Source organism: Variovorax sp. dw_954 (assembly GCF_018449755.1).
Classification (GTDB): Bacteria; Pseudomonadota; Gammaproteobacteria; order Burkholderiales; family Burkholderiaceae_C; genus Variovorax.
Genome location: NZ_JAAVVD010000034.1, coordinates 1 through 55,492, shown reverse-complemented (window position 1 = coordinate 55,492; position 55,492 = coordinate 1). Strand labels below are relative to the sequence as shown.

Annotated in this window: 56 protein-coding genes, 2 tRNA genes and 1 other RNA gene (1 of these 59 cut by a window edge); 32 read left to right on the top strand and 27 right to left on the bottom strand. The window is 66.0% G+C overall.

The window, feature by feature from the left end; translation table 11 throughout:
* Positions 1 to 380, top strand: the 3' portion of a protein-coding gene (locus HB681_RS33910) for a hypothetical protein (protein WP_256354600.1). 292 nt of this gene lie to the left of the window's left edge; only the last 380 of its 672 coding nucleotides appear in the window; its start codon lies off the left edge, out of view; the stop codon is at positions 378 to 380.
* 97 nt (positions 381 to 477) lie between these two features.
* Here HB681_RS33910 and HB681_RS33905 read toward each other — a convergent pair whose 3' ends face one another.
* Positions 478 to 2,070, bottom strand: coding sequence for a phospholipase D family protein (locus HB681_RS33905; protein ID WP_213959283.1), 1,593 nt, complete (start codon positions 2,068 to 2,070; stop codon positions 478 to 480).
* A 19-nt stretch (positions 2,071 to 2,089) separates the two neighbouring features.
* On the opposite strand from HB681_RS33905, the gene HB681_RS33900 reads away from it, so the two are divergent.
* On the top strand, positions 2,090 to 2,635 hold the full coding sequence (locus tag HB681_RS33900) for a peroxiredoxin (RefSeq protein WP_213959282.1): 546 nt from the start codon (positions 2,090 to 2,092) through the stop codon (positions 2,633 to 2,635).
* 78 nt (positions 2,636 to 2,713) lie between these two features.
* Here the strand turns inward: HB681_RS33900 and HB681_RS33895 are convergent, their stop codons facing one another.
* A complete protein-coding gene (locus HB681_RS33895) occupies positions 2,714 to 3,052 on the bottom strand; it encodes a hypothetical protein (RefSeq protein ID WP_213959281.1) in 339 nt (112 codons plus the stop codon).
* Between the two features lie 132 nt (positions 3,053 to 3,184).
* Between HB681_RS33895 and HB681_RS33890 the strand changes: the two genes are divergently transcribed.
* The 9 genes from HB681_RS33890 (at position 3,185) to HB681_RS33850 (ending at position 10,375) form a co-directional block, all read left to right on the top strand.
* The gene (locus tag HB681_RS33890; protein WP_213959280.1) at positions 3,185 to 3,424 is read left to right on the top strand and encodes an AbrB/MazE/SpoVT family DNA-binding domain-containing protein; all 240 of its coding nucleotides are present in this window, start codon (positions 3,185 to 3,187) and stop codon (positions 3,422 to 3,424) included.
* Entirely contained in the window at positions 3,417 to 3,902 is a 486-nt protein-coding gene (locus HB681_RS33885; RefSeq protein ID WP_213959279.1) for a type II toxin-antitoxin system VapC family toxin, read from the top strand. The genes HB681_RS33890 and HB681_RS33885 overlap by 8 nt, the downstream gene beginning before the upstream one ends.
* A 26-nt stretch (positions 3,903 to 3,928) precedes the next feature.
* The gene (locus HB681_RS33880) at positions 3,929 to 5,362 is read left to right on the top strand and encodes an aldehyde dehydrogenase family protein (protein WP_213959278.1); all 1,434 of its coding nucleotides are present in this window, start codon (positions 3,929 to 3,931) and stop codon (positions 5,360 to 5,362) included.
* A gap of 53 nt (positions 5,363 to 5,415) precedes the next feature.
* The gene (locus tag HB681_RS33875; protein WP_213959277.1) at positions 5,416 to 6,177 is read left to right on the top strand and encodes an SDR family oxidoreductase; all 762 of its coding nucleotides are present in this window, start codon (positions 5,416 to 5,418) and stop codon (positions 6,175 to 6,177) included.
* Between the two features lie 243 nt (positions 6,178 to 6,420).
* Positions 6,421 to 6,663 (top strand): hypothetical protein, encoded by a 243-nt coding sequence (locus HB681_RS38515; RefSeq protein WP_256735202.1) that lies wholly within the window; start codon positions 6,421 to 6,423, stop codon positions 6,661 to 6,663.
* A gap of 132 nt (positions 6,664 to 6,795) precedes the next feature.
* Positions 6,796 to 7,923: a GTP 3',8-cyclase MoaA gene (gene moaA / locus HB681_RS33865; RefSeq protein ID WP_213959276.1), complete on the top strand. Its 1,128-nt coding sequence runs from the start codon at positions 6,796 to 6,798 to the stop codon at positions 7,921 to 7,923.
* Positions 7,924 to 7,925: 2 nt separating this feature from the next.
* Complete coding sequence (gene mobA, locus HB681_RS33860) at positions 7,926 to 8,576, top strand: molybdenum cofactor guanylyltransferase MobA (RefSeq protein WP_213959275.1); 651 nt, start codon at positions 7,926 to 7,928, stop codon at positions 8,574 to 8,576.
* Positions 8,573 to 9,883 (top strand): gephyrin-like molybdotransferase Glp, encoded by a 1,311-nt coding sequence (glp, locus tag HB681_RS33855; RefSeq protein WP_213959274.1) that lies wholly within the window; start codon positions 8,573 to 8,575, stop codon positions 9,881 to 9,883. Before mobA ends, glp begins: the two co-directional genes overlap by 4 nt.
* A gap of 9 nt (positions 9,884 to 9,892) precedes the next feature.
* On the top strand, positions 9,893 to 10,375 hold the full coding sequence (locus tag HB681_RS33850; protein WP_213959300.1) for a cyclic nucleotide-binding domain-containing protein: 483 nt from the start codon (positions 9,893 to 9,895) through the stop codon (positions 10,373 to 10,375).
* A gap of 33 nt (positions 10,376 to 10,408) precedes the next feature.
* On the opposite strand, the gene rnhA is transcribed toward HB681_RS33850, so the two are convergent.
* Positions 10,409 to 10,858 carry a ribonuclease HI gene (gene rnhA, locus HB681_RS33845; protein WP_213959273.1) on the bottom strand — a complete coding sequence of 150 codons (450 nt, stop codon included), beginning with the start codon at positions 10,856 to 10,858 and terminating at the stop codon, positions 10,409 to 10,411.
* Between the two features lie 27 nt (positions 10,859 to 10,885).
* Complete coding sequence (locus HB681_RS33840) at positions 10,886 to 11,725, bottom strand: methyltransferase domain-containing protein (RefSeq protein ID WP_213959272.1); 840 nt, start codon at positions 11,723 to 11,725, stop codon at positions 10,886 to 10,888.
* A 19-nt stretch (positions 11,726 to 11,744) separates the two neighbouring features.
* On the opposite strand from HB681_RS33840, the gene HB681_RS33835 reads away from it, so the two are divergent.
* Positions 11,745 to 12,104 (top strand): hypothetical protein, encoded by a 360-nt coding sequence (locus tag HB681_RS33835; RefSeq protein ID WP_213959271.1) that lies wholly within the window; start codon positions 11,745 to 11,747, stop codon positions 12,102 to 12,104.
* Positions 12,101 to 13,705, top strand: coding sequence for a transglycosylase SLT domain-containing protein (locus tag HB681_RS33830; RefSeq protein WP_213959270.1), 1,605 nt, complete (start codon positions 12,101 to 12,103; stop codon positions 13,703 to 13,705). The genes HB681_RS33835 and HB681_RS33830 overlap by 4 nt, the downstream gene beginning before the upstream one ends.
* 10 nt (positions 13,706 to 13,715) lie before the next feature.
* Here the strand turns inward: HB681_RS33830 and HB681_RS33825 are convergent, their stop codons facing one another.
* The 7 genes from HB681_RS33825 to dnaX form a co-directional block, all read right to left on the bottom strand.
* A complete protein-coding gene (locus HB681_RS33825; protein ID WP_256354597.1) occupies positions 13,716 to 14,915 on the bottom strand; it encodes a low temperature requirement protein A in 1,200 nt (399 codons plus the stop codon).
* Between the two features lie 19 nt (positions 14,916 to 14,934).
* Entirely contained in the window at positions 14,935 to 15,759 is an 825-nt protein-coding gene (locus HB681_RS33820; protein ID WP_213959269.1) for an ABC transporter permease, read from the bottom strand.
* Position 15,760: 1 nt separating this feature from the next.
* Positions 15,761 to 16,576: an ABC transporter ATP-binding protein gene (locus tag HB681_RS33815; RefSeq protein WP_213959268.1), complete on the bottom strand. Its 816-nt coding sequence runs from the start codon at positions 16,574 to 16,576 to the stop codon at positions 15,761 to 15,763.
* Between the two features lie 75 nt (positions 16,577 to 16,651).
* A complete protein-coding gene (locus tag HB681_RS33810) occupies positions 16,652 to 17,686 on the bottom strand; it encodes an ABC transporter substrate-binding protein (RefSeq protein WP_213959267.1) in 1,035 nt (344 codons plus the stop codon).
* 173 nt (positions 17,687 to 17,859) lie between these two features.
* On the bottom strand, positions 17,860 to 18,450 hold the full coding sequence (gene recR / locus HB681_RS33805) for a recombination mediator RecR (protein ID WP_213959266.1): 591 nt from the start codon (positions 18,448 to 18,450) through the stop codon (positions 17,860 to 17,862).
* A gap of 39 nt (positions 18,451 to 18,489) precedes the next feature.
* Positions 18,490 to 18,822, bottom strand: coding sequence for a YbaB/EbfC family nucleoid-associated protein (locus HB681_RS33800; RefSeq protein ID WP_213959265.1), 333 nt, complete (start codon positions 18,820 to 18,822; stop codon positions 18,490 to 18,492).
* Positions 18,823 to 18,885: 63 nt separating this feature from the next.
* Positions 18,886 to 20,691, bottom strand: a complete 1,806-nt coding sequence (gene dnaX / locus HB681_RS33795; RefSeq protein WP_213959264.1) for a DNA polymerase III subunit gamma/tau — start codon at positions 20,689 to 20,691, stop codon at positions 18,886 to 18,888.
* A 117-nt stretch (positions 20,692 to 20,808) separates the two neighbouring features.
* Here dnaX and HB681_RS33790 point away from each other — a divergent pair, with 117 nt between their 5' ends.
* Both HB681_RS33790 and ffs read left to right on the top strand, forming a co-directional pair.
* Entirely contained in the window at positions 20,809 to 21,927 is a 1,119-nt protein-coding gene (locus tag HB681_RS33790) for a M12 family metallopeptidase (protein ID WP_213959263.1), read from the top strand.
* Between the two features lie 24 nt (positions 21,928 to 21,951).
* An RNA gene (gene ffs / locus HB681_RS33785) (signal recognition particle sRNA small type) lies at positions 21,952 to 22,048 on the top strand.
* Between the two features lies 1 nt (position 22,049).
* Here ffs and HB681_RS33780 read toward each other — a convergent pair.
* Both HB681_RS33780 and HB681_RS33775 read right to left on the bottom strand, forming a co-directional pair.
* A complete protein-coding gene (locus tag HB681_RS33780; protein ID WP_213959262.1) occupies positions 22,050 to 22,367 on the bottom strand; it encodes a hypothetical protein in 318 nt (105 codons plus the stop codon).
* A gap of 83 nt (positions 22,368 to 22,450) precedes the next feature.
* Positions 22,451 to 23,692: a TIGR03862 family flavoprotein gene (locus HB681_RS33775; protein WP_213959261.1), complete on the bottom strand. Its 1,242-nt coding sequence runs from the start codon at positions 23,690 to 23,692 to the stop codon at positions 22,451 to 22,453.
* 183 nt (positions 23,693 to 23,875) lie between these two features.
* Between HB681_RS33775 and trxA the strand changes: the two genes are divergently transcribed.
* Entirely contained in the window at positions 23,876 to 24,208 is a 333-nt protein-coding gene (gene trxA, locus HB681_RS33770) for a thioredoxin TrxA (RefSeq protein WP_213959260.1), read from the top strand.
* A 179-nt stretch (positions 24,209 to 24,387) separates the two neighbouring features.
* On the top strand, positions 24,388 to 25,653 hold the full coding sequence (gene rho / locus HB681_RS33765; protein ID WP_213959259.1) for a transcription termination factor Rho: 1,266 nt from the start codon (positions 24,388 to 24,390) through the stop codon (positions 25,651 to 25,653).
* A 179-nt stretch (positions 25,654 to 25,832) separates the two neighbouring features.
* On the opposite strand, the gene HB681_RS33760 is transcribed toward rho, so the two are convergent.
* A complete protein-coding gene (locus HB681_RS33760; protein WP_213959258.1) occupies positions 25,833 to 26,891 on the bottom strand; it encodes an oxidoreductase in 1,059 nt (352 codons plus the stop codon).
* Positions 26,892 to 27,005: 114 nt separating this feature from the next.
* Between HB681_RS33760 and HB681_RS33755 the strand changes: the two genes are divergently transcribed.
* The 3 genes from HB681_RS33755 to HB681_RS33745 all read left to right on the top strand — a co-directional run bounded on the left by HB681_RS33755 (position 27,006) and on the right by HB681_RS33745 (position 30,461).
* Positions 27,006 to 27,272 (top strand): type B 50S ribosomal protein L31, encoded by a 267-nt coding sequence (locus tag HB681_RS33755; protein WP_213959257.1) that lies wholly within the window; start codon positions 27,006 to 27,008, stop codon positions 27,270 to 27,272.
* A 79-nt stretch (positions 27,273 to 27,351) separates the two neighbouring features.
* The gene (locus HB681_RS33750) at positions 27,352 to 29,088 is read left to right on the top strand and encodes a hypothetical protein (protein ID WP_213959256.1); all 1,737 of its coding nucleotides are present in this window, start codon (positions 27,352 to 27,354) and stop codon (positions 29,086 to 29,088) included.
* Positions 29,085 to 30,461, top strand: a complete 1,377-nt coding sequence (locus tag HB681_RS33745) for an MATE family efflux transporter (RefSeq protein ID WP_345944800.1) — start codon at positions 29,085 to 29,087, stop codon at positions 30,459 to 30,461. Before HB681_RS33750 ends, HB681_RS33745 begins: the two co-directional genes overlap by 4 nt.
* Here HB681_RS33745 and phoR read toward each other — a convergent pair.
* From phoR to pstS, 7 genes are read right to left on the bottom strand one after another with little or no spacing between them, the layout of a single operon-like run.
* Positions 30,424 to 31,758 (bottom strand): phosphate regulon sensor histidine kinase PhoR, encoded by a 1,335-nt coding sequence (gene phoR / locus HB681_RS33740; protein ID WP_213959255.1) that lies wholly within the window; start codon positions 31,756 to 31,758, stop codon positions 30,424 to 30,426. The genes HB681_RS33745 and phoR overlap by 38 nt on opposite strands.
* Positions 31,759 to 31,812: 54 nt before the next feature.
* Complete coding sequence (gene phoB, locus HB681_RS33735) at positions 31,813 to 32,505, bottom strand: phosphate regulon transcriptional regulator PhoB (RefSeq protein WP_213959254.1); 693 nt, start codon at positions 32,503 to 32,505, stop codon at positions 31,813 to 31,815.
* Positions 32,506 to 32,561: 56 nt separating this feature from the next.
* Positions 32,562 to 33,263, bottom strand: coding sequence for a phosphate signaling complex protein PhoU (gene phoU / locus HB681_RS33730; protein WP_213959253.1), 702 nt, complete (start codon positions 33,261 to 33,263; stop codon positions 32,562 to 32,564).
* A gap of 9 nt (positions 33,264 to 33,272) precedes the next feature.
* Entirely contained in the window at positions 33,273 to 34,052 is a 780-nt protein-coding gene (pstB, locus tag HB681_RS33725) for a phosphate ABC transporter ATP-binding protein PstB (RefSeq protein WP_213959252.1), read from the bottom strand.
* An 8-nt stretch (positions 34,053 to 34,060) separates the two neighbouring features.
* Positions 34,061 to 34,945, bottom strand: a complete 885-nt coding sequence (gene pstA, locus HB681_RS33720) for a phosphate ABC transporter permease PstA (RefSeq protein WP_213959251.1) — start codon at positions 34,943 to 34,945, stop codon at positions 34,061 to 34,063.
* Positions 34,942 to 36,018: a phosphate ABC transporter permease subunit PstC gene (gene pstC / locus HB681_RS33715; protein WP_213959250.1), complete on the bottom strand. Its 1,077-nt coding sequence runs from the start codon at positions 36,016 to 36,018 to the stop codon at positions 34,942 to 34,944. Before pstC ends, pstA begins: the two co-directional genes overlap by 4 nt.
* 15 nt (positions 36,019 to 36,033) lie before the next feature.
* Positions 36,034 to 37,080 carry a phosphate ABC transporter substrate-binding protein PstS gene (gene pstS, locus HB681_RS33710; protein ID WP_213959249.1) on the bottom strand — a complete coding sequence of 349 codons (1,047 nt, stop codon included), beginning with the start codon at positions 37,078 to 37,080 and terminating at the stop codon, positions 36,034 to 36,036.
* A 208-nt stretch (positions 37,081 to 37,288) separates the two neighbouring features.
* Here pstS and HB681_RS33705 point away from each other — a divergent pair, with 208 nt between their 5' ends.
* The gene (locus HB681_RS33705; RefSeq protein ID WP_213959248.1) at positions 37,289 to 38,809 is read left to right on the top strand and encodes a Ppx/GppA phosphatase family protein; all 1,521 of its coding nucleotides are present in this window, start codon (positions 37,289 to 37,291) and stop codon (positions 38,807 to 38,809) included.
* A gap of 1 nt (position 38,810) precedes the next feature.
* Here HB681_RS33705 and HB681_RS33700 read toward each other — a convergent pair whose 3' ends face one another.
* From HB681_RS33700 to HB681_RS33690, 3 genes are all read right to left on the bottom strand, one after another.
* Positions 38,811 to 39,272 carry a histidine phosphatase family protein gene (locus tag HB681_RS33700; RefSeq protein WP_213959247.1) on the bottom strand — a complete coding sequence of 154 codons (462 nt, stop codon included), beginning with the start codon at positions 39,270 to 39,272 and terminating at the stop codon, positions 38,811 to 38,813.
* 19 nt (positions 39,273 to 39,291) lie between these two features.
* Entirely contained in the window at positions 39,292 to 41,427 is a 2,136-nt protein-coding gene (ppk1, locus tag HB681_RS33695) for a polyphosphate kinase 1 (RefSeq protein ID WP_213959246.1), read from the bottom strand.
* 98 nt (positions 41,428 to 41,525) lie between these two features.
* Positions 41,526 to 42,359, bottom strand: coding sequence for a GNAT family N-acyltransferase (locus HB681_RS33690; RefSeq protein WP_213959245.1), 834 nt, complete (start codon positions 42,357 to 42,359; stop codon positions 41,526 to 41,528).
* Between the two features lie 100 nt (positions 42,360 to 42,459).
* Here HB681_RS33690 and HB681_RS33685 point away from each other — a divergent pair, with 100 nt between their 5' ends.
* The 3 genes from HB681_RS33685 to HB681_RS33675 all read left to right on the top strand — a co-directional run bounded on the left by HB681_RS33685 (position 42,460) and on the right by HB681_RS33675 (position 45,002).
* A complete protein-coding gene (locus tag HB681_RS33685; RefSeq protein WP_213959244.1) occupies positions 42,460 to 44,130 on the top strand; it encodes a cyclic nucleotide-binding domain-containing thioredoxin-disulfide reductase in 1,671 nt (556 codons plus the stop codon).
* 43 nt (positions 44,131 to 44,173) lie between these two features.
* On the top strand, positions 44,174 to 44,881 hold the full coding sequence (locus HB681_RS33680; protein ID WP_213959243.1) for a glutathione binding-like protein: 708 nt from the start codon (positions 44,174 to 44,176) through the stop codon (positions 44,879 to 44,881).
* A 44-nt stretch (positions 44,882 to 44,925) separates the two neighbouring features.
* Positions 44,926 to 45,002, top strand: a tRNA-Pro gene (locus HB681_RS33675).
* A gap of 136 nt (positions 45,003 to 45,138) precedes the next feature.
* Here the strand turns inward: HB681_RS33675 and HB681_RS33670 are convergent.
* Entirely contained in the window at positions 45,139 to 46,878 is a 1,740-nt protein-coding gene (locus HB681_RS33670; protein WP_213959242.1) for a winged helix-turn-helix domain-containing protein, read from the bottom strand.
* Positions 46,879 to 47,086: 208 nt separating this feature from the next.
* Between HB681_RS33670 and HB681_RS33665 the strand changes: the two genes are divergently transcribed.
* The 4 genes from HB681_RS33665 (at position 47,087) to HB681_RS33650 (ending at position 50,354) form a co-directional block, all read left to right on the top strand.
* Positions 47,087 to 47,536: a hypothetical protein gene (locus tag HB681_RS33665; RefSeq protein WP_213959241.1), complete on the top strand. Its 450-nt coding sequence runs from the start codon at positions 47,087 to 47,089 to the stop codon at positions 47,534 to 47,536.
* A 131-nt stretch (positions 47,537 to 47,667) separates the two neighbouring features.
* A complete protein-coding gene (locus HB681_RS33660; protein ID WP_213959240.1) occupies positions 47,668 to 48,246 on the top strand; it encodes a hypothetical protein in 579 nt (192 codons plus the stop codon).
* Positions 48,247 to 48,563: 317 nt separating this feature from the next.
* Positions 48,564 to 50,132 carry a prolyl oligopeptidase family serine peptidase gene (locus HB681_RS33655; RefSeq protein ID WP_213959239.1) on the top strand — a complete coding sequence of 523 codons (1,569 nt, stop codon included), beginning with the start codon at positions 48,564 to 48,566 and terminating at the stop codon, positions 50,130 to 50,132.
* A gap of 145 nt (positions 50,133 to 50,277) precedes the next feature.
* Positions 50,278 to 50,354 (top strand) — tRNA-Arg (locus HB681_RS33650).
* A gap of 30 nt (positions 50,355 to 50,384) precedes the next feature.
* On the opposite strand, the gene HB681_RS33645 is transcribed toward HB681_RS33650, so the two are convergent.
* Complete coding sequence (locus HB681_RS33645; protein WP_213959238.1) at positions 50,385 to 51,923, bottom strand: winged helix-turn-helix domain-containing protein; 1,539 nt, start codon at positions 51,921 to 51,923, stop codon at positions 50,385 to 50,387.
* A 120-nt stretch (positions 51,924 to 52,043) separates the two neighbouring features.
* Between HB681_RS33645 and HB681_RS33640 the strand changes: the two genes are divergently transcribed.
* From HB681_RS33640 to HB681_RS33630, 3 genes are all read left to right on the top strand, one after another.
* Positions 52,044 to 52,748: a nitroreductase gene (locus HB681_RS33640; RefSeq protein WP_213959237.1), complete on the top strand. Its 705-nt coding sequence runs from the start codon at positions 52,044 to 52,046 to the stop codon at positions 52,746 to 52,748.
* Between the two features lie 186 nt (positions 52,749 to 52,934).
* Positions 52,935 to 53,513: a DJ-1/PfpI family protein gene (locus HB681_RS33635; protein WP_213959236.1), complete on the top strand. Its 579-nt coding sequence runs from the start codon at positions 52,935 to 52,937 to the stop codon at positions 53,511 to 53,513.
* Between the two features lie 59 nt (positions 53,514 to 53,572).
* Positions 53,573 to 53,950: a ribbon-helix-helix domain-containing protein gene (locus HB681_RS33630; protein WP_213959235.1), complete on the top strand. Its 378-nt coding sequence runs from the start codon at positions 53,573 to 53,575 to the stop codon at positions 53,948 to 53,950.
* 97 nt (positions 53,951 to 54,047) lie between these two features.
* On the opposite strand, the gene msrA is transcribed toward HB681_RS33630, so the two are convergent.
* Positions 54,048 to 54,803, bottom strand: coding sequence for a peptide-methionine (S)-S-oxide reductase MsrA (gene msrA, locus HB681_RS33625; RefSeq protein ID WP_213959234.1), 756 nt, complete (start codon positions 54,801 to 54,803; stop codon positions 54,048 to 54,050).
* 329 nt (positions 54,804 to 55,132) lie between these two features.
* Here msrA and HB681_RS33620 point away from each other — a divergent pair.
* Positions 55,133 to 55,492: peptide-methionine (R)-S-oxide reductase (locus HB681_RS33620; RefSeq protein WP_213959233.1), on the top strand; the 360-nt coding region annotated here is incomplete at its 3' end.

The following is a 55,492-nucleotide window of genomic DNA, read 5'->3' as shown; positions in this document are numbered from 1 at the left end:
GTCGCGCGTTGATCGCCGGTGCCGTGTCGGCGGTCGGGGCGCAATTCATGACGGCGGCGGAGCTCGATGCGATCCGCGGCCGGATCGCGGCCCTTCCCCGCATCCCGGAACGAACGACGCTGTACAGGGGGGACCTGCTCGCCGCGCTGGCGATCTTCCTGATCGTGGTGGCGGCGACCTTCCCGGTGGTGCTGCCCTTCGCGCTGATCCAGGACGTGGTGACGGCCAGGACGGTGTCCCGCATCATTGCGCTGGCGATGCTGTTCTTCGGCGGCTTCGCGCTGGGTCGGTACGCCGGTTACGGCAGTTGGAAAGCCGGGCTGATGATGGCGGGCCTGGGCACTGTCCTGGTCGCGGCGATCACGGCGCTGGGCGGCTGAGCCACGAAAGCCACGCAGCGCAACCCGGCGCCACGCGCCCATTCCTCTCTGCCCCACCGGCAGGGTGCACCACCTCCTGGCTGCGCATCCACAGCCGCTATAGCAGGGCCTCCGGCACCAGCGGCCCGAGCAGGTCGATCTTGAGGCGTTGCAGCCAGGTCGATTCCGGTTCGTAGGTGATAACCACTTCCTTGTCTTCGTCCATCGACAGCCATTCGATGGTGCGCTTGTTGGTCACCCATCGCAGGCGATAGGCACTCTCCAGCTTGCTGATGTTGATGATGCGCAGCAGTTCGCGCGCCAACTGCGGGCTGTCGACCATGATGCCGAGCTCGGTGTTGTCGTTGGCAGAACGCGGATCGAGGTTGACGGAGCCGATGAACAGCTTGCGCTTGTCGACCACCGCGGTCTTCGCATGCAGGCGGCCGAGCGACTTGCCGAACATGTCGAGCCGCTGGTTTTTCGTGGTGCGCGCCGGGCTCAGCTCATAGAGGTCGCAGCCCGATTCCAGCAGCCGTTCGCGATAGCGTGCATAGCCGCTGTGCACCAGCGGTTCATCGTTGGCTGCGAGCGAGTTGGTCAACAGCGTCACGCTCACGTTGCGCTTGCGCAGCGCCTCGAAAGCCTCCATGCCCTTCTCCCCCGGCACCAGGTAGGGCGAGGTCAGTTGCACCTCGTTGTCGGCGATGAGCAGTTGCGACCAGAAGCGCATGGTGACGCTGGTGGCCAGTGCCTCGTCGTCCGACATGTAGCGCAGCTTGGTGGGCGGGTCGGCAACCGCGTTCGCGGGGCCCCACAGCAGGCCGATGCGGCCGGCATCGAGTTCCTCGCCAATCGGCCCGTAGCCGAGCACGTCCGTCGCCGGCAACACGATCCTGGGCCGTCGGGCGCGCATCCCGACACGCTGGTCGAAATCCTCGATCATCGCGCTGCGACCCCGTTGCGGCTTGACGATGTCGGCGATCGGGTAGACCACGTCGCTGTTCCAGTACGCGTCGTAGATGCCCTCGAGTTGCGGGACGACCTTGCCGACCATGAGCGCATCCATGTCGACGAAGTTGGTCGCATCGTTGAGCACGAAATATTCGTCGGCGATGTTGCGTCCACCGGCCAGGGCCATCACGCCATCGGCAATGAAGAGCTTGTTGTGCATGCGGTGGTTGAGCCGCGGGATGTCCGACGCCGAGGCCGCGAAGCGCCCGGCCAGGCTGCCGCGCGCGCAGCAGAACGGGTTGAACAGCCGCACCTCGATGTTCGGTGTGGCCGACAGCGCCAGCAGCAACTGGTCCGTATGCGCCGTGTAGAGGTCATCGACCAGCAGCCGCACGCGCACGCCGCGCAGGGCTGCTTCCTTGAGCGAACGCAGCAGCAAGCCGCCGGCGCCATCGTTCTCGAACACGTAGTACTGCAGGTCCAGCGAGCGCTGCGCGCGCCGGGCCAGTTGGATACGGGCGTCGAGCGAGTAGACGCCCAGCGGCATCAGCCGAAAGCCGGAATGCTCGCCCGGCGGCGTGGATGCAGCCACGATCTTTGCGAGCACCGTGTCGGAGCTGGGCGCGAGCGCGGCGGCCACCGGCGTCACGCTGCGCTGCGGCAGCGTGCCACAGGCCGTGAGGAACGCCGCCATGCCCACGGCCAGCAAGACCCCGATGCAGCGGTGCAAAAAGTAGCGAAATATGATTGCGTCCATCTGCCTGAAGGAATTGACCATGACCTTGCGATTCGACCGGTTGCTTGCCTGGGTGCCGATGATGCTCGCAATCGGGTTTGCCATGCCAGCCGCCGGAGCACTGGACGTGGGACAGAAGGTGCCCCCGTTCACCGCCCCAGCCGCGCTGGCCGGCAAGCCCTTCACGTATTCGCTGCAGGACGCGCTGGCCAAGGGGCCGGTCGTGGTGTATTTCTTCCCTGCCGCCTTTTCAGTGGGTTGCTCGATCGAGGCGCATGCCTTCGCCGACGCGATGGAGCAGTTCGCCGCGCTGAACACCTCGGTGATCGGCGTGTCGACCGACGACATGGAGACGCTGTCGAAGTTCTCCAACCAGTCCTGCCAGGGCAAGTTCCCGGTGGCTTCGGACGAGACGCGGAACATCACCCAGTCCTTCGACGCCGTCATGCAGACGCGGCCCGAATATGCGAATCGCATTTCGTATGTGATTGCGCCGAACGGCACCGTGGTCACGTACTACCAGAGCCTGAATCCGTTCAAGCATGTCGAGAAGATGCTGGACGCGGTGAAGCTGATCAAGAAGTAGCCGGGCTCTCCAGTCGATGTGGCTTAGCCAGCTCGACTTGACCCCTCGGGGGGCAGGCGCAGCCTGGACCTGGGAGCTTCAGTACTTGATCTTCACGCCGGCCTTGGCGCCGGTGTTGTTCTTGCCGTCCGAATGGGCCTCGACCGAGAACGAGGTCTTGCCGCCCGTCTCGGCGCCTGCCGAATAGCTCGTTTTTTCCCCCGAGGTGTCCATGCCGCCGAAGGTCTTGCTGCCATCGGGGCGCTCCACACCCACAGTCGCGCCCTTGGTGTTCACCGAGTCCTCGGTGGAGTTGACATTGGGGCTGACGTAGACGGTGCCCTTGTCGCCGCTTTCAACGGGGAGTTTGACTTCATCGGCAAAAACACTGCCACATGCTGTGGCGATGCAGATCAGGAAACTGAGGGAAGTTCGCATCGGTCCATTGTGGGCGCGAAGACGTTTCCGTGGCTGTCAGCAAACAACCTATGCGGCGAGCGAAAGACGGCTTGCCTGCGCACGACGCGATCCGTAAGATTCTTACCTCTGCCAGTAAGAAACAGGGAAGCCATGAAGATCACGAGTAAAGGACAGGTCACGATCCCGCAGGCGGTGCGAGAGCAGGCAGGCCTGCATCCCCACAGCGAAGTCGAGTTTGAAGTGCGCGCCAACGGCGACGTCGTCTTGCGGCTGTCGCCTGCCGCCATCTCGCCCGTGCGCAGTGCCTTCCAGCGCGTGCGCGGCTCCGCCACCGCGGCGCAATTCAAGGGCATGGGCACCGACGAGTTCATGCGCTTCCTGCGTGGCTAACACTGGCACTAGCACGCGTGCTTCGCGTGCAACCGAGGCGGACGCGCGCTATCTCGCCCGGCCGTCGGCCACGCTGGTCGACAGCAACGTGCTGCTCGACGTGCTGGCCGACGATCCCCAATGGGCCGAGTGGTCGCTCGACCAACTCGACCGCCTGGGTCAACAAGCCCCGCTCGTCATCAATCCGCTGATCCTGGCGGAACTCAGCCCCCGATTCGAACGCGCATCCGACCTGGAGGACGCCCTCGCCGGCCTGCCACTCAAGCGCGAACCCCTGCCTTGGGATGCAGCGTTCCTGGCCGGCCAAGCGTTTCGCGCCTACCGCAGTGCGCCGGCCGCGGGAACGGGGCGGGCGCGGTCGCCGCTGCCGGATTTCTACATCGGTGCGCACGCCCTGGTAAACGGGCTACGCTTGCTGACCCGCGATGCCAGGCGCTATCGCAGCTATTACCCGAGACTCGACATCATCTCGCCCTGAGTGGCGCGCCAATTCCTTCTTCCACCATGCAACTCAACTACATCGCCAACACCAGCGTCGTCTCGGCTTCGGGGCGCACGCTGCCGGTCCTCGATCCGTCTGATGGCCAGCCCTTCGACGAACTGCAGCGCAGCAACGCGGCCGACATCGACGACGCGGTCGGCGCCGCGCGCGACTGCTTCGACAACGTGTGGCAGAAAACCAGCGCGGCGGAGCGTGGCCGCTTGCTCTACAAGCTCTCGCAGAAGATCGCCGAACACACCGACGAACTGGCCCTGCTCGAACAGCGCGATTGCGGCAAGCCGGTGAAGCAGGCGCGGGCCGATGCACTGGCGCTGGTGCGCTACTTCGAGTTCTACGCCGGCGCCTGCGACAAGCTCCATGGCGAGACGATTCCATACCAGGACGGCTACAGCGTCTTCACCTGGCGCGAACCGCACGGCGTCACAGGCCATGTCATCCCGTGGAACTACCCGATGCAGATATTCGGCCGCAGCGTGGGCGGCGCCCTGGCCGCGGGCAATGTCTGCGTGGTCAAGCCGGCGGAAGACGCGTGCCTGTCCTTGATCCGCGTGGCCCAGCTGGCCGCGGAGATCGGATTTCCTGCCGGCGCGATCAACATCGTGACCGGCTACGGCCATGAAGTCGGCGACGCTCTGGCGCGGCACCCGGGCATCGACCACATCAGCTTCACCGGCAGCCCGAAGGTCGGCACCCTGATCCAGCAGGTCGCGGCGGAACGGCATTGCCCGGTGACGCTGGAGTTGGGCGGCAAGAGCCCGCAGATCATCTTCGCGGACGCCGACCTCTCGGCGGCGATTCCAGTGCTGATCAACGCCATCGTGCAGAACGCCGGGCAGACCTGCTCGGCCGGTTCGCGCGTGCTGATCGAGCGCAGCATCTACGAGCCGCTGCTCGAACGACTCGGGCACGCCTTCGAGGCGCTGCGCGTCGGTCCCGCCGCGATGGACCTCGATGTCGGCCCGCTGATCCGGCAGACGCAGCAGCAACGCGTGTGGGACTTCCTCAGCGATGCACAGCATGCCGGCATCCCGATGGTGGCGCAGGGCGTGATCGTCGACGAGGCGCCCGACAGCGGCTTCTACCAGGCGCCCACGCTGCTGCGGGACGTGCCGGTGATGCACCGGCTCGCGCAGGAAGAAGTGTTCGGCCCCGTGCTGGCCGCGATGCAATTCGCCGACGAGGACGAGGCTGTTTCGCAGGCCAATGCCACGCAGTTCGGCTTGGTCGCGGGCATCTGGACGGCCAACGGCGCACGGCAGTTCCGCATGGCCAAGCGCGTGCGCAGCGGCCAGGTGTTCATCAACAACTACGGCGCCGGCGGCGGCGTGGAACTGCCCTTCGGCGGGGTGAAGTCCTCCGGCTACGGCCGCGAGAAGGGCTTCGAGGCGCTGTACGGATTCACCACGCTCAAGACCATCGCGGTGCGGCACGGCTGAGGCGCGTGCACCGGCACTTTTCAATCCGTTCAAGGACAACTTCAGGAGACTTCATGCGCGTCAAGGGCAAATCCATCATCGTCACCGGCTCGGGCGGCGGCATCGGCGAAGGCATCGCCAAGCGGTTGGCGGCGGAGGGTGCGCAAGTCATCGTCAACGACATCAATGCTGCAGCGGGCCAGCAAGTGGTCGAGGCGATCCTGCGCGACGGCGGGCAGGCCTCCTTTCTTGCAGCCGACGTGACGAAGACCGCCGACATGAAGGCGCTGGTCGGCGCCGCCGTCGCACGCCACGGCAAGCTCGACGTCATGGTCAACAACGCGGGCTGGACCCACCGCAACCGCCCCGCCCTCGAAGTCAGCGAGGAAGAGTTCGACCGCTGCTTCTCGGTCAACATGAAGAGCATCTACCTCTCGACCATCCACGCCGTCCCGGCGTTCCGCGCCAACGGCGGCGGCGTGTTCATCAACATCGCGTCCACGGCCGGCGTGCGCCCTCGCCCCGGCCTCAGCTGGTACAACGGGTCGAAGGGCGCCGTCATCACCACCAGCAAGTCACTGGCCGCCGAACTCGGGCCGGACAACATCCGCGTCAACTGCATCAACCCGGTATTCAACCCCGACACCGGCCTGGCCGCCGAATTCGCGGGCGGACCCGTGACGGACGAGCGCAAGGCCAGGTTCCTCGCCACCATTCCGCTCGGGCGCTTCTCCACCGCGCTCGACGTGGCCAATGCGGCGCTGTACCTAGCAAGCGACGAGGCGGCGTTCATCAGCGGCGTTTGCATCGAAGTCGATGGTGCGCGCTGCGTCTGAAGGCGCTTTCGCCTTGATGAAGCCCCCGCGATGGCTGGCATCGGCGCTGATGTGCATGGCCGGCGCCAGCCATGCGCAGTTCACCACACCAGCCGCCGGCGAATACATCTACGAGGGCAGTGGCGGCTGGCTCACCGTTCGGCCGGGCGGCCGCTTCTCCATCGAGACCGCAACCCTGACCGGCCATAGCTGCGCTCTCGACGGAACCATTGAACAAGGGAAGGCCAGGCTCAAGGACCCGTCTTGCGTGGTGACCTTCACGCCGGGCTGGACTGGTCCGAGAAGGACCGGATCCGCAATGACCTCGCGCTCGCACAACTGCGCGCGGGCGACCACGCCGGCTGCCTGAAGACGCTGGAACCGCTGCGTGAGGCTGCGGGCCAATCGGACAACGACATCCGCTCGAACTACCTGCCCGAAGAAGCAAGGCTGCTCCTGCCCATCGTCCGCGCGACAAGGACCAACCTGAAGCTTTGCCAGGGCTGAGCAGGGTTGAGCCGGGAAGCGCACGCTGATTTGCCTCATCGCGGGCTCGGGCGCAACACGGGTTTGCGCGTCCATGGTCAAGTGACCCGGCTACCCTGCGGGCAGGGGCGATGGAGTAAATTGACCTCCCCCATGAACAGCAGCAAAGTCATCCCCGTCTCCGAAATCGGCCGCGCGCGCCGTGTGCCTGCCCTTGCGCAGGCGCGGGTTCCCGCCATCGGGCACCTTGAAGACCGGCTTGGCCGGCCGCTGACCGACCTGCGCATCAGCGTGACGGACCGTTGCAACTTCCGCTGCAGCTATTGCATGCCGAAGGAGGTCTTCGACAAGGACTACAAGTACCTGCCGCATTCGGCCTTGCTGAGCTTCGAGGAAATCACGCGGCTTGCGCGCCTGTTTACCGCGCACGGCGTGCGCAAGATCCGTCTCACCGGCGGCGAGCCCTTGCTTCGCAAGAACATCGAGGTGCTGATCGGGCAACTGGCGCAATTGCGCACTGTGGACGGCGTACCGCTGGACCTCACCCTGACCACCAACGGCTCTCTCCTCTCACGCAAGGCCGCGGCGCTCAAGGCCGCCGGCCTGCAGCGCGTGACGGTGAGCCTGGACGGCCTCGACGACACGGTCTTTCGCCGCATGAACGATGTGGATTTCCCGGTTTCCGACGTGCTGATGGGCATCGACGCGGCGCATGCCGCCGGACTCGGGCCGATCAAGGTCAACATGGTGGTCAAGCGCGGCACCAACGAGCAGGAAATCCTGCCGATGGCCCGCCACTTCCGCAACACCGGCGTGGTGCTGCGCTTCATCGAATACATGGACGTCGGCGCCACCAACGGGTGGCGCATGGACGAAGTGATGCCTTCGGCCGAGGTCATCGCGCTCATCGCGAAGGAGCATCCGTTGCGTCCGCTCGAACCCAGCGCGCCCGGCGAGACGGCCCAGCGCTGGGCCTATGCCGATGGCGCGGGCGAGATCGGCGTGATCAGCAGCGTCACGCAGGCCTTCTGCCACGACTGCAGCCGCGCGCGCCTGTCGACCGAGGGCCAGCTGTACACCTGCCTGTTCGCCAGCCACGGCGACGACCTGCGCCCGCTGCTGCGCGGCGATGCGGACGACGCGCAATTGCTCTCGGCGATCGGCCACATCTGGCAGGGTCGCGCCGACCGCTATTCCGAACTCCGTGCGCTGCGCGCTCCCGACCTGGCCGCCGACACCGGCGCGGCGCGCCGTGTCGAGATGAGCTACATCGGCGGCTGACGATGGGTCTGGCAACACGCATCCAGATGGAGGACATCACCGGCCTGGTCCTCGCCGGCGGCCGCGGCTCCCGCATGGGCGGCGTCGACAAGGGCCTGCAGCCCTTCAACGGCACGCCCCTGGCCTTGCATGCGGTGCTGCGACTCGGCGCCCAGGTTGGCGAAATGATGGTCAATGCCAACCGGAATCTCTCGACCTACGAATCCTTCGGCGTGCCAGTCTGGCCGGACGGGTTGGCCGACTATGCCGGGCCGCTGGCCGGCTTCCTGACCGGGCTGGAACGCTGCGAGACGCCCTGGCTTCTGACCGTCCCGTGCGACACCCCGCTGTTCCCGCTCGACCTGGCCAGGCGGCTTGCCGATGCGCTCGTCGAGACCGATACGGAGATCGCCATGGTCAGCGCGCCGGAAGCACAGGACAACGGCGGTCCCCCGGTCCTGCGCGCCCAGCCCGTGTTCTGCCTGCTGCCGACGACCCTGCTCGAAAGCCTCGCGCGCTTCACCCGGTCCGGCGGGCGCAAGATCGATGCGTGGACCGCGCAGCACCGCACCGTGCTCGTGCCCTTCGACCGCGAGGGCGATGCGCCCGACGCCTTCTTCAATGCCAACACGCTGGCCGAGCTCGCCGCGCTGGAAACACACCGCATCCGATGAGCCGCGTCGCCGAAATCTCCGCCGCGCTGGCCGGCTATGACCCGAAGGCACTGAGCGTGGATGGCGTTCAGGCCTTCCTTGCCAGCCTCGTCGAACCCGCCATCCTGCGCGAGCGGGAACGCGTGCCGCTGTTCGAGGCCCTCGGCCGGGTGCTGGCCCAAGACGTGATCTCTCCCTTCAACGTGCCGCCGCACGACAACTCGGCCATGGACGGCTTCGCGTTCGACGGCGCAGCGCTGGATGCGCCCGCGGCCGGAGAAGTCAGCCTGCGCGTAGCAGGCACAGTACTGGCGGGCGCCGCATGGCGCGGCGCGCTGAGCAAAGGCGAGGCACTCAAGATCATGACCGGCGCAGTGATGCCGGCCGGCTTCGACACCGTCGTGCCGCAGGAGTTCTGCAGCGTCGATGGCGACACCGTTCGCTTCCCCGCCGATGCGCTGCGCCGCGGCGACAACCGCCGCTTCGCTGGCGAAGACCTCATGCAGGGCCGACCCGCGCTCCTGCAGGGCGAGCGCCTGACACCCGCCGGACTCGGCCTGCTTGCCAGCCTCGGGCAGGCCGATGCGTGCGTCGTCCGCCGCCTGCGCGTGGCCTACTTCTCGACTGGCGACGAAATCCTCAGCCTCGGCGAAGCGCCTCGCGAGGGCGCCGTCTACGACAGCAACCGCTACACGGTCTTCGGTCTGCTCACGCGGCTGGGCTGCGAGGTGGTCGACCTCGGCATGGTGCGCGACGACCCGGCCGCGCTGGCCGCCGCGCTGTCCGATGCGGCCCTGCGCGCCGACGCGATCATCACCAGCGGCGGCGTCAGCGTCGGCGAGGCCGACCACACCCGCGCCGTGATGCGGCAGCTGGGCGACATGGCCTTCTGGCGTGTCGCGATGCGCCCGGGCCGACCGATGGCCGTCGGCCTCGTTCCAAAGGGGCATGGAGCGGGCGCGGGCGCCGCGGTGCTGTTCGGCCTGCCCGGCAACCCGGTCGCCGTGATGGTCACCTTCCTCGCCTTCGTGCGCCCGGCGCTCCTGCGCCTCATGGGCTGCAACGCCTCCAATGCCGCGCCGCCGCCGATGTTGCGCGCCCGCAGCGTTGCGTCGATCCGAAAGAAGCCTGGCCGCACCGAGTACCAGCGCGGCCGCGTCACCTGCACGCCGGGCGCACTGCCGGAGGTCCGTATCGCCGGCAACCAGGGATCGGGTGTCCTCAGCTCGATGGTCGAGGGCAACGGCCTGGTCGTGCTGCACCATGCGCAAGGCAGCGTCGCGCCTGGCGACGAGGTGGATGTGATGATGTTCGATGGCGTCGTATAGGCCTTGACAATGCTCGCCGCCCGCATCGAGTTGCTCCAGCAAATGCCGATATTCGGCGGCATCAGCGAGGAGACGCTGGAGTTCCTGCTGGGCCCCGCGCCCATCGTCGATGTGCCCACCGGCGAGTTCTTCTTCCAGGAAGGCGACCCGCCGCACGGCATGTTCGTGCTGGAGGAGGGCCGCGTCACCATCTTCAAGAGCTGGCAGGGCCGAAGCCTGCTGCTGCATCAGTTGAAGCAGGGCGACTGCTTCGGCGAGATGTCACTGCTCGACCTGTCGCCGCGCAGCGCCTCCGTGCGGGCCGATGCGGCCTGCGTCGCTGTGGTGTTGACACCCGCCAATCTCTACCGCCTGTACGAGCACAACACGGCCCAGTTTGCGCTGATCCAGATGAACATCGGCCGCGAGCTGAGCCGCCGGCTTCGCGTCGTCGACGACCTGCTGCTGCGCGCCCGCATGGGCGAGGTGCTGCCGCCGCCGAAGCATCTGTAGATTCGCCGACTGCGCGCACATCCCGCGGGTGGGTCAGATCCTCCCAAGCGCCTTGTCCACCCCCCTGTTGGCCAGCATGTCCGCCCGCTCATTGCCCGGGTCGCCCGAATGCCCCTTGACCCAGCGCCATTCGATGGTGTGGCCGCCTTCCTGCACGAGTTTGTCGAGCCGCTTCCACAGTTCGACGTTCTTCACCGGCTGCTTGGCCGCGGTCATCCAGCCCTTGGCCTTCCAGCCTTTCACCCATTCGGTGATGCCCTGCCGCACGTATTGGCTGTCCAGGTAAAGCACCACCTTGCACGGCCGCTTCAGCGCCGCCAGGCCTTCGATCACGGCCGTGAGCTCCATGCGGTTGTTGGTCGTGTTCAGCTCCCCGCCAAAGATCTCCTTCTCGGTCGCACCCGACTTGAGCCATGCGCCCCAGCCGCCCGGGCCGGGATTGCCCTTGCAGGCGCCGTCGGTGTAGATCTGTACCTCGTTCAACTCGTTCTTCCTTGCATCTTCAAAAAATCAGGGCCGCGGCGGCGGCGGTGCGCGGTGCACCTTGCCGGCCACCGGCATTGGCGCACTCGCCCGGGCGGCGGCGCGGCGCCAGTCCGCACTCAGCAGACGCAGCCCGCGCACCCGCTTGACCGCCACGAGGAAGTAGACGGCGCCGAATATCGGCCACCACCGCTCGCCCGCCGTATCAAACCACCGCAATCGCTCCAGCCACGCGTCACTGCGCACCGCCGGCCGGTAAGCCCCGAAGCGGCCCGATTCCACCTCGAAGCTGAGCAGCCGCAACCAGTCTCGCATGCGCCGGTAGGCGATGAACTCTCCCGCCTCGGGCAGGAACAGTTCGCCCAGGCCCAGGCGCCGCCACAAATGGGCGCGCCGCTGACGCATGCCCCACAGGCTGTGAGGGTTCAGGCCGCAGATCACCACGCGCCCCTCGGGCACCAGCACGCGCTCGACCTCCCGCAGCGTGGCATGCGGGTCTTCACTGAGTTCCAGCGCATGCGGCAGCAGCACCAGGTCCAGGCTGTTGGCCGCAAAGGGCAGCGCGGCGAAGTCCGTGAACAATGCCGCGGAAGGCGCTTCTCCTGCTTGAGTCGATGTGGCTTCGCCATCTCGACTCAGTCCCCCGCGGGGGGCGGGACGGGCGCTGCCCGGCCCTGGGGGCTCTTTCGGCAATTGCGGCAGCGCCAGCCAGCGGTGCCTCATGCGGTTGGCCCGGAGGGCGTCGATAGCGGGCAATCCGAGCTGAAGCGCGTGGTAGCCGAACATGTCGGCCACGGCCTGGTCGAATTGCAGTTGCTCCCAGGCCAGCAGATAGCGGCCGGGCGGGGTCTGGAACCAATCTTGCAAACCTATAATTTGACCGCTCATGACCCTCGTTCCGCTGCCCGCTTTGGCTGACAACTACACCTGGATGCGAAAGCGCGGGCCCGATGCCTTCGAGGTACACCCGGGCCTTGCCCAGCCGACGCTCGATACACTCGGGCGCGGCGAGCCGCAACTGGCAGCGATTCTAGACACGCACCTCCGCGCCGATCCGGCCGATCCGGCCGACCGCACCACGTTTCGACCGATGCGCCCGGATGCCAGGCGCAACATCCACTCCATTCTTCGCATCCGCGAATCCACCCTCCTTGAAGCAAAGCGCGCCCACGCCGGCCAAGCCGCCGTGGCCAGTGACGCCCAGGCAATCACCGCAATGCACCAATGGAAATCCGACTTCCGATGAAATTTTTGCTAGCCGCCTGCATTGCAGGCACCCTGCTGCTCGCGGGTTGCGCGACCGGCACCGGGCCGACCACCGGATCCGCTCCCGCCGCCACCCCGACCTACCCGACAGACCCGCTCTCGCCAATCGCCAACGGCAAGGCGACGTCCCTCGAAGTCGTCCCCCTGGCGCCACCCACCGACATGTGGGACCGCATCCGCCGCGGCTTCAAGATGCAGAACCTCGACAACGACGCGGTTCACGAGCGCGAGCAGTGGTATGCGAGCCGGCCGGACTACATCCAGCGCATGACCGAGCGGTCGAACAAGTACATCTTCTACATCGTGGAAGAGCTCGAGCGCCGCGACATGCCGACCGAGCTGGCACTGCTGCCCTACATCGAGAGCGCCTTCAACCCGCAGGCCGTCTCCAGCGCGCGCGCCGCCGGCATGTGGCAGTTCATGCCGGCCACCGGCACCGACTACGACCTCAAGCAGAACATCTTCCGCGATGACCGCCGCGATGTCCTCGCGTCGACACGCGCCGCGCTCGACTACCTGCAGAAGCTCTACAACATGTTCGGCGACTGGCAGTTGGCGCTGGCCGCCTACAACTGGGGCGAAGGCAGCGTCAGCCGCGCCATCGCCAAGAACCAGCGCCTGGGCCTGCCCACCACCTACAGCGACCTGACGATGCCCGGCGAGACCCGCCTCTACGTGCCCAAGCTGCAGGCCGTGAAGAACATCGTGGCCAATCCGCAGGCGTTCAACACTGAACTCCCGCTGATACCCAACCACCCCTACTTCCAGACCGTCACGCTGACGCGCGACCTCGACGTGGCATTGGCCGCCAAGCTGGCCGACGTGCGCATCGAAGACTTCCGCGCGCTCAACCCCGCGGCGCACAAGCCGATCATCCTGGCCGCCGGCACGCCGCAGATCCTGCTGCCCTGGGACAACGCGGCCGTCTTCACGCGCAACTTCGAGGCCTACACGCAAGGCCAGTACGCCAGCTGGACCGCCTGGACCGTCGACACGACGATGACCGTGACCGACGCGGCCCAACGCGCCGGCATGAGCGAGGCCGACCTGCGCGCGGTCAACAACATTCCGCCGCGCATGCTGATCAAGGCTGGTTCCACGCTCATCGTGCCGCGCTCGGCCAAGGTGCAGGAAGACGTGGCCGCGGTGGTGGCCGACACCGGTCACCTGAGCTTCCAGCCCGAGATCGTGACGCGCCGCACCACGGTGCGGGCCGGCCGCAACGACACGCCTGCCAGCATCGCCGGCCGCTATCGGCTCAGCGCCGCCAACGTGGCCGACTGGAACGACGTGCACACCGGCCACAAGTTCCCGCGCGGCGCCAGCGTGGTGATCTACGTGCAGGTCCGCGCCATGGCCGCCGCCAGGGTCGGCAGCGGCGTGGCGCCGGCGCGCGTCGTGAGCTCCCAGCGCAGCGGCGTCCCGGTCAGGGTGTCGGTTCCCAGCAAGCAGGTGGTGCAGGTTTCGTCGACGAAGGCCGCGCCGCGCAGCCCCGCGAAGCCGGCGCCTGCCCCGCGCGAGGCTGGCAAGCAGGCGGCGCGGGACAAGGTCGCCAGCGCGCCGCCAAAGAAGAAGCATTGACCTCCCGGCGTCAGCGCGCAGCAGCCCGTGCACGCGACTGCCGTCGCCACATCGATTCGAGCAGCGCCACGGCCACCATCACCGCCGTGGTCATCGCGCCCACCGTTGCCACCGACAGGTGCGATGCAAACGGCGCGATCAGCGCCAGCACGGCCAGCCCGCCGATGTGCGATTGCGGCGTGAAGCCATACACGACGCGCTTGAACAGCGCGTTGCCGAACAGGTAGATGGCCGGCCCGCCCAGCAAGGCGCCGAGGTACTTCCATTCGACGTGATGGTCGCCGTGGCCAATGACGAGTTCATCCGCCACGGCCGAGACGATGATGCCCGCCACGAGCACCACGTGCGTGTAGTGGAACTTCGCGCCGATGCCGCCGGGATCATCGGAGTGTTCGATCACGTGGGCCGCGTCCTTGCTGCTGGTGTCGAAGTACATCCACCACATCGCGATGCTGCCAAGGAAGGTCACCAGCATCGTCAGCACGGCACTGAAGGCCCACTCCCTGGCCTGCCCGAAAGCGACGCCGCTCGCCAGCACCGATTCGCCCAGGGCCACGATCACGAACAGCTGGCAGCGCTCCGCCAGGTGGCCGCCGTCGATGGTCCAGTCGGACGTGCTCGACCGGCCGAGTCCGGGGAACCGGAAGCCCACCATCGGCGCCACGTATTCGCAAAGCACGCCGGCGCCCCAGAGGCCCAGCCGCAGGTTGCCGTCGACCAGGGCGCCTGTCACCCACAGCACCGCGACGATCGAGGTCCAGGCCAGGATGCGCCTGAAGTTCGGCGCCAATGCATCCCCCGGGCCGAGCGCCAGCAACACCCAGAGCGTTCGCCCCACCTGGATCGCCGCATAGCAACCCGCGAACACCAGTGCCCGTTCGCCGAATGCCTGCGGCAACGCCGAAGCCATCACCAACGCCACCAGCATGATCGCGAACAGCACCAGCCGGATCGGCAACGCCGTCGGCTCGAACCAGTTGGTCACCCATGCCGTGTACTGCCAGCCCATCCAGACCGCGAACCAGAGCAGCAGCGTCTGCAAGGCGCCGAGCAGGGTGAGATGGTCGAGCAGGTAGTGCGAGAGCTGCGTGACGGCGAAGACATAGACGAGGTCGAAGAAAAGCTCTTCATTCGAGACCCGCGCCGCCGAGTGACGCGAGCGCAGCAGCGCCGACGGATGGCGCGCGGGCTTGTGGTTGTTGCCGTTCAAGAAATCCTCCCCTTTTCGACTACATCTTCTCGGTCTCGCCGCTGCGCGGCTGCCACTTCATCAAGCGCCGCTCGATCACGCCCACCGCCCCATCGAGCACCAACGCGAAGACAGTGAGCACGACGATACCCGCAAACACGGTGTTCACATCGAAGGTACCTTCCGCCTGCAGGATCAGGTAGCCGACGCCGCGTGCCGAGCCCAGGTACTCGCCCACCACGGCGCCGACGAAAGCCAGCCCGACGGAGGTATGCAGGCTGGAAAACACCCAGCTCGTCGCACTCGGCAGGTACACCGTGCGCAACAGTTGCTGCTGGTTGGCGCCGAGCATGCGCGCGTTGGCGAGGATCACCGGACTCACCTCGCGCACGCCCTGGTAGACGTTGAAGAACACGATGAAGAACACCAGCGTGACCGCCAGCGCCACCTTGCTCCAGATGCCGAGACCGAACCACAGCGAGAAGATCGGCGCGAGGATCACGCGCGGCATCGAGTTGGCCGCCTTGATGTAGGGGTCCAGGATCAGGCTGGCCGTCGGCGCCAGCGCGAGCCACAGGCCGCAGGCCAGCCCTACCGCGGTCCCGATGGCAAAGGCCAGCACGGTCTCGACCAGCGTCGTGCCAAGGTGCAGGTACACATCCGCATTGCCCTTGAGCCCGTCCGGGAAGAACGAATTGGCCGGCACGTCGAAGGGCAGGAACCAGCTCCAGATGCGTCCCGCGACCTGAATCGGCTCGCCCAGGAAAAAGGCGAACTGCGGGTTGCGCGAGGCGAGGTGCCACACCACGAGGATGAGGACCAGCAGCGCCAGTTGCCAGAAGCGCGCATTGCGTTCATTCAGCATGTCATGCGGCCTTCTTCAACTGCTGTGCATAGCCCTTGAGCACCTCGTCGCGCAGCACGTTCCAGATCTGTGTATGCAGTTCGACGAAGCGCGCGTCGGTGCGCACCTCGGCCACGTCGCGCGGACGCGGCAGGTCGATGCTGAACTCTCCGATCGGATGCGTCGCCGGCCCGGCCGAGAGCACCACCACGCGATCGCTCATCGCGATGGCTTCGTCCAGGTCATGGGTGATGAAGAGCACCGCCTTCTTCTTCGCGGCCCACAGGTCGAGCACCTCGTTCTCCATGAGCTGGCGGGTCTGCACGTCGAGTGCACTGAAGGGCTCGTCCATCAGGATGATGTCCGGGTCCAGCGCCAGCGTCTGCGCCAGCGCCGCACGCTTGCGCATGCCGCCAGAGAGTTGATGCGGATAACGGTCGCCAAAGCCCGACAGGCCCACGCGCGCGAGCCAGGCCTCGCCCTGCGCCCGCGCATCCGCATCCGGCACGCCGCGGTATTGCAGGCCGACCATGACGTTGTCGAGCGTGCTGCGCCATGGCATCAGGGCTTCGCTCTGGAACATGTAGCCGGCGCGCCGGTTGATGCCCGCCAGCGGCCGGCCAAAGACCCTGATCGTTCCCGATGAGGGCTCCAGCAACCCCGCCCCGACGTTGAGCAGCGTCGACTTGCCGCAGCCCGTCGGGCCGACCACCGAAACGAATTCACCGGCCCTGACGCGCAGCGTCGTATCGGCCACCGCCGCGTAGCGCTGCGAAGGATCGTCCTTCGAGCGAAAGGTGCAACTGATGTCGAGGAGTTCGAGTGCGTAGTCAGACATGAATCGAGTCGCGTGGTTGCAGTTGAGGCCCCAACAAAAAACCCGGCCGGAGCCGGGTCATGATGCGCCTGCAGTTCAGGCCTTGAACCTGTCCTTGGCCCGCTTGGCGAAATCATTGGTGTAGAGCTTGTCCACATCGATTTTCTCGGGCTTGACCGTGTTGTCAAAGCTGGCGATGGCGGCCAGCGCGGTCTTCGGCCCGTCGGCAGGCACCAGGCCGTCGATGGCAATCGATTCGCGCACCTTGTCGAAGGACGCCAGGTACAGCGCGCGGTCGCCCAGCAGGTAGGTCTCGGGCACGGTCTTGATGATGTCGCCCGGCCCGGCCGTCTGCAGCCACTTGAGGCCATGCACGATGGCGTTGGCGAGTGCCTGGCAGGTGTTGGGATTCTTCTGGATGAACTCGGCGGATGCATAGAGGCAGGCCGCCGGCATCGGTCCGCCGAACACTTCCTGCGTGCCCTTGAGCGTGCGCGTGTCGCTGATGATCTTCACGTCGCCCTTCTGCTCCAGCATCGTCATCACCGGGTCGGTGTTGCTGATCGCATCGATCTGGCCCGCACGCAGCGCCGTCAACGCACCGGCGGCCACGCCGACGCCGATGTAGCTCACCTCGGTCGCCTTGACGCCGCCGCGCGACAGCACGAGGTTGGCCACCATGTTGGTCGAGGAGCCCGGCGCGGAGACGCCGATCTTCTTGCCCTTGAGGTCCGCAATGGCCTTGTAGGCGGGCATGTTCTTGGTCGATACGCCCACTGCGATCTGCGGCGCCCGGCCTTGCAGCACGAAGCACTGGAAGTGCTGGCTCTTGGCCTGCAGGTTGATGGTGTGCTCGAAAGCGCCCGAGCAAACGTCCGCCGAGCCGCCAACCACGGCCTGCAGCGCACGCGAGCCACCGGCGAAGTCGGAGATCTCGACTTCCAGCCCCTCGGCCTTGAAGTAGCCCAGTTGCTCGCTGATGGTCAAGGGCAGGTAGTAGAACGCCGCCTTGCCCCCTACGGCGATCGAAACCTTGGTCTTCTCGAGCTTGGCCTGTGCATAGGCGAAAGGCACGGCAATTGCCGTGGCGCCGAGTGCTGCAGCGGAGGTGAAGGTACGGCGGTTGAGCATGGAAGCCGACGCGAAGAGCCGCCGGTTCTGTGTGAAGTTGAACAGAGCTTAGGGAGCGCCATCCCCCACTGCATTGGGGACATCCCGTGCGGGTTTCCACGTAAGAATGAAGTCCTCTGAAACGAGGAAGAAAATCCACGGGCCGTTCAGAAAATACGCCGCCGCGCCGTTCGTCAGCGCCGATCGACCAAGGCGTGCGCGATCGTCCCGAGATCGACGTATTCGAGTTCGCTGCCGGCCGGTACGCCGCGCGCCAATCGCGTGACCGTGAGGCCGCGCTGGCGCAAGGCCTCGCCGATCACGTGGGCAGTGGCCTCGCCCTCGGCGGTGAAATTGGTGGCAAGGATCACCTCGACCACATGCCCATCCAGCGCGCGGTCGAACAGCTTCTGCAGGCCGATGTCCTTTGGGCCGATGCCGTCAAGGGGGCTCAGCTTGCCCATCAACACGAAGTAGTAGCCGCGAAACGCGCCGGTGCGCTCGAGCGCGGCCTGGTCGGCCGGCGTCTCCACCACGCACAGCTTGCTGGCGTCCCGCCTCGGATCGCTGCAGACATTGCAGATATCCGCCTCCGTGAAGGTGTTGCAGCGGTCGCAGTGCCGCACCTGGTTGGCCGCCTGTTGCAGTGCGCGCGCAAGCAACTGCGTGCCTTCGCGGTCATGCTGCAACAGGTGGAACGCCATGCGCGAGGCAGACTTGACGCCCACGCCCGGGAGGCGGCGCAATGCCTCGATCAGCGCGTCGAGCGAACTGGAATCAGCCATGGGCCTGCACTTGCGCAAGCCTGGACGCGCGCAGCATCCTCAGAAAGGCAGCTTCATGCCGGGCGGCAGCCCCGGCATGCCTGCGGACAGCTTGCCCATCTTCTGCTCGCTGGTTTCCTCGGCCTTGCGCACCGCGGCATTGAAGGCGGCGGCCACGAGGTCTTCGAGCATGTCCTTGTCATCGGCCAGCAGGCTGGGGTCGATCGTGATGCGCTTGACGTCGTGCTTGCAGGTCATCACGACCTTCACGAGGCCCGCGCCGGACTCGCCTTCGACCTCGATGGTGGCCAGTTCCTCCTGCGCCTTCTTGAGGTTCTCCTGCATCGCCTGGGCCTGCTTCATCAGGCCGGCAAGTTGTCCTTTGTTGAACATGGGTTTGATCCTGGATAGTTGAAAAATTGGGGTGAATGCTAAACCGCCGCGCGGCGCGCGGCCTCACGCCGGACGAAGCGTCCCCGGCACGATGCGGGCATCGAAGTCGCGCATCATGCTCTGCACGAGCGGGTCGTTGCGGATGGCCTCTTCCGCCGCCCGCTGTCGTGCTTCGGCGGCCAGCCTGTTGCGGCGCGCCGGGCTGTCGACCACGTTGCCGACCTCCACGGCGAGCCTGACGCCATGCCCGAGCGTTGCCAGCGCCACCTGAAGCTTCTCCCGGCTGGCGGCCTGGTTGAGCGACTCGCGCTCCACACGCAGCAGCCATTGGTCCACGTCGCGCGCCACCAGCTGCGACTGCAACGCCAGTTCGCGCGTGAGCGCGCCGATGGTCTCGGCCACAACCAGTTGCATGACCGTGTCGTGCCAGAAGTCGCCGTCCTCGCTGGTCACCAGCGGCGTGCCCGCAGCCTTGTCGCTTGCCATGTCGCGCGCGCCGGGGGGCGGCTGGACACGGACCTGCATGGCAACAACGCCCGGCCCGGCGCGTGCGGCTTCCATGGTCGCTGCGCTCGGCCTCGGCTGCGCGAGCGCGGGCGGCTCGACGACCGGGAGGCGATGACCTGGCGGGGGCTGGATGACCGGGGCAGTCGCAGCCACAACCGGCGGCGCAACGGACTCGGCTGCCTGCGGGGCCACGGCGACAGTCCGCTCCGCCGGCAAGGCCGGCCGAACCGGCTCATTCAGAGTTTTTTTTTCCCCGGATGGCTTGAATGCCAGCAAGCGGAGCAACACCATCGTGAGCGCGGCGTACTCGTCCGGCGCCAGGCCCAGCTCGCCCCGGCCGTGCAGGCACAGGCTGTAGAGCAACTGGGTTTCATCGGGCGGCATGGACGCTGCCAGGCGCGCGGTCTCCGCAGCATCCGGGTCGGTGCCGCCGGCCAGGTCTGCGCGTGCGGGCACGGCCTGCAATACAGCCATGGCCTGCAAAACGGTGGTCATCTCCTCGAGCGTCGAAGCGGCGGAGAGACCATCGCGCCGCAACGTCTCCGAGGTCTCGACCACCGTCTTGCCATCCCCCGCCGCGAGTGCATCGATGAGCCGGAACACATGCCCGCGATCGACCGTCCCGAGCATCTGCCGCACACCCGCCTCGACCAGCGTGCCGTTGCCAAACGCGATGGCCTGGTCGGTCAGTGAAAGCGCATCGCGCATCGAGCCCCGGGCGGCGCGCGCCAGCAGGCGAAGCGCCTGCACTTCGGCCGGCACCTGTTCGGTCTGCAGCACCTGCGTCAGATGTTCGAGCACAGTCTCCGGCGCCATCGGCCGCAGGTTGAACTGCAGGCAGCGCGACAGCACCGTGACCGGCACCTTTTGCGGATCGGTGGTGGCCAGCACGAACTTGAGGTATTCGGGCGGCTCCTCCAGCGTCTTCAGCATCGCGTTGAACGCGGTGTTGGTGAGCATGTGCACTTCGTCGATCATGAAGACCTTGAAGCGCCCCTGCACCGGCTTGTAGACCGCCTGCTCCAGCAGCGACTGCACTTCGTCGACACCGCGGTTGGAGGCCGCGTCGAGCTCGGTGTAGTCCACGAAGCGGCCGGAGTCGATATCCCTGCAGGCCTGGCACACACCGCAGGGCGTGGCCGTGATGCCGCCCTGCCCGTCCGGTCCCTGGCAGTTGAGCGACTTGGCCAGGATGCGCGACACGGTGGTCTTGCCAACGCCGCGCGTGCCGGTGAACAGGTAGGCGTGATGCAGGCGCTGGGTGGTCAGCGCATTCGACAGGGCTTGCACGACATGCTCCTGCCCCACCATCTCCTCGAAGTTCCGAGGACGGTATTTGCGGGCGAGCACGAGATAGGACATCGGCGCATTTTAGGGGCCGGTCCCATCCCTCTATGGCGCGGGAGGTATGTCGTTATGCAGTTGTAAACCCCAATCCGAGTCACTAGCATGAAGACTCACCAAAGGAGGAGACACGTCATGGCCGATGCCCCCAGCACCAAGCGCAGCGCGAAAGCTGCCAAGTCCGCGGCAGCAGAAAAGTCGAGCCGGCTGCGCTACTGCGCACAACCCGTCCAGACCCCGCGCACCTTCGACAGCAGCGTTCCAGCCGGCCGCGCCTTTGCCATATTGAGCGCGAGCAAGAAATGGGTGAACGGCACCACGATCACCTACTACTGCTTCCGCAAGGGCGATGCGGTGCCGTCGGCCTGGTTCGGTGTCGCCAGCGACATCGCGGCGGTCGACAACGCCTTCGCGACCTGGGCCAAGCTGGGCATTGGCATCACCTTCAAGAAGGTCGACCATCCAGGCGACGCCATGGTCCGCATCGGCTTCGACCAGAACGATGGCTCGTGGTCGTACGTGGGCCGCGACGTGCTCAACACGCGCGACCCGGCCGAGCGGACCCTCAACTACGGCTGGCCACTGACGACGCCCTACGGCGGCGACACCGCGCTGCACGAGATCGGCCACACGCTGGGCCTCGAGCATGAACACCAGAACCCGAACGCCGGCATCACCTGGAACCGTCAGGCCGTGCTGGACTACTTCCGGGGGCCGCCCAACTCCTGGCCCGACGACCAGATCGACTGGAACATCCTGCGCAAGATTCCCGTGGCCGAAGTCAAGGGCACCACCTGGGACCCCGATTCGGTCATGGAATATCAATTCGAGGCCGGGCTGATCCAGGCGCCGGCGAAGTATTCGAGTGGCCTGATGCCCAAAGGCGGACTCTCGCCGGCCGACAAGAGCTGGGTGGCGCAGTCCTATCCGGGCGTGAAAGCGCCGGCAGTGCCGCAACTCAAGGTGGGCTTGTCGCAGTTGCTGAAACTCAAGGCCGGCGAGACGCGCGTGTTCGAGTTCGCGCCCACCCGCACCCGCACCTACGACGTCGGCACCTTCGGCACCTCGGACACGGTGCTGGTGCTGTTCGAGGTCACGCCCACGGGCAACGTGCAGATCGCCGGCAACGACGACAGCGGCACCGACCTGAATGCGCATGTGCAGATGCGCCTGCAGAAGGGCCGCAAGTACCAGGCCGGCGTGCGGCTCTACTACGCGGACGCAGCGCTGGAAACCTCATTGATGGTCTGGTGAAAACCGTCATCTACAATAACGTCTGACGGGCCTCCCCGCATGGTGAAGCGGCCAACCGGGTCAGGTGGGGAACCAAGCAGCCCTAACTGTGGAGTCAGTGCCGGGGGTAAGGCTCGTCAACCTCATTTCGATGGCTGCCAGAGGCAGTCATCGCCCAACGGGCCATTCGACGCAAGCCCGATCAACAGCGCCTCCAGCCATCGTTCCAGCATCTTGGCGGAGTGCTCCATCATCGCCACCGAGAACTCGCCCAGCACGAAGCCTTCGTAGCCGAGCGTGGTGAATGGAAAGTTGTGGCCCAGCGCGGTGGCCGCATCGTGGATGCACTCGGCAATGGAATAAAGCCCGTCGCGGGCGTAGATCGCATTGCCGCCTTCGGTGCTGACGCTGTAGTTGAAATAGCTCTCGCGGATCTTCTCGATCTCTACTTTTGGCCTCATCGGCACCCCCTGAATATCTCAGGAGATTGTCGTCGCCGGCCTCCGGGATTGCATATCAGCCAAAGGTAATCATTTGTGATGCATTACACCCATCGCAAGGCCGAATGCGCAGCGGCCGCACCGCTGGCCATGCTGAGCGTCAGCAGATAACCGCCCGTCGGCGCCTCCCAGTCCAGCATCTCGCCGGCGCAGAAAACGCCCGGCAGCGCCGTCACCATCAGGTTCGCGTCAAGCGCATCGAATCGCACGCCGCCTGCCGTGCTGATGGCCTCGTCGACGGGGCGTGCGGCGCGCACTCGCAGTGGCAGCGCCTTGATCGCCTCGGCCAGGCGCTGGGACTGGTGCATGTCCTCGCGGCTGAGTTGCTCGTGCAACAGGCCTGACTTGATGCCATCCAGGCCGAGCCGGCTCTTCAGATGGCTGGACAGCGACCGGGCGCCGCGTGGGTGGTTGACCGCCGCCGCTACCTGCGCGGCAGTGCGATCCGGCAGCAGGTCGATATGACAGGTCGCGCCCTCGCCACCAGACGCATTGATCTCGTCGCGCAAGAGCGCCGCGGCCGCATACACCAGACTGCCTTCGATACCGGTAGCGGTCGCGACGAACTCGCCCTTGCGCGCAAACGAACGGCCCTGCCTGTCGGTGAAAGACAAGGCCACAGACTTGAATGGATGGCCCGCAAAGCGGCTCGCGAAGTGCTCGCTCCAACCCACGTCGAAGCCGCAGTTGGCAGGCTGCAGGGGCGCTAGCGCAACCTGCCGCGCGTGGAGCCACGGCCACCAGGCGCCGTCGGAACCGAGCCGCGACCAACTCGCCCCGCCCAACGCAAGCACCACCGCATCGGGCCTGGCTTGCTGCTCGCCCTGCAATGCGCCGAAGCGCAATGCGGTCGCCGGTGCCTGGTCGTTTTCCCATCCCAGCCAACGATGGCGCATGTGGAACTGGACGCCTGCCGCGCGCAAGCGATGCAGCCACACGCGCAACAGCGGTGCGGCCTTCATGTCCTTGGGGAACACCCGGCCGGAGCTGCCGACGAAGGTCTCGATGCCGAGGCCGTGCGCCCAGTCCTGCATCTGCCGCGGCCCGAAGGCCTCGAGCATCGGCTGCACCTGCGCCTGGCGATCGCCGAAGCGGCTCGCAAAAACGTCGAATGGCTCCGAGTGCGTGAGATTGAGCCCGCCACGCCCGGCCAGCAGGAACTTGCGGCCCACCGAGGGCATGGCGTCGTACAGGTGGACTTGCACGCCGGCCGCGCTCAGCACTTCAGCGGCCATCAGGCCCGCGGGGCCGCCTCCGACAACGGCAAGGGTCTTCTTCTGGTTCATTCGATTCGATGGGTGCGACAACCTGCGTGCACGCCCGGCCATGCTGGCCGGATTTCCAATGGGTTGTCAGGGGGAAAACTATGGCCACGATAGCCCGCGCCCTCGGCACGGCATATCTTGGTTTCTGTCACAATGACCCGCACTTTAGCGGCACTACTGCTCACCGCACCCAAAGGACAAGACATGGCAAGCGACCTCATCAAACACATCTCCGATTCCTCTTTCGAAGCCGACGTCCTGCAGGCCGGCAAGCCAGTGCTGGTCGACTACTGGGCCGAATGGTGCGGCCCGTGCAAGATGATCGCGCCAATCCTCGACGAGGTCTCGAGCACCTATGAAGGCAAGCTCCAGGTCGCCAAGATGAACGTCGATGAGAACCGCGACATCCCCGCCAAGTTCGGCATCCGCGGCATTCCCACGCTGATGTTGTTCAAGGACGGGCAATTGGCTGCCACCAAGGTAGGCGCCATGAGCAAGGCACAGTTGACCGCCTTCATCGACCAACAGCTCGCCTGATCCAATACGGAGGACTACGCGCAAGGCGTAGCCCTCCGGATTTGCTGCATAATCGGCAGCAGATCACCGGCACGCCACAAGCGCCCCGGTTCGAGTTCCCCGGTTTGTGAGGCACCTCTCGCCTCACATTTCAAACCTCCCCCCGTATTTCAGTTGCTACCCCGCAGAGGGGTCATTCAATGCACTTAAACGAACTCAAGGCACTCCACGTGTCTGAAGTCCTCAAGCAGGCCGAAGCGCTTGAGATCGAAAACACCGGCCGCATGCGCAAGCAGGAATTGATGTTCGCCATCATCAAGAAGCGCGCGAAGGCCGGCGAACAGGTCTTCGCCGACGGCGTTCTCGAGATCCTGCCGGACGGTTTCGGTTTCCTGCGCAGCCCCGACACCAGCTTCACGGCCAGCACCGACGACATCTACATCAGCCCGAGCCAGGTGCGCCGCTTCAACCTGCACACCGGCGACATGGTGGAAGGCGAAGTCCGCACGCCCAAGGACGGCGAGCGCTACTTCGCGCTGACCAAGCTCGACAAGGTCAACGACGGCGCGCCCGAGCAGAACAAGCACAAGGTGATGTTCGAGAACCTGACGCCGCTGTTCCCCAAGGAACAGATGAAGCTGGAACGCGACGGCGTCAAGAGCGACGAGAACATCACCGGCCGCATCATCGACATCATCGCCCCCATCGGCAAGGGCCAGCGCGCCCTGCTCGTGGCGCCGCCCAAGAGCGGCAAGACGGTGATGATGCAGCACATCGCCCACGCGATCAGCGCCAACTACCCCGACGTTCACATGATGGTCCTGCTCGTCGACGAGCGGCCCGAAGAAGTGACCGAAATGCAGCGCACGGTGAAGGGCGAGGTCATCGCCTCGACCTTCGACGAGCCTGCCGCGCGTCATGTGCACGTCGCCGAGATGGTGATCGAACGCGCCAAGCGCCTGGTCGAACTGAAGAAGGACGTGGTGATCCTGCTGGACTCGATCACCCGCCTCGCGCGCGCCTACAACAACGTCGTGCCCTCGTCGGGCAAGGTGCTGACAGGTGGCGTGGACTCCAATGCATTGCAGCGTCCGAAGCGCTTCCTGGGCGCCGCGCGCAACGTGGAAGAAGGCGGCTCGCTGACCATCATCGGCACCGCGCTGGTCGATACCGGCAGCCGCATGGACGAAGTGATCTTTGAAGAATTCAAGGGCACCGGCAACAGTGAAATCCACCTGGACCGCCGCCTCTATGAGAAGCGCGTGTTCCCGTCGATCCAGCTCAACCGCAGCGGCACGCGCCGCGAGGAACTGCTGCTCGCACCCGAGATCCTGCAGAAGACCCGCATCCTGCGCCAGCTCATGTACAACATGGACGAGATCGAGTCGATGGAACTGATGCTCAAGAACATGAAGGCGACCAAGACCAACGTCGAGTTCTTCGACATGATGCGTCGCGGCGGCTAGAAGGAGCGAATCTTTCTACTGCGGCCGCCGATCTCGGGTCTGCGCTGCTCGCCGTACCCAAGTACGGCTGCGCTGCTCAACCCGACCTCGGCGCCCTCGCTACGAAATCTTCACCCCTTCTGCGTCCGTTGTCGGTCACCGCAAAAAGCGCGTTGCCCCTCAAAGGCAACGCGCTTTTTTCATGGCGCGAGCGCGCGGCCTTCCCTGGCGCTGCGGGCCCCGAGGTCCAGCAACTCCATCAGCGCGACGGCCTGCTCCGGTGGCACTGGATTCGGGCCCACGCCGAGGATCGCGTCACGCACGGCGGCGTAGTAATCCACATAGTTGCCGCGGCGATTGGGCCACTCGATGGTCTGCACCCAGTCGCCCACCGCGTGCACCTTGAGTTCTCCTACCAGCGGGTCGATTCCCCAGCCCTCGCCGCCCGGGCGTTCGCCGGCCTTCAGCGCGTCTTCCTGCACGTCGACGCCTTGCTTCACATAGCTGCCGCGGGTGCCATGCAGGATGTAGCGCGGGGCGGCATGCGCGGCCAGCGTACTCGCGTGCAACACCACGCGCAGCGGAGCGTGCGGGCCGGTTTCGTAGCGCAGCAGCGCGTGGAAATGGTCGTTGACACGGGCTCCGTCCCGCAGCGCGGCGGTGTCGAGCTGAAGGGTGTCCGGCTTGCCAAACAGTTGTATCGCCTGGTCAACCAGATGCGCGCCCAGGTCCACCCAGAGGCCTGCGCCGGGCACGTCTTGCTCGCGCCAGCGCTGCCGGACCTCCGGGCGAAACCGGTCGAAGTGCGATTCGAAATACACCGGGCGGCCGAGCTTGCCGCTGGCGATGACGTCGCGCAGTGTCAGGAAATCGGCGTCGAAACGCCGGTTCTGGTAGACCGCGAGCACCCTGCCCTGTTGCCGGGCCAGGTCCGCCAACACGCGCGCCTGCGCCGCGTCCAGCGTGAAGGGCTTGTCCACCACCACGTGTTTGCCGGCCTCCAGCGCGGCTTTCGCGACGGGGAAATGGGCCTCGTTGGGCGTCGCGACGACGATCAGGTCGATGTCGGGGAGTGCCAGCATGGCAGGCATGTCGGGAACGACGACGGCGCCGGGCCAGTCGGCCAGCGCCTTTGCTGCCTGCGAACTCATGATGGCGCCCAGCGCCAGGCCGGGCACGGCGGACAGCACTGGCGCATGAAAGGTCTGGCCTGCAAATCCGTAGCCGACGAGGCCGGCGCGCAGTGTTCTGGTGGTCATGAAGTGGCGGTGTTTGCCTGCAAATGCGCCAGTATGCGATAATCGAAGGCTCCGCGAAAAGTGCGGCCGGGATTTCGCTCGGCGTGGCTCTCGCATCGACCCAAAGGAAAGACCATGAAAGCAGGCATCCACCCCAATTACCGCGAAGTGCTGTTCGTCGACATGTCGAACGGCTTCAAGTTCGTGACCCGTTCGTGTGCGAACACCAAGGAAATGGGCAAGACCGACGACGGCCGCGAACTGCCGCTGTTCAAGCTGGACACCACCAGCGAATCGCACCCGTTCTACACCGGCACGCAGAAGTCGGTGGACAACATGGGCGGTCGCGTCGAGAAGTTCCGCAACCGCTTCGGCAAGACCACCGGCGCCGCTTCCAAGTAAGCTTGCCGCTCCAGGTCCAGGCAGCCCGGTTTACCGCGCTGCCTTTTTTTTCGTTTCAAGCACCTTTCACGCCCGTCCGTTGAGCCAGCCGACGCCCGCCATCGTTGCCCAGGCCGCAGTGCGCCGCTTGCCGCGGGTCGCGCTGATATTGCTGTGCGCCGCCTACCTGATGCCGGGGCTGGTCGGCCGCGGGCCGTGGAAGAGCGCGGACGTCGCGGCATTCGGCTACATGACGGAACTGGCGCGCAGCACCGAGGGTGTGGCGCGCTGGTTCGATCCGCTGCTGTTCGGCCTGCGGCCCGAAACACCCGCCCTGCTGCCCTATTGGATCGGCGCCTGGGCGATCAAGCTCGCGCCGGCGTGGATCAATCCCGACCTGGCAGTGCGCTTTGCATTCGCCCTGATGCTCTGGGGCACCTTCACCGCAACCTGGTACGCCGTCTACTACCTCGCCCGAACGCCGGCCGCCCAGCCCGTGGCCTTTGCCTTCGGCGGGGAGGCCCGGCCCACGGACTATGCCCGCGCCATTGCCGACGGCGCACTGCTCGCGCTGCTGGCCACGCTGGGACTGCTGCAACTCGGCCACGAGACCACGCCAGCGCTGGCACAGCTCTTCTTCACAGCCAGCCTGTTCTACGGCGTGGCCGCCCTGCCATACCGCCCAGCCGGTGCGCTGGCCGCGCTGGCCCTGGGTGGCATCGGCCTGTCGCTCAGTGGTGCGCCGGCACTGGCGCTCATGCTCTGCGTGGGCTGCATCGTTTTCCTGGCGAGGGATCGCAAGCAAGGCCTGGCGAGCGATGAAGGCGATCGGGAAGACGCAGGCCGCCCCTACCCGCTCTATGCGCTGCTGGCGGTGATCGTGGTCGGGGCGGTCGGCGTCGGGCTTGCCGTGTCCTACGGGCTGTTTCGCTGGCATGTCGTGCTGCCGGGCGCCGGTGAGGCCTCGCTGGTCAAGGACATTCGAAGCCTGGTGAAGCTGCTGCTGTGGTTTCCCTGGCCGGCGTGGCCGCTGGCCGCCTGGACGCTTTGGCGCTGGCGCCGGCAACTTACGGCACGCCATGTGATCCTTCCCCTGTGGTTCGTGCTGGTGCCGCTGGCCGCCACGATCACCACCGATTTCTCGGAGCGCTCGCTGCTGCTGTCCTTGCCGGCATTCGCCACGCTGGCGGCCTTTGCACTGCCGACCTTTCGCCGCAGCGTGGCGGCGCTGCTGGACTGGCTGACGCTGCTTACCTTCACCACGTCGGCGATCTTCATCTGGCTCTACTGGATCTCGCTGCAGACCGGGATACCGCCCAAGCCGGCCGCCAACGTCGCGCGGCTTGCACCTGGCTTCGTGCCCAGCTTTTCCGCCACGGCCTTCGCATTCGCGCTGGCGGCTACGGTGGCCTGGTTCTGGCTGGTGCGCTGGCGCACCGGGCGCCATCGGGCGGCGCTGTGGAAGACGCTGGTGCTGCCGGCCGGCGGCACCGCGCTGTGCTGGATGCTGGTCATGACGCTCTGGCTGCCGGTGCTCGACTACGCGCGCAGCTATGCGCCGCAGGTGCAGATGATCTCGCAACGGGTCGGCAACACGCCCTGCATCTCGGAGCTGGGCCTGCAGCGCGCGCAGCTGGCGGCGCTGCTGCACCATGGCCACTTCGAATTGCGCCCGCTCACCGGCGCCCAGGATTGCCGCTGGCTGCTGGTCAACCCGGACGTGATCGCCCGGTTGCACAACGTCATCGACCTGAACCTGTGGCGCTTCGACGGGACGCTGCGCCGCCCCGCCAGCGATACGGACGACCTGCTGCTCTACCAGCGCATCGCGCCGTGACCGCGGGCGCACGGAACAGCGAACGGCGCGTGATCGCGCGCCATGCCGGCACGGTTCTGGTCGGGCAACTGGCGGTGATGGCCTTTGGCGTGTGCGACACCATCGTCGCGGGCCGCTATGCGGAGGGTGCGCTGGCGGCGCTCGCGGTCGGCTCGGCCATCTTCATCAGCGTGTATGTGTCGCTCATGGGCGTGCTGCAGGCGCTGCTGCCGGTGTGGGCCGAGTTGCATGGCGGACAGCGCACGGCGGAGGTCGGCCGGTCGGTGCGGCAATCGCTCTATCTCTGCGGCCTGGCGATGGTGCTGGGCATGGCGATCATGCTGAATCCGGACGCGCTGATGCGATGGACGGGCGTGCCCGACGCCATGCAGCACGAGGTGGGCCGGTACCTGTTCGTGCTCGCATTCGGCTTGCCGCCGGCCTTGCTGTTCCGCTTGTTCGGCACGCTGAACCAGAGCCTGGGCAAACCACAACTGGTGACTTGGCTGCAAGCGGCTTCGTTGGCGCTGAAGGTGCCGCTGTCGGTGTGGCTCTGCTTCGGTGGCGCGGGCATGCCGGCGCTGGGGCTGGTCGGCTGCGGATGGGCCACGCTGATCGTGAACTGGAGCATGCTGCTGTGCGCGATGTGGCTGCTGAGGAATGCCAGCTTCTACCGCAGGTACAACTTCTGGCAGCGGCTGGAGACACCGGACTGGCAACAGTTGGGCCAGTTCCTCCGGCTTGGCGGACCGGCCGGGCTGGCGGTGCTGGTGGAAATCACGTCGTACACGCTGATGGCGCTGTTCATCGCCCGGCTGGGCACGGCGGCTGCCGCGGCGCACCAGATCGCATCGAACCTCGTGGGCGTGGCCTACATGGTGCCGATGTCGCTTTCCATCGCGACCAGTGCGCGCGTGAGCTTCTGGCTCGGCGCCGGCGAGCCGCTGCTGGCGCGGCGCGCGTGCCGCAAGGGCTTTGAATTGATGATCGGCATGGCACTGGCGCTGGGCGCACTCATGGTGCTGCTGCGCGGCTGGCTGGCCGGCGTCTATTCGGGCGACACGCGAGTCGCGGCGCTGGCCGCCGTGCTGCTGTGCGCGGCCTCGGCCTATCACATGGCGGACGCGGTGCAGACCATGTGCGTGTACGTGTTGCGCTGCTATCGCGTGACCGTCGCGCCGCTCGTCATCTACTGCGCGCTGCTGTGGGGCGTGGGGCTGGGCGGCAGCTACCTGCTGGCCTACCGGGGACTGGGTCCGTGGGAGGCCATGCAATCGCCGCTGGCGTACTGGTTGATGAGCGCGGCGGCGCTGTGGCTCACCGCCTTGCTGTTCGCCGCGCTGCTGTGGCGAACGATCAAGCCGCGACGGCGCGCGCAGCCCGCACCCGCGTAGGCGAGAACAGCAGCGCAAAACGCGAGCCTTGCCCGGGTTTGCTGTCGATGCGCAGTTCGGCGCCGTGGCGCTGCGCGATGTGCTTGACGATGGCCAGCCCCAGCCCGGTGCCGCCGGTCTCGCGCGAGCGGCTGCGGTCGACGCGGTAGAAGCGCTCGGTGAGCCTCGGGACGTGCTCGGGCTCGATGCCCGGCCCGCTGTCGCGCACGGCGTATTCACCACGGCCGTCCGGAAGCACCTGCCAGGTCACCGCAATCTCGCCACCGCCGGGCGTATAGCGGATCGCGTTGCTCAGCAGGTTGGACATGGCGCTTTGCAGCTCAGTCGATGCGCCGGAAATCTCGGAATCCGCCTCGATCGCGAAGCTCAGCTTGTGGCCCTGCGGCACCAGCCTGCCGGACAGGCCCCGCGCCTCGTCCTCGCATTGCGCCAGCAGCGCCCGCACGCGTGTCCACTGGCTCGACGGCGGCGCCGCGCTGCCTTCGAGCTTGGACAGGGTCAGCAGGTCGTTGACCAGCATTTCCATGCGCTGCGATTGCTGGCCCATCAGCCGCAGGTAGCGCGCGCGCTCCTCGGCGTCGAGTGGCAGGTTCTGCAGCGTTTCGACGAAGCCCGCCAACACGGTGAGCGGCGTGCGGATCTCGTGCGAGACGTTGGCGACGAAATCGCGCCGCATGGTCTCGGCCTGCTCCAGCGCGGTGATGTCGCGGGTCAGCAGCATGCGGCGATTGCCCGCATAAGGATGCACCTGCACCGAGAGCCGCAACGGATGGCCGCCCCGCATGACCGTACGCGCGGGCGCGTCGATCAGCACCTGCCGGCTGTAGTTCCACGATGCCAGGTAGGCCACGAAGGCCGGGTCGCGCACCAGGTTGGCCAGGTGCTGCAGCAGGTCGCGCTCGGCGTCGATGCCGAACTGCGCCGCTGCCGTCTGGTTGCACCATTCGATGCGGCCCTGCTCGTCGAGCAGCACCACGCCATTGGGCGACGCCTGGATGGCCGCGAGGAATTCCTGCAGGCGCTCCTCGGCTTGCTGCGTCTGCTTTTCACGCTCGCGCAGCAGCTTGCGGATGCGCTCCGACAACTCGCCCCAGACACCCGGCCCGCGCGAAGGCAGGTTGGCCACATCGTTGCGCAACAGGCCCAGCAGCCGGGCCGCGCGCCATGCGTCGAGCACGAGCCACAGCAAGGACCCGAGCCATGCGCCGACCCATGCGAGCGGCCATCCGAACAGCCCCCCAGCGATCGCAGCCCCCAGGGCGGACGCTATCAGGAACGTAGCAATTCGGAAGGGCATGTCGGGAGATTATCCGCGCCAGGCTGCGCGGGAAGGCTGTATCACCGCGGGCGGTCAGGCAGTGATCTGGGTCGTCAGGCGATAGCCCGCACCTCGCACGGTCTCGACCATGGCCGCAGCGGCGCCAAGCGATTCGCGCAGGCGCTTGACGTGCACGTCGACCGTACGTTCCTCGATGTAGACGTGGTCGCCCCAGACCTTGTCGAGCAGTTGCGAGCGGCTGTGCACGCGCTCCGCATGCTGCATGAGGTAGGCCAGCAGCTTGAACTCGGTGGGCCCGACCTTGAGCGACTGCGTCTGCCAGGTCACGCGGTGCGTGGAAGTGTCGAGCACGAGGTCGCCGATCTCGACGCGCTCGGTCACGGTTTCCGGCGCGCGGCGGCGCAGCACGGCGCGAATGCGCGCGAGCATCTCCTGCGTCGAGAAGGGCTTGGTGATGTAGTCGTCGGCGCCGGCGTCGAGGCCGGCCACCTTGTCAGGCTCGTCGCCGCGCGCGGTGAGCATGAGGATCGGGATGGCCTTGGTGCGCGGGTCCTTGCGCCATTGGCGCGCCAGCACCAGGCCGCTCTGGCCGGGCAGCATCCAGTCGAGCAGGATCAGGTCGGGCAGGCCCGCGTCGATCTCGCGCTGCGCCGCCACGCCGTCTTCCGCCCACAGCGGCTCGAAGCCGTTGTGACGCAGGTTGACGGCGATCAGTTCGGCGATCGAGGACTCGTCTTCGACGATGAGGACTTTGGGCTTCTTCATGTATTTGGGGTCATGAGATCGGGAACGGGTACCGGACGCAAAGTCCGGTGCCGTATTCACTGCAATGCCGACTCGATCTCTTCCATCGAAGTGTGCCGCACATCCTCGCCCTTGACGATGTAGATGATGAATTCGGCAATGTTCTTGGCATGGTCGCCGATGCGCTCGATGGCCTTGGCCAGGAACAGCAGGTCGAGGCTTGCGGAGATGGTGCGCGGGTCTTCCATCATGTAGGTGACCAGCTTGCGCACGAAGCCGTCGAACTCCTGGTCGATCAGGTCGTCTTCCTTGAGGATCGACAGGGCCGCCGCGGTGTCGAGCCGCGCGAAGGCATCGAGCGCCTTGCGCAGCAGGCCCGAGGCCAGGTCGGCCGCGATGCGGATCTCGGTCGACGGCAGCGTGCGGGCGGAACCGCTCTCGATGATCGACTTGACCATGCGCGCGATCTTGTTGGCCTCGTCGCCGACGCGCTCGAGGTTGGCCGTGGTCTTGGAGATGGCGATCAAGAGGCGCAGGTCGCGCGCGGTCGGCTGGCGGCGCGCGATGATGGACGACAGGTCGCGGTCGATCTCCATCTCCATCGCATTGACGCGGTGCTCGGTTTCCATCACACGGTCGGCTGCGTCGGCATCGAACTGCGACAACGCGTAGACGGCCTTGTGAATCTGCGACTCGACCATGCCGCCGAGTTCCATCACGCGCGACGAGACGCCGTTGAGTTCGCTGTCGAACTGGCTGGAGAGATGTTTTTCAGTCATGTGGTGTCCTTAACCAAACCTGCCGGTGATGTAGTCCTCGGTTTCCTTGCGCTTCGGCTTGAAGAACATCTGCTCCGTCGCGCCAAACTCGATCAGGTCGCCCAGGTACATGTACGCCGTGTAGTCGCTGCAGCGCGCCGCCTGCTGCATGTTATGGGTCACGATGACCACCGTGTATTCGCTCTTCAATTCGGCGATGAGTTCCTCGATCTTCGCGGTGGAGATCGGGTCGAGCGCGGAGCATGGCTCGTCGAGCAGCAGCACTTCGGGCTTGATCGCGATGCCGCGTGCGATGCACAGGCGCTGCTGCTGGCCGCCGGAGAGCCCGGAGCCGCTCTGCTGCAGCTTGTCGCGCACTTCGGTCCAGAGCGCGGCCTTCTTCAGGGCCCACTCGACGCGGTCGTCCATGTCGCTGGCGCTGAGGTTCTCGAACAGCTTCACGCCGAACGCGATGTTGTCGTAGATCGACATCGGGAATGGCGTCGGCTTCTGGAACACCATGCCGACCTTGGCGCGGATCAGCGCCACGTCCTGCTTGCTGGTGAGCAGGTTCTCGCCGTCGAGCGCGATCGTGCCTTCGGCGCGCTGCTCGGGGTATAGCTCGAACATGCGGTTGAAGGTGCGCAGCAAGGTCGACTTGCCGCAGCCCGACGGGCCGATGAAGGCCGTGACCTTGTTCTCCGGGATCTCGAGGTTGATGCCCTTGAGCGCGTGGAACTTGCCGTAGTAGAAGTTCAGGTCCTTGACCGAGATCTTGGAGCGCGCGGGTTGCGCGAGTGTGGCGGACATGTTGTCTTTCAAAGCTTGTTGCGCGTGAGGACTCGCGCGAGGATGTTGAGGCCGAGCACCGCGACCGTGATCAGGAACACGCCGGCCCAGGCCAGTTGCTGCCAGTTCTCGTACGGGCTCATCGCGAACTTGAAGATGGTCACTGGCAGGCTGGCCATCGGCTGCGAGATGTCGGCGGTCCAGAACTGGTTGTTCAGCGCCGTGAACAGCAGCGGCGCCGTTTCGCCGGCGATGCGGGCCACCGCCAGCAGGATGCCGGTGACGACGCCGGCGCGTGCCGCGCGCAGCGTGATGCTGATGATGACCTTCCACTTCGGCGTGCCGAGCGCATAGGCCGCCTCACGCAGTCCCGGCGGCACGAGTTGCAGCATGTTCTCGGTGGTGCGGATCACCACCGGGATCACGATCAGCGCCAGCGCCAGCGCGCCGGCCAGGCCCGAGAAGGTCTTGAAGTACGCCACCACCACCGCATAAACGAACAAGCCGATCACGATCGATGGCGCCGACAGCAGGATGTCGTTGACGAAGCGCGTCACGCTCGACAGCCAGCCCTTCGGGTTGTACTCCGCGAGGTAGATGCCGGCCATGATGCCGATCGGCGTGCCGACGAAGGTGGCCATGGCCACCATCACCAGCGAGCCGAAGATCGCGTTGGCGATACCGCCAGCCTCGTTCGGCGGCGGCGTCATCTCCGTGAAAGTGGCGATCGCCAGGCCCCCGATGCCCTGGCGCAGCGTTTCCCAGAGGATCCACACGAGCCAGAACACGCCGAATGCCATGGCCGCCAATGACAGCGTGAGCGCGATCTGGTTGACGAGCTTGCGGGTCGCGAACTTTGCCGCGCGCGTTTCGTTGAGCGCCTTGGCGGCCAACAGTTTCTCGGCAGTCGTCATGCCTTCTTCCCTTCACTCTTCTGCATGCGCTGCAGCAGCAGCTTCGACAGCGACAGCACCACGAAGGTGATGAAGAACAGCACGAGGCCGAGGTACATCAACGCCGCCTGGTGCATGCCGGCGCCGGCTTCGGCAAACTCGTTGGCCAGTGCCGAGGTAATGCTGTTCGCCGCCTCGAAGACCGACAGCGAGTTGAGCTGGTTGGTGTTGCCGATCACGAAGGTCACCGCCATGGTCTCGCCCAGTGCGCGGCCGAGGCCGAGCATGATGCCGCCGACGACACCCGCCTTGGTGTACGGCAGCACCACCTTGGAGACGACCTCCCAGGTGGTCGAGCCGAGCCCATAGGCCGACTCCTTCAGGAGCGGCGGCGTCACCTCGAACACGTCGCGCATCACCGAGGCGATGAACGGGATGATCATGATGGCCAGGATGATGCCGGCCGAGAGAATGCCGATGCCCACCGGCGGACCGGACACCAGCGCACCGAGGTACGGCACGCCGCCAAGCAACTGTTGCAAGGGTTGCTGCACGTAGGCGCTGAGGATCGGCCCGAACACCAGCAGGCCCCACATGCCGTAGACGATGGAAGGCACTGCGGCAAGCAACTCGATGGCCGTGCCCAGCGGGCGCTTCAGCCAGGCCGGCGACAGCTCGGTGAGGAACAGCGCAATGCCGAAGCTCACCGGCACGGCGATCACCAGCGCGATCGCCGAAGTGGCCAGCGTGCCGTAGATCATCACGAGGCCGCCGTACTCGTCCTGCACCGGGTCCCAGACCGTGCTGGTCAGGAAGCCGAGGCCGTACTTCGAAATGGCGGGCCAGGCGCCGACCAGCAGCGACAGCAGGATGCCGAACAGCAGCGCCAGCGTCAGCAGCGCGGCGCCCTTCGCGGCCCAGCCGAACAACTGGTCGGTCAGTGCACCGGTGCGCGGGCGCTTGGCGGGCGGCGGCGTGAGCGTCGCACGTTCGGCCGCAAGGTCAAGCGCGCGGGCGTTGGCAGGAAATGTGGATGACAAGGATGACTCCGACAGTGACGTGGTCGGCGCGCGCTCCAACGGTGTGCTGCTCACGCGCGCCGCTCCGACTTACTTGACCAGCGCAGGCGCGACGGGCTTGCCCGATGCGTCCTTGACCTCGCCCCAGGCCTTGGTGATGGCGGTCTTCACGCCGTCAGGCATCGGCACGTAGTCGAGGTCGTCGGCCGTCTTGTCGCCGCTCTTGAAGGCCCAGTCGAAGAAGCGCAGCACGCTGGTCCCGTTGGCCGGCTTTTCCTGCACCTTCTGCATCAGGATGAAAGTGGCGCCGGTGATCGGCCAGGCGTCCTTGCCTTGCTGGTTGGTCAGCACCTGGTAGAAGGTCTTGTTCCAGTCGGCATTGGCCGCAGCCGCCTTGAAGGCGCTGTCATCGGGCGTGACCATGGTGCCGGCCGCGTTCTGCATCTGCGCGTAGACCATCTTGTTCTGCTTCACATAGGCGTACTCGACATAGCCGATCGAGTTGGGCAACTGCTTGACGAACTGGGCCACGCCCTCGTTGCCCTTGCCGCCGGTGCCCACAGGCCAGTTGACCGCCGTGCCTTCGCCTACCTTGCTCTTCCAGTCGGCGTTGACCTTGCTCAGGTAGTTGGTGAAGAGGAAGCTGGTGCCCGAACCGTCGGCGCGGCGAACCGGGGCGATGGCGGCGTCGGGCAAGGCGAGCGAACCGTTCAGCGCCTTGATGGCGGGATCGCTCCACTTGGTGATCTTGCCGAGGTAGATGTCGGCCAGCACGGTGCCGTTGAGCTTGAGGTCACCCGGCTTGACGCCGGCGATGTTGACCACCGGGATCACGCCGCCGATGACGGTGGGGAACTGCATCAGGCCCTTGGCCTTGAGTTCGTCGTCGGTGAGCGGCATGTCCGATGCGCCGAAGTCGACCGTCTTGGCCTCGATCTGCTTGATGCCGGCGCCCGAGCCGACTGACTGGTAGTTGACTTGCGTGCCGGTGGCCTTGTTGAAGTCGCTGGCCCACTTCGAATAAAGCGGTGCGGGGAAGCTGGCGCCGGCGCCGGTGACGTTCTGGGCGAAGGCGGGAACAGAGGCAAAAGCCGCAACCACGAGGCCGGCAGTTGCGAATTGGATCGTCGTTTTCATGAAGCTTCCTTAGGAGTAGATGCAAACCCTTATTCAGGGCTTGCCGGGACTCTAGAAAGCTTGTGTGACAGCCATATGACATCGTTGGCGGCGTGTCACAGAGCTGTCATGTGATCCATGAGAATGCGGGATCGGGAGCCGAACGCAGATTCGGCAACCCGGATTTCACCCGGGCTTACCATCGAAGCCCATCAGCCACACACATCCAATGCAAAACGGCACCCGTCTGGCCGCAGTCGACCTCGGCTCCAACAGCTTCCGCCTTGAGATCGGCCAGTTGGATCACGGCCAAATCCACCGCACCGAATATTTGAAAGAGACCGTGCGCCAGGGCAACGGCCTCGACAGCGCACGCAACCTCACGCCCGATGCCATGCAGCGCGGCTGGGACGCCTTGGCGCGTTTTGGCGAGCGCCTGGCTGGTTTCAGGGGTTCGCAGGTCCGCGCCGTGGCCACGCAGACCTTGCGCGAGGCGCGCAACCGCGACGAGTTCCTGCTGCGCGCGCGCACCATCCTGGGCTTCGGCATCGACGTGATACCGGGGCGTGAAGAGGCGCGGCTGATCTACCAGGGTGTGGCGCACATGCTGCCGCAGACCGACGCGTCCGAGCAGGAACGCCGGCTGGTGGTCGACATCGGCGGCCGCTCGACCGAAATGATCCTGGGCCGGGCGCTGCAAGCCGACATCATGGAGTCCTACCGGGTCGGCAGCGTTGCCTGGTCGATGAAGTATTTCGAGAAGGGCCAGTTCACGCCGGCGGCATTCCGCGCCGCGCAGATCGCCGCCACTGCCGTGCTCGACGAAGCACTGTCGCTCTACGCCCGCGACCGATGGGACGAAGCCTATGGCGCTTCAGGCACCATCGGCGCCGTGGGCGATGTGCTGGCGGTGGCGGGCGTGGCGCCGCCGGGCATGGTGACGCGCACTGGCCTCGCCTGGCTGGTCGACCGGCTGCTGAAGGCCGGCAATGCCGACAGGCTGCGCATGGAAGGCATGCGCGAAGACCGCAAGGCCGTGATCGGCGGCGGCGTGAGCGTACTGCGCGCGGTGTTCGACCTGCTCGACATCGAGGAAATGCACGTCGCCCAAGGCGCGCTGCGGCACGGTGTTCTCTACGAGTTGCTGGAGCGGGACGAAGGTGTTGCCGACTTGCGTGCCCGTACCGTCACGCGGCTGGCTTCGCGCTTCCAGGTGGATGCCGCGCAAGCCCGCAGGGTCGGCGAAGCGGCCGCGGCACTTTATGTGCAGCTCGACCCCGCGGCGCGCGGCGGCCAGACCACGAGCCGCGCCGGACGGGCGCTGCGCAAGTTGGCCTGGGCCGCGCAACTGCACGAGATCGGCACGCAGATCTCGCACAGTGAATATCACAAGCACGGTGCCTACATCCTCGACAACACCGACGCGCCGGGCTTCGCGGTCAACGAGATGCACGCGCTGGGCCAACTCGTGCTGGGGCATCGGGGCAAGCTGCGCAAGCTGGGGCTGATCCTGGACGATGAAGTCTTCGCGCGCCAACTCCTCGCGCTGCGCCTCGCGGTGATCCTGTGCCACGCCCGGCGCGACCCGCAGGCCGACGCATTGAAGCTCGCCGCGCCGGCCAGCAGAACCTTCGGCATCACGGCGCGCGCCGGCTGGGCAGAAGAGTTTCCGCAATCGGCGCACCTGCTGCGCGAGGAAGTCGTCGCCTGGCAGAAGACCGATTGGGCCGTGACGCTGCGCGGCTGCTGAGCTACAGGAGTTCGGGCGACTGCACGCCGACCACGATCGTCTGCACGTCCCCGTCTCGCTCGCGGGCGCGGAGCCACCAGACGGAGCCCTTGCGCACGGGGCAACTCTCCGCGCTCAAGCCGATCAGTTGCGCAATCGACTGGCCCAGCGAGGGCTGGTGCCCGACGATCAGAACCACCGACTTGCCATTCGGCCAGCCGGCGGCAGCCAACACTTCATCGCCCGTCGTGCCCGGGCTGAGTTCCTCTCGCAATTTGTATTTGCGGCCCAGTGCCAGCACAGTCTGCTCGCAGCGCCGCGCCGGGCTCGACATGATGCGGGTGCCCTCGGGCAGTTGGCGGTCGAGCCATCCGGCCATGCGCTTGGCCTGCTTCTCGCCGCGCGAGGTGAGCGAGCGTTGCATGTCGTCGCACCCTTCGGTCCAGTCGTCTGCCTCGGCATGGCGCCAGAAAATCAAATCCATCTGTGTCCTCGAAAAAAAATCAGTCTCGCGCCGCGGCACGGCTCAGGCCGCGCGAGGCATAGCGGCCCATGAGCGCGTCCTGCGCGCCATGGCCCTCGGTGCCGCGCGGGTCGCGGTCGACGCGTCGATAGGCGCCGTTGGCCTCGAGTTCCCAGGCATCGCGCCCGTCGTAAAGGTAGGCCACCAGGCATTCGTCGATGATGCGCTGCCGCAGCACGGGGTCGGTCACGGGCCAGGCGATCTCGATGCGCCGCATCATGTTGCGGTTCATCCAGTCGGCGCTCGACAGGTAGAGGCTTTCGTCCTCGCCGATGCGGTAGTAGAAGACGCGCGAATGCTCCAGGAAGCGGCCGATGATCGAGCGCACGCGGATGTTGTCCGTCAGGCCCGGCACCTGCGCCGGCAGGGTGCAGGCGCTGCGCACGATCAGGTCGATCTTCACGCCCTTCTGCCCCGCTCGCACGAGCGCCCCGATCAGCGCCTCGTCGGTCAGCGCATTCATCTTTGCGACGAGGCGCGTCGGCTTGCCGGCGGCCGCGGCCGCGCCGAGCGCTTCGATCTGCGCCATCGTGTTCTTGTGCAGGTCGAAGGGCGCCAGCCACATGCGATGCAGCTTGGGCACCTTGTTCTGGCCGGCCATGTGCACGAACACGGCCTCCATGTCCGCGGTGAGCAGCGGGTCGGCCGTGAGGTGGCTGATGTCGGTGTAGAGCCTCGCGGTGCGCGGGTTGTAGTTGCCGGTCGCCAGGTGGCCGTAGCGGCGCAGCTTGTTTCCCTCGCGGCGCGTGATGAGCATCATCTTGGCATGCGTCTTGAGCCCGACCACGCCGTACACCACCTGCGCGCCGATCGACTCCAGCATCTCGGCCCAGTTGATGTTGGCCTCTTCGTCGAAGCGCGCCTTCAACTCCACGACCACGGTCACTTCCTTGCCGCGCCGCACGGCTTCGCGCAGCAGGTCCATCAGCGCCGAGTCGGTGCCGGTGCGGTAGATGGTCTGCTTGATGGCGAGCACGGCCGGGTCGTACACGGCCTCGCGCAGGAAGGCGATCACGCCGTCGAAGCTCTCGAAGGGCTGGTGGATCAGCACGTCGCCAGCCTGCAGTTGCTCGAAGATCGGTTGCACCGGCGACAGCGTCACGGGATACGAAGGCTGGTAAGCCGGAAACAGCAGCGCCGGCGCATCGATCAAGTCGATGAACTGCGTGAGGCGCGCGAGGTTCACCGGGCCATGCACACGGTACAGCGCCTGCGCCGGCAGGTTGAACTGCGCCATCAGGAAGCCGGCGAGCGACTCCGCGCAACTGGCCGACACCTCCAGCCGCACCGCCTGCCCGAAGTGGCGATGCTGCAAGCCCTGCCGCAACGCGGTGCGCAGGTTCTTCACGTCTTCCTCGTCGACCGCGAGGTCGGAATGCCGCGTGACCCGGAACTGAGAGAAGTCGCCCATCTCGCGCCCTGGAAACAGGCTGGCCAGATGGGCGCGCACGATGCTGGAGATGGGCATGCAGAGGTTCTGGCCGCCCGAGATCTTGGCCGGCATGCGCACCACGCGCGGCAGCACGCGCGGTATCTTGACGATGGCGATCGGGTTGTCGCGGCCGAAGGCATCCTTGCCCGCGAGGCGCACGATGAAGTTGAGCGACTTGTTGGCCACCTGCGGGAACGGATGCGCCGGATCGAGTCCCACCGGAATGAGCAGCGGGCGCACTTCGCGCTCGAAGTATTCATGCACCCACTTGCGTTGCGCGGGGTTGCGCTCGCCGTGCGAAATCATGCGGATGCCGTGCGCGGCGAAGGCAGGCATCAGTTCGTCGTTGTAGAGCGCGTACTGCTGCGCCACGAGTCCGTGCGAGGCGGTGGCCAACGCGTCGAAGGACTCCACGGTGTAGTTGCCCTTGCGATCGCCGGCATCGGCCGCGATCAGGTGCGGCGCGACGCGGACTTCGAAGAATTCGTCGAGGTTGGACGACACGATGCAGAGGTAGCGCAGCCGCTCGATCAGCGGTATTTCGGGCCGGTAGGCCCAGTCGAGCACGCGCCTGTTGAAAGCGAGGATGGCATGGTCGCGATCGAGCGGCGTAAGCGCTGCAAGCGTGGCCGATGCGGATTGGGCAAATTCTTTTCGAGTGGGATCTTCGGCTGCGGTGAGCATGGGGTCGATTCTGGGTCAAGTCGCCTTGAAATACGGCTTTGCCTGACCGTATGACAAGCGTATGACGGTTTCATGACAGCCACAAGTTGGCGCGGCGTTCAGCGCTCAAGGAAGTGCCGACGGGCGCGCGACGGCAGGTCGTCGATGCGCACCAGCATCGGCAGGTCGGCGCTGTTGAAATCAGGGTCCCAGGCCGGTGGGCCGAGCACCTTGGCGCCCATGCGCAGGTAGCCCTTGATGAGCGCCGGCGGGTCGACCTCCAGGCTGCCGTCGAGCCGGTCCACCGGCAACGGCAGGCGCGGCTGCACCTGGTATTGCACCGGCGCCATGTGCGTGGCCGACAACTGGCGCCAGATGCTGGCCGCCGCGTTGCCGCCCGGCACGCCGAGGTGGCTCATGGGGATGCTCGCGCTGCCCATCATGGTGTCGAGCTGGTTGCGGGTCATGAAGTCGCCCAGCGCGCGCCAGAGGGCCAGGATCACCCCGCCGTGCCGATGCTCCGCATGGACGCAACCGCGACCCAGCTCGACCATGCGCTCGCGAAAGACGCGCAGCCGGGTCAGGTCGAATTCGGTGTCGCTGTAGGTGCCGCCGACGCGGCGGGCCTGCGCGGGCGTCAGCAGGCGGTAGGTGCCGATCACCTCGCCACTGCGTTCGTCACGCACCAGCAAGTGTTCGCAGAAGTTGTCGAACAGGTCGATGTCGTGGCCGGCGAGCGGCGTGCTGAGGCGCGCGCCCATCTCCCCGACGAAGACGGCATGGCGCAGGCGCTGCGCGGCACGCACCTCGTCCTGGTGCCTGGCCCACTGCACGGTCAGGCCGGCCCTGGTGTCTGGATCGGCACGTTGGGGCCTGTGCAACAACACCGGTTGCTGCGGATTGCGCGGCGTGAGGCGCAAGAGGGCGAAGGCGGGGTCGGGTAGCTCGTTCATGTCCCGGGAGTCTGGTCAGGCACCATGAAAGCCGCATGTCATCGCGATGGCAAATGCGTGAAACTCGACCGCTCGCCGAGAGCAGCTTCCAGGAGATCGCATGGCAACCGAAGAGCGGGTCGAAGTCGAAACACGCAGGCACCAGATGTTCCCGGTGCTGGACGCGGCGGATATTGCGCGCATCACGCGCTTTGGCAGCGCGCGGCACTACCCGGCCGATGCCTGCCTGTTCAAGGCCGGCGAGCCGGGGCCGGGGATGTTCGTGGTGCTGAAGGGCGTGGTCGCGATCTCGCAACGCGATGGCCTGGGCCACGTCACGCCGATTGCCGAGCAAGGACCGGGGCAGTTCCTGGCGGAGGTGGGGCAACTGTCGGGCCGCGTGGCGCTGGTCGATGGACATGCGATGGGCGAAGTCGAGGCGCTACTGGTCCCGCCCGACCAGTTGCGCGCGCTCATCATTGCCGAGGCCGACCTGGGCGAGCGCCTGGTGCGCGCGCTGATCCTGCGGCGCGTGGCGCTCATCGAGGCCGGCGCGAGCGGCCCGGTGCTGATCGGCCCGCCCGATTCGGCCGACGTGCGCAGGCTGCAAAGCTTTCTGGGCCGAAACGGCTATCCGTACCACGTGGTCGATGCCACGCAGGATGCGGACGCGGCAGCCATGCTCGAGCAATACGCCGAAGTTCAACTGCTCGTGGTGTGCCCGAACGGCGCAGTGCTGATGAACCCGAGCGAAGACGCGCTGGCGCGTTGCCTCGGCATGGTGGACACGGTCGAGCATGCGGACCTGTTCGACGTGGTGGTAGTGGGCGCCGGACCCGCCGGACTCGCGACCGCGGTGTATGCCGCATCGGAAGGCCTGCGCGTGATCGTGCTGGACTGTCGTTCCTACGGCGGCCAGGCCGGCGCCAGTGCGCGCATCGAGAACTACCTGGGCTTTCCCACCGGCATCTCCGGCGGCGCCCTGGCCGGCCGCGCGTATGTGCAGGCACAGAAGTTCGGCGCCGAAATGCTGATCCCGGCCAAGGTCGTGTCGATGGATTGCAGCCGTGCGCAGAGTGACGGCGAACTGTCGGTGACCTTGGCCGATGGCCGCAAGCTGCGTTCGCGCACCGTGGTGATTGCCAGCGGTGCGCGCTACCGGCGCCCCGCCGTGCCGCGACTGGCCGACTTCGAAGGCCGCGGCATCTGGTACTGGGCTTCCGCGCTGGAGGCCAAGCTCTGCGCGCAGCAGGAGATCGGCTTGGTTGGCGGCGGCAATTCGGCGGGTCAGGCCGCCGTGTTCCTGTCGCAGCATGCGGCCAAGGTCAACATCCTGGTGCGCGCGCCCTCGTTGGCGGCCAGCATGTCGCGCTACCTGATCGACCGCATCGAGGCCGCGCCGAACATCGAGTTGCACCCGTACACCGAATTGCAAAGCCTGCATGGCGAGCCGGAGCGCGGCCTTGAAGGCGCGACCTGGCGCAACCACCGCAGCGGCGACGAGTACCACTGCGCGGCGCGCAACATCTTCATGTTCGTCGGCGCGGAACCCGAGACGACATGGCTCGAAGGCTGCGGCGTGTCGGTCGATGCGCACGGCTTCGTGCTCACCGGCACGGCGGCGAGCGGCGGCTTTCCGGCGCGGCAGTCGGCGGCATTGGAATCGAGCGTGCCGGGCGTGTTCGCGGTGGGCGATGTGCGATCGGGTTCGGTCAAGCGCGTGGGCGGCGCGATCGGCGAAGGCGCTGCGGCCGTGGCCTTGATTCACCAGCACCTGGCGGGCGCGCAATAGATGGCATGAGCAAGAAATTGGCATGGCGTTTATGCTGCCCGCCATGCCAACGCAATCCCCCATCGACGTCTTCTCGTGGCCCACGCCGAACGGCCACAAGGTCCACATCATGCTGGAGGAGTGCCGCCTCCCTTACGTGGCGCACCCGGTCAACATCGGCGCGGGTGACCAGTTCGCGCCAGCGTTCCTGAAGATCAGCCCGAACAACAAGATCCCTGCGATCACCGACCCGAACGGGCCGGACGGCAAGCCGATCTCCTTGTTCGAATCAGGCGCGATCCTTGTATACCTGGCAGGCAAGACCGGCAAGCTGATGCCGACCGGCGACAGGGCGCGCTACGACGTGCTGCAGTGGCTGATGTTCCAGATGGGCAGCGTCGGCCCGATGCTCGGCCAGGCGCATCACTTCCGCCTGTATGCGCCCGAGAAGCTCCCCTACGCCATCGACCGCTATACCAATGAAGCCAGGCGCATCTACGGCGTGATCGACCGGCAGTTGGCCAAGAGCAAGTTCATCGCCGGCAAGAGCTATTCGATCGCCGACATCGCGATCTTCCCGTGGCTGCGCAGCTGGGAGAACCAGGGCATCACGCTCACCGACTTTCCGCATCTCAAGGCATGGTTCGATGCGATCGCGGCGCGTCCGGCGGTGCAGCGCGGCGTGAAGGTGCTGGCCGAGTTGCGCAAGCCGCTGACGAGCGATGCGTCGCGCGACATTCTTTTTGGCAAGACGCAGTACGAAAAGCGCTGAAACGGCCAATGTGTAGGCCGGACAGGCTATAATCGAGGGCTTGTCGGGGTGTAGCGCAGCCTGGTAGCGCATCTGGTTTGGGACCAGAGGGTCGAAGGTTCGAATCCTTTCGCCCCGACCAAAACATTTAATGGTGACAAGGACTTAGGTCCTTGTCACCATTTTTGTTTCTGCTTGGCCGCGACTAGCCTGTCTAGCCGATGCCGCGACTGGCGGCGTAAAGTGATGAGCAAGCACTGCGGCGCTTGGGCAAACCTTTAGCGCTCCGGCATGCCCGCCGCTCGCAGGCCCTCGATCATTCGGTTGCGGCCGGCAAGAAAGAGGTCGGAGCCGGATGGATTGTTGCTGACGTACCGTTCGATGCTGTTGTAGGGCATCAGCCTGCGATGCTCCGCCATGTTCCTTGCAGCTTCGGCTGTGCGGCCGTGCAGCGCATCGATCGACGCCAATATGCCGTACGAGTTGCCGAAGGTCGGCCCCTCCGCCACTGCGCGCTGTGCCAGGGCGTAAGCCTTCTCGTCGTCTCCAGCGATGAAAGCCGTGCTGGATGCGAGCGCATACGCGGAAACCACGACTCGAGCATCGCGGGGTCCCAGCCTCAGGGCCTCGTCTATCTGGAGCTGGGCTTCATTCGAACGTCCAACGATCAGCAGGCCATTGGCATACCTGAGACGTGCGTTCGCACTGGATGGCGCGCGCTGGACGGCCTTTTCGTAGAGCGGCAACGCCAATGCCGGCTGCCCGCGAAAGACCTGGACGTTCGCCCATCCGATCAGGGAGGAGGCGTCGTTGGGCGCAAGGTTGAAGGCCTTGGCTGCGACGCGTTCCGATTCGGCGACGTCTTTCGGCATCGGCTCGCCTGCGTAGCCATAGCGTTGGGACATCAGCGCAGCGGTCAGGCCTGTGAGTGCTGTGACCGACTCGGGGTCGGACCGCAAGGCTTCCTCGAATCGCGCCCTGGCCCTGCTGACGTCTTGCATTGTCTGACGGCGTTCGATGTCGTCCCACCCTGAAAATGCCAGGTCAGCGGGGTCGAGGCGGTAGCCCGAGGCGCTCACCTTGGCCCGGTGTCTTTCGAAATAACGCCGCCCGAGCCCGCTGGTGGCACGCAGCGCGATATCGAGATTGATGCCAGGATCATTACCGTCGGGATAGTCGTAGTGCTCGGCCCAGACGACTTCGCCGTCGGGCACCGTCTTGACCTGGATGTCGACCGCGACACCGGCGCCGCGTGCCACTGCGCTCCCGCTCATTGCATAGCGCGCGCCAGCGGGCGACGGCGAGCGAATCACGATCGAGCCCTGCCGTTGCGACAGCTGAGAAGCGATCTCGTCCGCGAGACCTTCTCGCACGACCTTTGGCGAGGGTGTACTTCCGATGTCCTGGAAGGGCGTGACGACGATCGAGTAGCGCCTTCCGAGCTCCGCGTCTATTCGGTACGGCTCGGCCCGCATGTAGATCGCGCCAGCGGCGATGGCAGAGACACCCAACGCAAGGGCCAGCGCCAGCGCGCGCCATCTACTGCGCGGCGCAGCCTGATCGGGCGCAGCCGGCATGGTAGATGTCGTCGCATCCGGGTCGATCCTTTCCGGAACAGGGTCAGGCGCAGCAGGCCTGCCAGGCCGAACGTCCGCCTCGAACATGTAGCCGCGCCGTGGGTGCGTCGTGATCAGCTTGGGACCCTGGTCGCCCAACCGACTTCTCAATTCGCTGACGCACTGGAACAGCGAATCCTCGGTGACCACCACGCCGGCCCACAGACTTGCCATCAGTTCGGTCCGGCTGAGAATGCGGCGCGGATTTGCAAGCAGGTAGCGCAGCAGTGCGCCGGGCTTGGGACTCAACGGGATGGCGACGCCATCGCGCCGCAGCAGATCGCGTTCGAAATCAAACTCGAAGTCAGCGAACGAGACGACCGAGGAAATGTCGGCCTCCCCATGGGGCCCCGCAGGAGCGGGCACGTCTCGCTCACGGACCGTCGTTGGCTCGTCGCTCATGGATCCACCCCTCCTGGGATCTGCATCCTGCAGCAGCAGTCTGATTCTGTGCCTGTCTACGTCGCCGTGAAAGGCCTCTGCGCTGCGTTTCTTGCCAGCCATCAAGCGTTGATCAGGACTTCATCGGCAAACGATCAGGTCTTCTTCGGACCACCGGCGCCGCAGGACCCCTATCGTGATGCGTCACCTTCACTGCGAAAGATTGATCATGGACGCAATCGCTTATTTGGCAGGTGCACTTGTCGGCTTGCCAGCCATCCTGGGCATCGCACGAGCTTGGCATCTGCGGGTGATGGTCGGGCCGACTCCATCCCTGTCTTTTTGGATGGGCGTCGTCATTGCGATTGCCTGCGTCGCATGGGTTTCATCGGACGTATATGCACAGGCCCGCAACCCCGATCGCACCTTGCAGGCTCCGGTCGAGGCATCCCCGGGTGAGCCTGCCGCCCAACCCGGTGACGAGGCACAGGCGGATGAATCTGCTCCAGTGGAGTCTGCAATCTACAACCCGTTCTCCACGGGCTTCATCCTCGCGCAGCAGGAGCGACCTTCCGTCGTTTCCAGGTCACTGAGCGCGCCCGAGCCAGAGTTGACGATGACCCTGGCCGCAAGCGCGGCCGGCGCTGTCGCACTGGTCTGGCTGCTGAGGCGAATCTGATGCGAGCTCAGCGATGCCACAGGCCTTGGCACTCAGGGGAGCATCCCTCGGCGGCCCGTGATTTTCCTGCGCAGGCTCGTGCTTCCACGAAGTCGGCGATTCCAACCGTCCTCTGATCTCAAGGAGTCATCATGAACGGAATAGCGGTTTTTCGGCGTTCACTTGGCAAGCATCTCGTCGTAATGGGTCTCGCCGCTGCGGGGGTGACGGCGACTGGCGTGGCCGCCGCCTGTACGTTACCCGGGCACGGTGCACCGCCCTCGGGCTGGATGCAGGAGGAAAGAAACCCGAGGCCGCCGCACGACGGCCCCGGCATCGTCGGAATGTGGAAATCGAATACCTTGTCTCCGACGGGCGACGTCCTCGACTTCGGCACTCAGCAATTTCACAGTGACGGAACAGAATTCCTGATCTCCGGCGGCCGCGCACCGAGCACTGGCGACGTTTGCATGGGTGTGTGGGAGCAGATCGGGCCCGCGACCTACAAGATCAAGCATATCGCCCTTGGGTACCTCAGCAGCGACTCCAGCCCGCCTGTCGTACCCGCTGCGTTCGCGGGCCCGGCGATCATCCATCAGATCGTGACGCTCAGCCCGTCAGGCAACAAATACACAGGCACCTACACGGTCGACATTTATGCAAAGGATGGCGTCACCTTGGTCGGGCACGGCGAGGGCACGCTAACCGGCGTTCGTTTCACGGTGGATTGAGTTGATGCGCTGTCGCGGACCTCCAGGCTCATGGCCCCAGCAGCAAATGAAGCTGAAGTAGTTGGCGCCGAAGACATCGGCGTCAACGCTTCGAGGCAAGCCCGAGGATCCGGTGGCGGTGTTTCAAGCGCTGGTCCGGCTTCACGCATATGCCCTTTGGCGCTTGCCTTCTACGCATTTGGGCGTCCTGTTCGGCCCCTCGTCTGTAGGCAACAGCCCGGCAAGCGAAATCGGCAGTCGCCGGCACGCGAAAGCCCACGGTCCCGTGCATTGTCGACCGGCGCCTTGTCGCGCTCGTCCACACTGCCGGAGACCTCATGCGATCGACCATCCTCCCCGCGTCCACCCTTGCCCTTGCCGCCACGCTTGCGCTCTCCGGTTGCGGAGGCGGTGGTGGGGGCAGCAACGCAACAGCCATCTCGATCGCCGGAACCGCCGCCGCTCCCAGCCGCGGGACGGCGCTCACCGCCGTACCGGACCGCGTCGTGCGCTTGTCCGCAGACCAGTTCAAGCTCCTGCTCGAAGCCGATTCCAAGGGCAAGACGCTGGAAGGCGTCGCCGGCGCGCCCATCTGCGGCGTCGACGTGCGCTACCTGCAGTACCAGACCATCGGCGGCCAGGGCGAGACGACGACCGCGAGCGGCGCCATCATGCTGCCCGCAGGCACCGACCCGGCATGCAACGGGCCGCGGCCCATCGTGCTCTATGCGCACGGCACCGCCACGGAGCACAGCTACAACTTCGCCAACCTGACCGACACCAACCAGCCCGCAGCCTCGGAAGCAGTAGTGGTGGCCGCGATGTTCGCGGCCCGGGGCTACATCGTGGTCGCGCCCAACTACGCCGGCTACGACACGTCGACGCTCGGCTACCACCCCTTCCTGAACGCCGACCAGCAAGGCAAGGAAATGGTTGACGCGCTGAAGGCGGCGCGATCGACCTTGCCCGCGCTTTCCGCCGCGGACAGTGGTGCGCTGCTGGTCACCGGCTATTCGCAAGGCGGCTTCGTGGCGCTGGCGGCGCACCGCGAGATGCAGGCCACCGGCATGGCGGTGACGGCGTCGGCGCCGATGTCCGCGCCCTCCGCCATCAGCCTGTTGATCGATGACACCGCGAAGGGCCTGCCCGAACTGGGCAGCACCGTGTTCTTCCCGCTCATCACCACCAGCTGGCAGAAGCAGTTCGGCAACGTCTACGGTGCCACGAGCGACATCTACGAAGACAAGTACGCCACGGGCATCGACACGTTGCTGCCGAGCTTCTCGTCGAGCGACGACCTGTTCAATTCCGGCAAGCTGCCGAGGTATTCCTTCTTTCCCTCGAACGCCACGCCCGGCCCGTTGGATCCCAGCGTGGCCATCAGTTACGGCGCCGCCAACCTCGTGCGCCAGAGCTACCTGACAAGCTGGTTCAACGATGTCAGCGGCAACCCTTGCGCAGGCAATGCCTTGCCGGCCACGAACGCCTCTGTCGCGACCACCACCCCGCTGGATTGCAAGCCCTCGCTCGGCCTGCGCAAGGCCGCCGTCGCCAATGACTTGCGCAACTGGCTGCCGACACGGCCGGTGCTGATGTGCGGCGGCGTGGAAGATCCGACCGTGAACTTCGCGAGCACCATGGCGACCGCCGGCTACTTCAGGGCGCGCGGCATGCCTGCCGCATCGCTGACGGTGGTGGACCTGGAAGCGTCGGGTTCCGGCGATGCGTACGATGCGGCGCGCGCGGGCTTTGCACAGGCGAAAGCGCAGGAGCGCGCCGACACGGCTGGCACGGATGCCGACAAGGATCAGTCGGTGCAGTTCGCCTACCACGGGCAACTCGTGCCGGCCTACTGCATGCAGTCGACCCGCCTGTTCTTCGAGGGCGTACTGAAGGCAGGCGGCTGACCGGAACGCGCATGAGCCTTTTTCCGGCAGCCGGCCAGTTTCGATGCCGGTTGGCCCGAGAATGATGGCCGGCCCCGACCTTGCGTCGTGACCGGTCTTTTGCTTTGGCAAAATGCTCGACTTCGCGGCGCGTTCGCTGCCGCATCTGCCCGTAGCTCAGTTGGATAGAGCACCTGCCTTCTAAGCAGGTTGTCGGGGGTTCGATCCCCTCCGGGCAGGCCATACGCCACAAAAGCAAACGCCTGATCCCCATCAGTCGGGCATCCGAGCCTCGCGCCATGCCATCGCAAATCCGTTGAACACTGCATCGTCGACGCCCACCGTGACGCGGAAGCGGCTGATGCAGAACCCGGGATCGATCCCGAGCATCTGTCGAACTGTTTGCCGTGCTTCGTCCAGCTTGCCGACGCGCACCAGTGCGGCACACAGATAGGCGTAGGGCACGCTGAACCCGGGGCACGATTCGACGGCCAGGCGAGCATCGTGCTCGGCTCGCTCGAAGTCGCCCGATTGGAATCTCGCACCGGACAGCGCCTGGTACGCCAGATAACGCAGCGCGTCGAAGGGACTCAGTTGCAGTGCCCTGCGAGCGCGTTCGATGGCCAGCGCCGGCCTTCCCGACCAGGCCAGCGCGACCGCGCTCGTCGCGAGCGCCACCACGTTGGACGGGCTCAGAAGCAACGCGCGATCGAAGAGGTCGAAAGCCGCCGCGATGTCATGGGCATCGAACCAGATGACGAAGGCACCGATCGCCAGCGCCAGCGCGTCATCGCTGCCGAGTGCCACTGCGGCGCGTGCGTGCCGGATCGATGCCTCTCGTTCAGCCGCATCGAGCCCGCCGCGGCTGAAGCGCACGTGGTGACACCACGCCAGCGTCGCATGGGCCAGGGCGTACCCGGGCTCCAGGTCCAGGGCCCTTTGCAGCAATGGCATCGCTGGCGCGCAACCCTCGGGCATGAGCGTGTACACGTGCGGCAAGGCGCGCAGCACGAGGTCATAGGCGTCCAGATCGCCGGGACGCTTGCGGCGGATGCGCTCGATCTCGGAGCGACGCAGCCCGGGCTCTATCGCGCCGAGAATGCTTGCCGCGATGTCGTCCTGCAGGTCAAAAACGTCGCCGAGAAGACGTTCATGGCGCTCGGCCCACACCTCGGTGCCACCCGCAGTCTCGGTCAGGCGCGCCGATACGCGAATGCGGTCCCCGGAGCGCCGGAAGCTGCCGTGCAGCAGGTAGTCGGCATGCAGTTCGTGCGCGACCCGCGGGAGATCAACGTCGGCGCCGCGGAAGACGAAACTCGAATGGCGGGCAATGACGGAAAGCCACCTGACACGCGACAGGCCGGTGATTATGTCGTCGACCACACCTTCAGCGAAATATTCCTGCGCTGGGTCGTCACCCAGATACGCGAAAGGCAATACCGCAACGGACGGTCCCCGCCGCCGCAAAGGTTCGACCGCTGTCATCACGGTCGCAGGTTCCAGGCCGATCCCGAGCAAGCGGTAACCGTGGCCAGCGACCGTCATCAGGTGGAGGGCGCCACTCGAATCCCCGGCGAGCACCTTGCGCAGCGCCGACACGTGCACCTGGATATTGTTTTCCTCGACGACGAGCCCGGGCCAGACTTGCGACATCAGTGCGTCTTTCGTGACGACCGCGCCCCGCGCCGACGCCAGCACGCAAAGAATTTCCAGCGCCTTGGGTTTCAGTTCGATGGGCTGTTCGTTGCGAAGCAGCAGTCGGCGCCCCGGATCGAGCCGGAAGTCGCCGAGAACGAACACTTCCTGCGCCATGGGGTGTTGGAGGATTGGAAGTCCGGAGAATTAAGGTCCTGAACCAAGGACCTGTCCGCGCCTGAAGTCCAGTATCGCACCGAGGCCGAAGTGGCCTTGCAGCCAGGCGAAGGACCCGCGATGAAGACTCCGATATCCGCTCCCTGCGCGGCCACGTTCGGCGAGGTCGTGCGCGGGCGCCGCACCATCCGCGCCTTTCGGCCGCAACCTGTGCCGCGCGAAGTCGTGGCCGGGATCCTCGAGTTGGCGGCCCGATCACCCAGCACCTTCAACACCCAGCCTTGGCGGGTCCACGTGTTCGCGGGCCCGGCCCGGCAGGCACTGGTCGACGCGATCCTCGAGGCCCACGCCGCCAACACCGAAGCGCCGTTCACCCCCTTTCCGAATCCGCCGCCCTCGGACTGCTCGGCGCGGCAAGCCGAGTTCGCTCGCTGCTACTACGCATCGCTGTCCATCCGCCAGGACGACATGGTCGCGCGTGCGCGCCAGACCACGCGCAACTACCGATTTTTCGACGCACCGGTCGGCCTGATGTTCTCGATCGACACGCGCCTGACACACAACAGTTGGCTCGATTTCGGCCTGTTCCTCCAGACACTGATGCTGGCGGCCCATGCCCATGGCCTCGGCACCTGTCCGCAAGTGGCCTTCCTTCGCTACGAGCGGCGCATCGCGACGCATTTGCGGTTCGAGGCCAACCAATCGCTGGTCTGCGGAATGTCGCTCGGCTATCCCGACAGCGATGCCAGCGTGAATCAGGTCTGCATGCCACGAGGCGCAGCGAGCGACTTCACGACGTGGCTCGGATTCGATGAACCACTCTGATTGAAATCAACCATAGGGTCCAGATCGCCGCGGCCTGGCAATGGTCAATCCCGGGCAGGCCAATGGCGCTTGATCGCGAGCGCCACGTCACAGCCCACTGCTACCACGGCCCGGGAATGATTCCCAACAATTGGGGCGCCGGCCCCGGTCGGCTTTTCCATCCATTCCCATGAAGGAGACGCAACCGTGACGCGCAAGATCCTGATGCTCTGCGGCGACTACGCCGAGGACTACGAAACCATGGTGCCCTTCCAGGCCCTCCTGGCCGTTGGCCATACGGTCCACGCGGTGGCGCCGGACAAGAAAGCGGGCGACTGGATCCAGACCGCCATTCACGATTTCGAAGGCGCACAGACCTACAGCGAGAAACCCGGCCACCGCTTCACCCTCAACTTCAACTTCGCAGACGTTCAGCCCGAGGCCTACGATGCGCTGCTCATCCCGGGCGGTCGCGCGCCTGAATACCTGCGGCTGAATCCACGGGTGGTCGAACTCGCTCGCCATTTCCTCGCTGCCGACAAGCCCGTGGCGGCGGTCTGCCACGGTGCGCAACTGTTGGCGGCCACCGGGCTTCTGAAGGGCCGCAAGGTGTCGGCCTATCCGGCATGCCAGCCGGAGGTCGAGCTGGCAGGCGCCGAGTTCGCGAACATCCCGGTCGACCAGGCCGTGACCGACCGGAATCTGGTCAGTGCACCGGCATGGCCTGCGCATCCGGCCTGGATCTCGCAGTTCCTGAAGGTGCTGGGCACGCGCATCGAGACTTGAGCGCGCCATCGGAGGAGGCGCTAAAGTGGCGGCCCCTCCAGCCGACTGGAAGACCCACCATGTGCGAAGTTTTCATCAGCGCCGATCCGCAGAGCTACGACAGTCGCACCCGCTCGGTCCGGTTGCACGGAGTCGTCACGAGCATCCGGCTCGAGAACCTGTTCTGGCAGGTGCTCGAGGAGATTGCACAACGCGACAACATGGGCGTCGTGCAGTTGATCGAAAAGCTCTACGACGAGTTGGTGGCGGCGCGCGGCGAGGTCGGCAACTTCGCTTCCTTCCTGCGCGTCAGCGCGCTGCGTTACGAGGCGCTGCAGGCGCAGGGGCGCATACCCGCCGACAACAACGTGGCCATCCGATCGCTGGATGCGCAGGCGGTGCTCTACGCACTGCCACCGGGCTGGGGTCGAGCGGCGCGGGTAGCTGCCGCCAGGTGAGTCAGGACGAAATCCGCGTGAACAACTCCGGTGCGAGGCCGGCCGATTGCGCGGCGTAGGCATGCGTGAGGCTCATGTGATTGCGTTCCGTGCTGGTTCAAGAGGCGTTGCGATTGCCGACCAGCACCGGCTCGGCCCGGTAGCGGTCGGGGAAGACCTTCTTCAGGTTCTCGATCTTGGGCAGGTCGTTGTAGACGATGTAGGGCTGCGACGGATGCAGCGTGAGGTAGTCCTGGTGGTATCCCTCCGCCGGGAAGAAGCGCTTCTGCAGTTCGATGGTCGTGACCACCGGCTGCGAGTAGGCCTTGGCCTTGCCGAGCTGCTCGATGTAGGCCTTGGCGACGCGGGCCTGGTCCGCATTCTGGGCAAAGATGGTCGAGCGATATTGCGTCCCCCGGTCGGGGCCCTGCCGATTCAGCTCGGTCGGGTTGTGCGCGACCGAGAAGTAGATCTGCAGGATACGGCCGTAGCTGATCTGCTTCGGGTCGTAGGTGATCGCGACGGATTCGGCGTGGCCGGTCGCGCCCGAGCCGACCGATTCGTACTGCGCCGATTTCTCGTCGCCGCCGGCGTATCCGGACACGGCGTTGGTCACGCCTTTCACATGCTGGAAGACACCTTGCACGCCCCAGAAGCAGCCGCCTGCCACGACGGCCGTTTCGCTCGCAGCGGTCGAGGCGGCGAGGTCGTCGGCGGGTGCCGGAATCACGACGGCGCTTTCCGCCGCCGTCGACGGGAAGGCCTGCAACGCCGCTGCGCCTGCGACGACGGCGAAGGCGACGGCAGCGAAAGCCGCGCGCCGCGAAAAGCGGGGGTTCCCGGTGTATGCGGGGTCTGTGGAGCGATTGTTCATGGCCAGTCCTTCCGTTGGGTGAATCCAGCAAGCACGAAGACACGTATCCCGTGCTCGCAACGACTTGTCCTGATGCAGTTCGTGTGAACCGCCGCCCCGGTTACAGCGCCGCCCATTGGGCTTGCTCGCCGTGGCTGTAACCGTCAGCGCATCTCGCTCGAACTACAGGATGCCCTCTTTCAAGGAAACCGCTGTGATGCGTTATATCCCTTCTTGCATATCGCGTGCCGCCAGACCGGAAACTCCACGGCGAACTCCGGGGCCTTCGAAAAGTCTCAAGGCCACGGCACCCGTTCGTCGTGCCCCACTTGCCATCTAAAGGACCTGCCATGACTTCACAAGGAAGACGTCTCGCCATCTCCACGCTGGGCCTCGCCATTGCCAATGCGCTGGGCTGGAGCACCCGCCCCGCACTGGCCGCCACCGAGTCGGCCAAGTTCGAGGTCGCCCACACCGATGAAGAGTGGCGCAAGCTCCTCACGCCCAACCAGTACGCCGTGCTGCGCAAGGAAGGCACCGAGCGCCCCTATTCGAGCCCACTGAACAACGAGCACCGCGAGGGCATCTTTGCCTGCGCCGGCTGCAACCTCGACGCCTTTTCCTCGAAGACCAAGTTCGACAGCGGCACCGGCTGGCCCAGTTTCTGGCAGCCGCTGCCCAACGCCGTCGCGCAGACGCAGGACAAGTCG

Excerpts from the sequence above, each read along its gene's own strand:
- HB681_RS33905 (WP_213959283.1), bottom strand. The coding sequence starts at position 2,070 with ATGGACGCAATCATATTTCGCTACTTTTTGCACCGCTGCATCGGGGTC.
- HB681_RS33900 (WP_213959282.1), top strand. The coding sequence starts at position 2,090 with ATGACCTTGCGATTCGACCGGTTGCTTGCCTGGGTGCCGATGATGCTC.
- HB681_RS33895 (WP_213959281.1), bottom strand. The coding sequence starts at position 3,052 with ATGCGAACTTCCCTCAGTTTCCTGATCTGCATCGCCACAGCATGTGGC.
- HB681_RS33890 (WP_213959280.1), top strand. The coding sequence starts at position 3,185 with ATGAAGATCACGAGTAAAGGACAGGTCACGATCCCGCAGGCGGTGCGA.
- HB681_RS33880 (WP_213959278.1), top strand. The coding sequence starts at position 3,929 with ATGCAACTCAACTACATCGCCAACACCAGCGTCGTCTCGGCTTCGGGG.
- HB681_RS33875 (WP_213959277.1), top strand. The coding sequence starts at position 5,416 with ATGCGCGTCAAGGGCAAATCCATCATCGTCACCGGCTCGGGCGGCGGC.
- moaA (WP_213959276.1), top strand. The coding sequence starts at position 6,796 with ATGAACAGCAGCAAAGTCATCCCCGTCTCCGAAATCGGCCGCGCGCGC.
- mobA (WP_213959275.1), top strand. The coding sequence starts at position 7,926 with ATGGGTCTGGCAACACGCATCCAGATGGAGGACATCACCGGCCTGGTC.
- glp (WP_213959274.1), top strand. The coding sequence starts at position 8,573 with ATGAGCCGCGTCGCCGAAATCTCCGCCGCGCTGGCCGGCTATGACCCG.
- HB681_RS33850 (WP_213959300.1), top strand. The coding sequence starts at position 9,893 with ATGCTCGCCGCCCGCATCGAGTTGCTCCAGCAAATGCCGATATTCGGC.
- HB681_RS33835 (WP_213959271.1), top strand. The coding sequence starts at position 11,745 with ATGACCCTCGTTCCGCTGCCCGCTTTGGCTGACAACTACACCTGGATG.
- HB681_RS33830 (WP_213959270.1), top strand. The coding sequence starts at position 12,101 with ATGAAATTTTTGCTAGCCGCCTGCATTGCAGGCACCCTGCTGCTCGCG.
- HB681_RS33820 (WP_213959269.1), bottom strand. The coding sequence starts at position 15,759 with ATGCTGAATGAACGCAATGCGCGCTTCTGGCAACTGGCGCTGCTGGTC.
- HB681_RS33815 (WP_213959268.1), bottom strand. The coding sequence starts at position 16,576 with ATGTCTGACTACGCACTCGAACTCCTCGACATCAGTTGCACCTTTCGC.
- HB681_RS33810 (WP_213959267.1), bottom strand. The coding sequence starts at position 17,686 with ATGCTCAACCGCCGTACCTTCACCTCCGCTGCAGCACTCGGCGCCACG.
- recR (WP_213959266.1), bottom strand. The coding sequence starts at position 18,450 with ATGGCTGATTCCAGTTCGCTCGACGCGCTGATCGAGGCATTGCGCCGC.
- HB681_RS33800 (WP_213959265.1), bottom strand. The coding sequence starts at position 18,822 with ATGTTCAACAAAGGACAACTTGCCGGCCTGATGAAGCAGGCCCAGGCG.
- dnaX (WP_213959264.1), bottom strand. The coding sequence starts at position 20,691 with ATGTCCTATCTCGTGCTCGCCCGCAAATACCGTCCTCGGAACTTCGAG.
- HB681_RS33790 (WP_213959263.1), top strand. The coding sequence starts at position 20,809 with ATGGCCGATGCCCCCAGCACCAAGCGCAGCGCGAAAGCTGCCAAGTCC.
- HB681_RS33780 (WP_213959262.1), bottom strand. The coding sequence starts at position 22,367 with ATGAGGCCAAAAGTAGAGATCGAGAAGATCCGCGAGAGCTATTTCAAC.
- HB681_RS33775 (WP_213959261.1), bottom strand. The coding sequence starts at position 23,692 with ATGAACCAGAAGAAGACCCTTGCCGTTGTCGGAGGCGGCCCCGCGGGC.
- trxA (WP_213959260.1), top strand. The coding sequence starts at position 23,876 with ATGGCAAGCGACCTCATCAAACACATCTCCGATTCCTCTTTCGAAGCC.
- rho (WP_213959259.1), top strand. The coding sequence starts at position 24,388 with ATGCACTTAAACGAACTCAAGGCACTCCACGTGTCTGAAGTCCTCAAG.
- HB681_RS33760 (WP_213959258.1), bottom strand. The coding sequence starts at position 26,891 with ATGACCACCAGAACACTGCGCGCCGGCCTCGTCGGCTACGGATTTGCA.
- HB681_RS33755 (WP_213959257.1), top strand. The coding sequence starts at position 27,006 with ATGAAAGCAGGCATCCACCCCAATTACCGCGAAGTGCTGTTCGTCGAC.
- phoR (WP_213959255.1), bottom strand. The coding sequence starts at position 31,758 with ATGCCCTTCCGAATTGCTACGTTCCTGATAGCGTCCGCCCTGGGGGCT.
- phoB (WP_213959254.1), bottom strand. The coding sequence starts at position 32,505 with ATGAAGAAGCCCAAAGTCCTCATCGTCGAAGACGAGTCCTCGATCGCC.
- phoU (WP_213959253.1), bottom strand. The coding sequence starts at position 33,263 with ATGACTGAAAAACATCTCTCCAGCCAGTTCGACAGCGAACTCAACGGC.
- pstB (WP_213959252.1), bottom strand. The coding sequence starts at position 34,052 with ATGTCCGCCACACTCGCGCAACCCGCGCGCTCCAAGATCTCGGTCAAG.
- pstA (WP_213959251.1), bottom strand. The coding sequence starts at position 34,945 with ATGACGACTGCCGAGAAACTGTTGGCCGCCAAGGCGCTCAACGAAACG.
- pstS (WP_213959249.1), bottom strand. The coding sequence starts at position 37,080 with ATGAAAACGACGATCCAATTCGCAACTGCCGGCCTCGTGGTTGCGGCT.
- HB681_RS33705 (WP_213959248.1), top strand. The coding sequence starts at position 37,289 with ATGCAAAACGGCACCCGTCTGGCCGCAGTCGACCTCGGCTCCAACAGC.
- HB681_RS33700 (WP_213959247.1), bottom strand. The coding sequence starts at position 39,272 with ATGGATTTGATTTTCTGGCGCCATGCCGAGGCAGACGACTGGACCGAA.
- ppk1 (WP_213959246.1), bottom strand. The coding sequence starts at position 41,427 with ATGCTCACCGCAGCCGAAGATCCCACTCGAAAAGAATTTGCCCAATCC.
- HB681_RS33690 (WP_213959245.1), bottom strand. The coding sequence starts at position 42,359 with ATGAACGAGCTACCCGACCCCGCCTTCGCCCTCTTGCGCCTCACGCCG.
- HB681_RS33685 (WP_213959244.1), top strand. The coding sequence starts at position 42,460 with ATGGCAACCGAAGAGCGGGTCGAAGTCGAAACACGCAGGCACCAGATG.
- HB681_RS33680 (WP_213959243.1), top strand. The coding sequence starts at position 44,174 with ATGCCAACGCAATCCCCCATCGACGTCTTCTCGTGGCCCACGCCGAAC.
- HB681_RS33670 (WP_213959242.1), bottom strand. The coding sequence starts at position 46,878 with ATGAGCGACGAGCCAACGACGGTCCGTGAGCGAGACGTGCCCGCTCCT.
- HB681_RS33665 (WP_213959241.1), top strand. The coding sequence starts at position 47,087 with ATGGACGCAATCGCTTATTTGGCAGGTGCACTTGTCGGCTTGCCAGCC.
- HB681_RS33660 (WP_213959240.1), top strand. The coding sequence starts at position 47,668 with ATGAACGGAATAGCGGTTTTTCGGCGTTCACTTGGCAAGCATCTCGTC.
- HB681_RS33655 (WP_213959239.1), top strand. The coding sequence starts at position 48,564 with ATGCGATCGACCATCCTCCCCGCGTCCACCCTTGCCCTTGCCGCCACG.
- HB681_RS33645 (WP_213959238.1), bottom strand. The coding sequence starts at position 51,923 with ATGGCGCAGGAAGTGTTCGTTCTCGGCGACTTCCGGCTCGATCCGGGG.
- HB681_RS33640 (WP_213959237.1), top strand. The coding sequence starts at position 52,044 with ATGAAGACTCCGATATCCGCTCCCTGCGCGGCCACGTTCGGCGAGGTC.
- HB681_RS33630 (WP_213959235.1), top strand. The coding sequence starts at position 53,573 with ATGTGCGAAGTTTTCATCAGCGCCGATCCGCAGAGCTACGACAGTCGC.
- msrA (WP_213959234.1), bottom strand. The coding sequence starts at position 54,803 with ATGAACAATCGCTCCACAGACCCCGCATACACCGGGAACCCCCGCTTT.